The organism is Ensifer sp. GW821-FHT05G01, assembly GCF_059419585.1.
Map to the genome: position 1 here is coordinate 1 of NZ_JBWKSC010000019.1, position 57671 is coordinate 57671.

The 57671-nt window shown below is 62.2% G+C and carries 52 protein-coding genes (1 of these 52 running past the window's edge); 16 read left to right on the top strand and 36 right to left on the bottom strand.

The window, feature by feature from the left end:
* Positions 1-702: 702 nt before the first annotated feature.
* Positions 703-948 carry a helix-turn-helix domain-containing protein gene (locus AC07UR_RS32105; protein WP_209792978.1) on the top strand — a complete coding sequence of 82 codons (246 nt, stop codon included), beginning with the start codon at positions 703-705 and terminating at the stop codon, positions 946-948.
* A gap of 172 nt (positions 949-1120) precedes the next feature.
* Here the strand turns inward: AC07UR_RS32105 and AC07UR_RS32110 are convergent, their stop codons facing one another.
* Positions 1121-1990, bottom strand: coding sequence for a LysR family transcriptional regulator (locus AC07UR_RS32110; protein ID WP_209792979.1), 870 nt, complete (start codon positions 1988-1990; stop codon positions 1121-1123).
* A gap of 93 nt (positions 1991-2083) precedes the next feature.
* Here AC07UR_RS32110 and AC07UR_RS32115 point away from each other — a divergent pair, with 93 nt between their 5' ends.
* Positions 2084-2497, top strand: coding sequence for a VOC family protein (locus AC07UR_RS32115; RefSeq protein WP_209792980.1), 414 nt, complete (start codon positions 2084-2086; stop codon positions 2495-2497).
* A 121-nt stretch (positions 2498-2618) separates the two neighbouring features.
* Here the strand turns inward: AC07UR_RS32115 and AC07UR_RS32120 are convergent, their stop codons facing one another.
* The 10 genes from AC07UR_RS32120 to AC07UR_RS32165 form a co-directional block, all read right to left on the bottom strand.
* The gene (locus AC07UR_RS32120) at positions 2619-3368 is read right to left on the bottom strand and encodes a 2OG-Fe(II) oxygenase (protein ID WP_209792981.1); all 750 of its coding nucleotides are present in this window, start codon (positions 3366-3368) and stop codon (positions 2619-2621) included.
* Positions 3369-3569: 201 nt separating this feature from the next.
* Positions 3570-4217, bottom strand: a complete 648-nt coding sequence (gene alkB, locus AC07UR_RS32125) for a DNA oxidative demethylase AlkB (protein WP_209792982.1) — start codon at positions 4215-4217, stop codon at positions 3570-3572.
* Positions 4214-4864 carry a hypothetical protein gene (locus AC07UR_RS32130; protein WP_209792983.1) on the bottom strand — a complete coding sequence of 217 codons (651 nt, stop codon included), beginning with the start codon at positions 4862-4864 and terminating at the stop codon, positions 4214-4216. The genes alkB and AC07UR_RS32130 overlap by 4 nt, the downstream gene beginning before the upstream one ends.
* A gap of 369 nt (positions 4865-5233) precedes the next feature.
* The gene (locus tag AC07UR_RS32135) at positions 5234-6205 is read right to left on the bottom strand and encodes an ABC transporter ATP-binding protein (RefSeq protein WP_209792985.1); all 972 of its coding nucleotides are present in this window, start codon (positions 6203-6205) and stop codon (positions 5234-5236) included.
* Positions 6195-7175 carry an ABC transporter ATP-binding protein gene (locus AC07UR_RS32140; protein ID WP_209792987.1) on the bottom strand — a complete coding sequence of 327 codons (981 nt, stop codon included), beginning with the start codon at positions 7173-7175 and terminating at the stop codon, positions 6195-6197. The genes AC07UR_RS32135 and AC07UR_RS32140 overlap by 11 nt, the downstream gene beginning before the upstream one ends.
* Entirely contained in the window at positions 7172-7993 is an 822-nt protein-coding gene (locus AC07UR_RS32145; RefSeq protein WP_173421084.1) for an ABC transporter permease, read from the bottom strand. Before AC07UR_RS32145 ends, AC07UR_RS32140 begins: the two co-directional genes overlap by 4 nt.
* 4 nt (positions 7994-7997) lie before the next feature.
* The gene (locus tag AC07UR_RS32150) at positions 7998-8933 is read right to left on the bottom strand and encodes an ABC transporter permease (RefSeq protein WP_173421085.1); all 936 of its coding nucleotides are present in this window, start codon (positions 8931-8933) and stop codon (positions 7998-8000) included.
* A 202-nt stretch (positions 8934-9135) separates the two neighbouring features.
* Positions 9136-10734 (bottom strand): ABC transporter substrate-binding protein, encoded by a 1599-nt coding sequence (locus AC07UR_RS32155; RefSeq protein WP_173422192.1) that lies wholly within the window; start codon positions 10732-10734, stop codon positions 9136-9138.
* A 120-nt stretch (positions 10735-10854) separates the two neighbouring features.
* A complete protein-coding gene (locus AC07UR_RS32160; RefSeq protein WP_209792989.1) occupies positions 10855-12492 on the bottom strand; it encodes an amidohydrolase in 1638 nt (545 codons plus the stop codon).
* A 457-nt stretch (positions 12493-12949) separates the two neighbouring features.
* Positions 12950-13993, bottom strand: a complete 1044-nt coding sequence (locus tag AC07UR_RS32165) for a class I SAM-dependent methyltransferase (RefSeq protein WP_209792991.1) — start codon at positions 13991-13993, stop codon at positions 12950-12952.
* 317 nt (positions 13994-14310) lie between these two features.
* On the opposite strand from AC07UR_RS32165, the gene AC07UR_RS32170 reads away from it, so the two are divergent.
* Complete coding sequence (locus AC07UR_RS32170) at positions 14311-16308, top strand: putative bifunctional diguanylate cyclase/phosphodiesterase (RefSeq protein ID WP_209792993.1); 1998 nt, start codon at positions 14311-14313, stop codon at positions 16306-16308.
* A gap of 260 nt (positions 16309-16568) precedes the next feature.
* Here the strand turns inward: AC07UR_RS32170 and AC07UR_RS32175 are convergent, their stop codons facing one another.
* The 10 genes from AC07UR_RS32175 to AC07UR_RS32220 all read right to left on the bottom strand — a co-directional run bounded on the left by AC07UR_RS32175 (position 16569) and on the right by AC07UR_RS32220 (position 27445).
* On the bottom strand, positions 16569-17741 hold the full coding sequence (locus AC07UR_RS32175; RefSeq protein ID WP_209792995.1) for a GAF domain-containing sensor histidine kinase: 1173 nt from the start codon (positions 17739-17741) through the stop codon (positions 16569-16571).
* Between the two features lie 212 nt (positions 17742-17953).
* The gene (locus tag AC07UR_RS32180; protein ID WP_209792997.1) at positions 17954-18514 is read right to left on the bottom strand and encodes a methylated-DNA--[protein]-cysteine S-methyltransferase; all 561 of its coding nucleotides are present in this window, start codon (positions 18512-18514) and stop codon (positions 17954-17956) included.
* Between the two features lie 171 nt (positions 18515-18685).
* Positions 18686-19312 (bottom strand): dual specificity protein phosphatase family protein, encoded by a 627-nt coding sequence (locus AC07UR_RS32185; RefSeq protein ID WP_209792999.1) that lies wholly within the window; start codon positions 19310-19312, stop codon positions 18686-18688.
* A 17-nt stretch (positions 19313-19329) separates the two neighbouring features.
* Positions 19330-20220: an inositol monophosphatase family protein gene (locus AC07UR_RS32190; RefSeq protein WP_209793000.1), complete on the bottom strand. Its 891-nt coding sequence runs from the start codon at positions 20218-20220 to the stop codon at positions 19330-19332.
* A gap of 65 nt (positions 20221-20285) precedes the next feature.
* The gene (locus AC07UR_RS32195; RefSeq protein ID WP_209793087.1) at positions 20286-21380 is read right to left on the bottom strand and encodes an ABC transporter substrate-binding protein; all 1095 of its coding nucleotides are present in this window, start codon (positions 21378-21380) and stop codon (positions 20286-20288) included.
* Positions 21381-21467: 87 nt separating this feature from the next.
* Entirely contained in the window at positions 21468-22601 is a 1134-nt protein-coding gene (locus tag AC07UR_RS32200) for an ABC transporter substrate-binding protein (protein WP_412728433.1), read from the bottom strand.
* Between the two features lie 33 nt (positions 22602-22634).
* Positions 22635-23699 (bottom strand): ABC transporter substrate-binding protein, encoded by a 1065-nt coding sequence (locus AC07UR_RS32205; RefSeq protein ID WP_209793088.1) that lies wholly within the window; start codon positions 23697-23699, stop codon positions 22635-22637.
* Positions 23700-23833: 134 nt separating this feature from the next.
* Positions 23834-24967, bottom strand: coding sequence for an ABC transporter ATP-binding protein (locus AC07UR_RS32210; RefSeq protein WP_209793003.1), 1134 nt, complete (start codon positions 24965-24967; stop codon positions 23834-23836).
* Positions 24967-26820 carry an ABC transporter permease gene (locus AC07UR_RS32215; protein ID WP_173421094.1) on the bottom strand — a complete coding sequence of 618 codons (1854 nt, stop codon included), beginning with the start codon at positions 26818-26820 and terminating at the stop codon, positions 24967-24969. The genes AC07UR_RS32210 and AC07UR_RS32215 overlap by 1 nt, the downstream gene beginning before the upstream one ends.
* Positions 26821-27256: 436 nt before the next feature.
* Positions 27257-27445 (bottom strand): hypothetical protein, encoded by a 189-nt coding sequence (locus AC07UR_RS32220; protein ID WP_209793004.1) that lies wholly within the window; start codon positions 27443-27445, stop codon positions 27257-27259.
* On the opposite strand from AC07UR_RS32220, the gene AC07UR_RS32225 reads away from it, so the two are divergent.
* Positions 27444-28430, top strand: coding sequence for a LacI family DNA-binding transcriptional regulator (locus AC07UR_RS32225; RefSeq protein ID WP_209793005.1), 987 nt, complete (start codon positions 27444-27446; stop codon positions 28428-28430). The two genes, AC07UR_RS32220 and AC07UR_RS32225, sit on opposite strands and share 2 nt — an antisense overlap.
* Positions 28431-28534: 104 nt before the next feature.
* Here AC07UR_RS32225 and AC07UR_RS32230 read toward each other — a convergent pair whose 3' ends face one another.
* The 7 genes from AC07UR_RS32230 to oiaX form a co-directional block, all read right to left on the bottom strand.
* Complete coding sequence (locus tag AC07UR_RS32230) at positions 28535-30178, bottom strand: Na/Pi cotransporter family protein (RefSeq protein WP_209793006.1); 1644 nt, start codon at positions 30176-30178, stop codon at positions 28535-28537.
* 54 nt (positions 30179-30232) lie between these two features.
* The gene (locus tag AC07UR_RS32235) at positions 30233-30529 is read right to left on the bottom strand and encodes a MurR/RpiR family transcriptional regulator (protein WP_173421098.1); all 297 of its coding nucleotides are present in this window, start codon (positions 30527-30529) and stop codon (positions 30233-30235) included.
* Positions 30526-32247, bottom strand: coding sequence for a metallophosphoesterase family protein (locus AC07UR_RS32240; protein ID WP_209793007.1), 1722 nt, complete (start codon positions 32245-32247; stop codon positions 30526-30528). Before AC07UR_RS32240 ends, AC07UR_RS32235 begins: the two co-directional genes overlap by 4 nt.
* Entirely contained in the window at positions 32247-32858 is a 612-nt protein-coding gene (locus AC07UR_RS32245) for a dual specificity protein phosphatase family protein (RefSeq protein ID WP_209793008.1), read from the bottom strand. The genes AC07UR_RS32240 and AC07UR_RS32245 overlap by 1 nt, the downstream gene beginning before the upstream one ends.
* Positions 32859-32937: 79 nt before the next feature.
* Positions 32938-33780, bottom strand: a complete 843-nt coding sequence (locus AC07UR_RS32250) for an inositol monophosphatase family protein (protein ID WP_412728430.1) — start codon at positions 33778-33780, stop codon at positions 32938-32940.
* 98 nt (positions 33781-33878) lie between these two features.
* Complete coding sequence (locus tag AC07UR_RS32255; RefSeq protein ID WP_209793010.1) at positions 33879-35213, bottom strand: four-carbon acid sugar kinase family protein; 1335 nt, start codon at positions 35211-35213, stop codon at positions 33879-33881.
* Between the two features lie 28 nt (positions 35214-35241).
* A complete protein-coding gene (oiaX, locus tag AC07UR_RS32260; RefSeq protein WP_173421102.1) occupies positions 35242-36498 on the bottom strand; it encodes a 3-oxo-isoapionate-4-phosphate decarboxylase OiaX in 1257 nt (418 codons plus the stop codon).
* Between the two features lie 169 nt (positions 36499-36667).
* Between oiaX and AC07UR_RS32265 the strand changes: the two genes are divergently transcribed.
* On the top strand, positions 36668-37399 hold the full coding sequence (locus AC07UR_RS32265) for a transcriptional regulator NanR (RefSeq protein WP_173421103.1): 732 nt from the start codon (positions 36668-36670) through the stop codon (positions 37397-37399).
* Here the strand turns inward: AC07UR_RS32265 and apnL are convergent.
* The 7 genes from apnL to AC07UR_RS32300 form a co-directional block, all read right to left on the bottom strand.
* The gene (apnL, locus tag AC07UR_RS32270; protein ID WP_209793012.1) at positions 37396-39318 is read right to left on the bottom strand and encodes a D-apionate lactonase; all 1923 of its coding nucleotides are present in this window, start codon (positions 39316-39318) and stop codon (positions 37396-37398) included. The genes AC07UR_RS32265 and apnL overlap by 4 nt on opposite strands.
* Positions 39315-40349 (bottom strand): Gfo/Idh/MocA family protein, encoded by a 1035-nt coding sequence (locus AC07UR_RS32275; RefSeq protein WP_209793014.1) that lies wholly within the window; start codon positions 40347-40349, stop codon positions 39315-39317. Before AC07UR_RS32275 ends, apnL begins: the two co-directional genes overlap by 4 nt.
* Positions 40350-40352: 3 nt before the next feature.
* Positions 40353-41417 carry an ABC transporter permease gene (locus AC07UR_RS32280; RefSeq protein ID WP_173421106.1) on the bottom strand — a complete coding sequence of 355 codons (1065 nt, stop codon included), beginning with the start codon at positions 41415-41417 and terminating at the stop codon, positions 40353-40355.
* The gene (locus AC07UR_RS32285; protein WP_209793016.1) at positions 41414-42967 is read right to left on the bottom strand and encodes a sugar ABC transporter ATP-binding protein; all 1554 of its coding nucleotides are present in this window, start codon (positions 42965-42967) and stop codon (positions 41414-41416) included. The genes AC07UR_RS32280 and AC07UR_RS32285 overlap by 4 nt, the downstream gene beginning before the upstream one ends.
* Positions 42964-43608 (bottom strand): DUF2291 family protein, encoded by a 645-nt coding sequence (locus AC07UR_RS32290; protein WP_209793018.1) that lies wholly within the window; start codon positions 43606-43608, stop codon positions 42964-42966. Before AC07UR_RS32290 ends, AC07UR_RS32285 begins: the two co-directional genes overlap by 4 nt.
* Positions 43609-43685: 77 nt before the next feature.
* On the bottom strand, positions 43686-44627 hold the full coding sequence (locus AC07UR_RS32295) for a D-ribose ABC transporter substrate-binding protein (RefSeq protein ID WP_209793020.1): 942 nt from the start codon (positions 44625-44627) through the stop codon (positions 43686-43688).
* A gap of 69 nt (positions 44628-44696) precedes the next feature.
* On the bottom strand, positions 44697-45524 hold the full coding sequence (locus tag AC07UR_RS32300) for a phosphogluconate dehydrogenase C-terminal domain-containing protein (protein WP_173421110.1): 828 nt from the start codon (positions 45522-45524) through the stop codon (positions 44697-44699).
* Positions 45525-45761: 237 nt separating this feature from the next.
* On the opposite strand from AC07UR_RS32300, the gene ytfQ reads away from it, so the two are divergent.
* From ytfQ to AC07UR_RS32330, 6 genes are all read left to right on the top strand, one after another.
* Positions 45762-46724, top strand: a complete 963-nt coding sequence (ytfQ, locus tag AC07UR_RS32305) for a galactofuranose ABC transporter, galactofuranose-binding protein YtfQ (protein ID WP_173421111.1) — start codon at positions 45762-45764, stop codon at positions 46722-46724.
* A 242-nt stretch (positions 46725-46966) separates the two neighbouring features.
* A complete protein-coding gene (ytfR, locus tag AC07UR_RS32310) occupies positions 46967-48487 on the top strand; it encodes a galactofuranose ABC transporter, ATP-binding protein YtfR (protein WP_209793022.1) in 1521 nt (506 codons plus the stop codon).
* The gene (locus AC07UR_RS32315) at positions 48484-49509 is read left to right on the top strand and encodes an ABC transporter permease (protein ID WP_173421113.1); all 1026 of its coding nucleotides are present in this window, start codon (positions 48484-48486) and stop codon (positions 49507-49509) included. The genes ytfR and AC07UR_RS32315 overlap by 4 nt, the downstream gene beginning before the upstream one ends.
* Positions 49506-50474: a galactofuranose ABC transporter, permease protein YjfF gene (gene yjfF / locus AC07UR_RS32320; protein WP_209793024.1), complete on the top strand. Its 969-nt coding sequence runs from the start codon at positions 49506-49508 to the stop codon at positions 50472-50474. Before AC07UR_RS32315 ends, yjfF begins: the two co-directional genes overlap by 4 nt.
* 21 nt (positions 50475-50495) lie before the next feature.
* Positions 50496-51242, top strand: a complete 747-nt coding sequence (locus AC07UR_RS32325; RefSeq protein WP_209793026.1) for a FadR/GntR family transcriptional regulator — start codon at positions 50496-50498, stop codon at positions 51240-51242.
* Positions 51243-51390: 148 nt separating this feature from the next.
* A complete protein-coding gene (locus tag AC07UR_RS32330; protein WP_209793028.1) occupies positions 51391-52647 on the top strand; it encodes a GGDEF domain-containing protein in 1257 nt (418 codons plus the stop codon).
* An 84-nt stretch (positions 52648-52731) separates the two neighbouring features.
* Here AC07UR_RS32330 and AC07UR_RS32335 read toward each other — a convergent pair whose 3' ends face one another.
* Positions 52732-53529 (bottom strand): NAD-dependent epimerase/dehydratase family protein, encoded by a 798-nt coding sequence (locus AC07UR_RS32335; protein ID WP_209793030.1) that lies wholly within the window; start codon positions 53527-53529, stop codon positions 52732-52734.
* A gap of 191 nt (positions 53530-53720) precedes the next feature.
* Between AC07UR_RS32335 and AC07UR_RS32340 the strand changes: the two genes are divergently transcribed.
* From AC07UR_RS32340 to AC07UR_RS32360, 5 genes are all read left to right on the top strand, one after another.
* Positions 53721-54473, top strand: a complete 753-nt coding sequence (locus AC07UR_RS32340; protein ID WP_209793032.1) for a FadR/GntR family transcriptional regulator — start codon at positions 53721-53723, stop codon at positions 54471-54473.
* A gap of 68 nt (positions 54474-54541) precedes the next feature.
* Complete coding sequence (kdgD, locus tag AC07UR_RS32345; RefSeq protein ID WP_209793034.1) at positions 54542-55447, top strand: 5-dehydro-4-deoxyglucarate dehydratase; 906 nt, start codon at positions 54542-54544, stop codon at positions 55445-55447.
* A 1-nt stretch (position 55448) separates the two neighbouring features.
* Entirely contained in the window at positions 55449-56585 is a 1137-nt protein-coding gene (locus AC07UR_RS32350) for a mandelate racemase/muconate lactonizing enzyme family protein (RefSeq protein WP_209793036.1), read from the top strand.
* 1 nt (position 56586) lies between these two features.
* Entirely contained in the window at positions 56587-57468 is an 882-nt protein-coding gene (locus AC07UR_RS32355) for an amidohydrolase family protein (RefSeq protein WP_209793038.1), read from the top strand.
* A 60-nt stretch (positions 57469-57528) separates the two neighbouring features.
* Positions 57529-57671 carry the 5' end (the start) of a TRAP transporter substrate-binding protein gene (locus tag AC07UR_RS32360; protein WP_209793040.1) on the top strand. 832 nt of this gene lie beyond the right edge of the window, so 143 of the gene's 975 nt are visible here — the first part of the coding sequence; the start codon lies at positions 57529-57531; its stop codon lies beyond the right edge, outside the window.

Genomic DNA, 57671 nt, shown 5'->3' on the forward strand with positions numbered 1-57671 from the left:
ATCGTCGTCGCCAGCAGCGCCGCCGCCCTCGTTCAGTGATCGGGCTTATAGACCCCACACCTCGAACACGTCAACAGGCAATTTCAAAAAACTGACAAGAAACGACAAGTAACTGAAAATAAACACGAAATTCATGAGGGAGTTATCAACAGGGCGAGGTGCGCAAATGCGTTCGACGAAAAAGGCGGGACTACCGGAATTGTTGCCGCAACCGGAGCGGAACCGTCACCCATCCATACAACGCCCGTGGCATCAGCATCCGAGACGAACACGCTCGCGGTTGTCATCGCGCGCGCCGGCGACCGGCGCCGGGGCGCCAATACGAGGTGAAATGCGGTCGTGTCTGCAATCCTGGACGACACTGTTCGATGACAGCGATACCGGACTGCACCTGGAGACAGTCTCCGACCAACACCTCATCGCTCCAGGCCAGCTGTCTCCAGGTAGGGCCAACGCGAGACGCTACGCTTTAACGGCGCGACCGGTTGGGCGAGGATCACTGCGCGCAAGATCGCCAGGTCGCCGCTCGCCAACGACCCTGATGTTGCCGATCGCGGCGGCGCGATGTCCGACACGCCTTGCGCTGCCATCTTTTGGACTTATATTGCACTGCACTCGACGCCGCCTTTCTGGCCCGGGTTTCATGGCTGCATGCCGCCTTCACGCGAAGAACCTCTTCGCGCAAAACCGAAGGACCACTTCATGACTGTTTCGATAAACAATTTTGATGCCTCTACCGTCAGCGCTTCGGCCCATGTCGATATCGGCGATGCCGTCAGACGCTCGCGCCAGGCCATCGGCTATAGTGTCGACGAACTTGCGCTCACCTGCGGGCTGACCGACGCCGAAATTACCAAGATCGAGCTTGGTGCCGATGCCGATCCAGGCAAGCTTCGGCGGATCGCCGCCGCGCTTCAGTTGCCCGTAACCGCCTTCCTGCTCAGCTAGACCGTTCCGGGCGTGGACAGGGTCAAGCTTGACGCAAGTCCTGAAGACCCGCTTCACACTTCTTATGGAAATGTTCTAGGCGAATGGGCGTCGCGTTCACACACGACGCGGTGCCCACCCACCGACAGTGCCCGCAGCCGAGCCGGCAGCCTGTCGGCGAAACGGCCGCCCCTCACCCGGTAAACCCCTGCGATAAAACCTGCGTCAAAAGCGCCAGCGGCGTCGGCCGGCTTGGCACGCTCTGATGCAGGAACACGATCCTGCGCTCATAAGCGGCGGCATCGGGCACCTCGGTCAGGTGAAAGCCATTCCGCTGCAGCCCCTGCCAGGCCGGCACCACCGAGTTTCCCATTCCGTTGGCAACGAGCATGGCGATGGTCTCCAGAGCGTCCATGTCGCAACGGATATCCGGATCGAGCCCGGCGTCGGCGAGATATTGCGACGACAGCCGTCCGCCCCACGATCCCGGATCGTAACGGATGAACGGCGCCTTGCCTATCCGCTCGGGAATGTCGCCAGGTCCCGCCCCATCCCTGCTGATGAAAACAAGCGGTTCGCGGCGGATGACACGGGCGGTCAATCCTTTCGGCAGCGCAAAGGGCGGTTCGACCAGCACGGCGGCGTCAAGCTCGCCGGAGAGCAGCTGTTCGTAGAGCTGCGACGACGAGCCGGGGCGCAGCATCAACTTCAAGCGGGGCGCTTGACGCGAGAGTTCGTCCAGAACCTCAGGGAAGATACCCGTCAGCGCCGTTGAGATCGCGCCGATCTTCAACTCGGCGGCAAGCCCGCCACCCGCGGCGTCATATCTGAGGTTTTCGGCTTCCCGTATCAGCAGACGCGCCCTCGGCAACAGCGAAAGACAGGCCTCCGTCGGTTGGGCGGAATGGGCGCCGCGGGCGAGCAAGAGGCAGTCGAGCGCGCGTTCGAGCGATTGAATGCGCTGGCTGACAGCGGCGGGCGTCAATTTCTCGCGCCGCGCGGCCGCTGCAATCGAGCCCGTTTCCACAGTGGCGACCAGGCTTTGCAGGAACCGAATATCCAATGGAAACCCTTATTCTCAGAGAAAGAATTACATAGTTTTTCTTAGCCTCTCAAGACGGTATCCCTGTGTCAACCAGAGAGACAGGAGTTACAGATGAAGTCGCTTTTCCATCTTGCCTACCACGTGAAGGACCTCGACGACGCCCGCAGGTTCTACGGCGACGTGCTCGGCTGCGAGGAAGGGCGCAGCACGGACACCTGGGTCGATTTCGATTTCTTCGGCCATCAGATCTCGCTGCATCTCGGTGAGCCCTTTGCGGTCACGCGGACCGGCAAGGTCGGCAATCATCTCGTGCTGATGCCGCATATGGGCGTGGTGCTGCGCCTTGCAGATTGGTTCGCTCTGGCCGAACGTCTCGAGCGTAAAGGCGTCAACTTCGATATTCCGCCGGTGGTGCGTTTCGAAGGCGAGCCAGGCGAACAGCGGACAATGTTCTTCCTCGATCCGAGCGGCAATCCGATCGAGGTCAAGGGTTTTGCCGATTTCGACGGTCTGTTTGCGCACTGACGCAAGGAGCCGGATGTGGCGAAACCGAGTGCGCCTGCGCCAATCGGGAGATCTTGTTCGAGATCTCCGCTGAAGAGCGAGGGAACTGACCCGACCATGAATGCGGGCAGTGCGACCGGCGCTATCTTGCGTCGTGAAAGATGATGCCGACGGTGTGCCGCAGACCGGATCGAACACGGCTGACACCGTGCCGGAGGTTGACGCGATAGTTGCCTTTCGTGCCCTGGACCGGCCGGTTGTGAACGGCAAAGGCAACAGCATCACCTTGACGAAGGGGAACGACCTCGACCCGGCTCTGCATGCGCGGTCGCTGCTCCGTCAGCACGAATTCGCCGCCGGTGAAATCCTCACCCGGTTCGGACAGCAGGATCGCCACCTGGATCGGAAAGGCCAGATCGCCATAGAGATCCTGATGCAGGCAATTGAAATCGCCGGGAACATATTGCAGCAGCAACGGCGTCGGCCGGGTCTGCCCAGCGTCATGGCACTGGCGGAGGAACTGCGCGTGCTCGGCGGGGTATCGTTCGTCAATTCCCATTCGGCCGTTCCACTGATTGGCAACGTCGGCGAGGTGGGGGTAGAGCGCGGTGCGCAGACCGCCCAGTAGATCCGGCAGTGGATACTTGAAGTAGCGATATTCGCCCTTGCCAAAGCCGTGCCTGGCCATATGGATGTGACTGCGGAAATGCTGTTCTTGGGTATAAAGGGCGGAGATCCGCCGGCATTCTTCCGCAGAAAGAAGCTTTTCCAGGACCCCGCAGCCAAAGCCGTTCAACTCACTCGAAATCGCCTGCCAATCATAGGCTGCGACGCGTGCTTCCGCGGATTGGTCAAGCGGCTCTGAAAGGGCCATCGTGGCATGCGGGTTCATCGGATTGCCTCCTTGGCGATTGGCGCGGCGAGGCGTTCCATGCCCCGACGCTGTGCATTGATCAGGTTCATTGAGCTAATTCCGTCCCTAGCCGGCCCAAGGCGGCGGGCGATCGCGCGCCCTGACCGGACTCTGGTTCCTGCATTGAATTCGACGACGCCTTTCTTCAGCAGCTGCACCGCCGGGCGGCCCGGCGGATACTCAGAGAGCGCCGCGAAAAGTCAGGTTGATGCGCACTCGACCAAGGCTCTCGTGATCGCCATCCTTCAACTCGGTGACCCCGTGATAGAACAGGCGCGACGGTCCGCCCCAGACCACGACATCGCCGTGGCGCAGCGCGTATTTGCGAACAGGGTCATTGCGGTTCAGCCCGCCAAACTGGAACGTGGCGGGAAGGCCGAGCGACACAGAGACGATCGGGTGGGAATGATCGCGCTCATCCTTGTCCTGATGGAGAGAAAGTTTTGCGCCCGGCTCGTACCGATTGATCAGACATGCATCAGGTCTGAAATCCGGGTAGCCCGCCTCCGTCGCCGCGGCGAGGGCAAGAGCAAGGAAGGCCGACGGCAGTGCCGGCCACGGCCTGCCGGTTTCCGGGTCGAGCCTGCCGTAGCGATAGCCGCTTCGGTCGGTGACCCAGCCCGCCGCACCACAATTGCTCATCGCGACCGACATCGTGTAGCCGCCCGGCGTCACCATATGCCGGAACGGCGCTTGCGCGATAACCTCACGCAGTGCGGGCAGAACCCGGTCTTCGAACGGCAGCGCGAAACCGCGAAGCAGGATCGCCCCTTCAGCCATGGTTTCACGCCATGGGTCGATAGCGAACTTGGCGAAAAGATCGGTCATGATGGCGATCCGGAGAGGAATTTGGTGATGTCGGGATGCAGTACCGGGCGATAACCAGCCCGAAGCGCTTCGACGGTCGATGGTGGCGTCAATACGCCTTCAGCGACAATCTCTGGTTCCGGCCCGCGATAACCGCTTTCGGTCCAGCGGAAACAGCGTCCGGACACGACCGTGAACGCAAAACCGGATGCGACCACCATCGTACCATCCGGCAGATCGGCGGCGGGCGACGGCAGCGGATGGATGCGCTTGCGTCCACGAGACTGCCTCTCACGGTGGAGCACCGCATCGAGTTCGCCCGCCGACGGCGGCGTGTTCGAGCCGCCGGCCCAGGTGGCCCTGAAACCGGACGCAGCCTCCCGCCTGCAGAAGAAGCAGGGACGGTGGCCGGCCGCCAGCGCGACGGCCTCGTCGAGAAAGAAAAGTTCGGTCCAGCTTCGACGGGCCATGACGTCCCGCCGCCGATCCCCGTAGTCGCAGACGCAGATCAGCCATGCCTTGGACGACCACCGTCGTCTCAGAAGGGTCTTCGTCGCGGGATCGTGGATGATGCCGCGGTTGCCGGTGAACAGACCGCGCTGGCCGATGGCGACAACGTCGCCGAATGGCGTCACACGGTTCTGAAGCGGGCGATGATTGGTTTGCATGCCGGAAGAGTTCCCCGGATCGCGTCTGCGTCCGAAAGCGAGACCATGGTGCGGCCGGATCACGCAGAGCGCGACACGATCGCCGTGACGACCGCCGCTCTCACGAGTGGCAGCATCAGACTAGCTTGAGCGAGAACCAGGAAATGCACCACCCGTTTCCTGCGTATGGGGGAACGCACGGCCACCCCGGCCGCCGGCATGCAGATGGTGCCGGGCAGAAAGTGTCCCATAGACGGAGATCTCAACACCAGCCTTCGGCTGCGACTGATCGAGTGATCGCCCCAAGCGCGTGCATTTGCGGCCTGCCGCGCAGGCATGGGTGTGGGCCGCTTTCACCCCCGGTGTTGCAGCCCTTGGGCGAAAACAGGCTCAGACGCGCGCGATCAGCCGAACGCTGTGATCCTCGTGCAGCGCTACCAGTTGCGAGGCAGGCGGCAGGCTGTAGACGTCGTGCTTCCCGAACTCTCTGGGATAATAGTCATAGCCCGCCGGCGGCTCCGGCGTCTCGCGCGTATCCACCGGGCTTTGGCCCGTCAGTTCGGTGACAGGATCGAGAATGGCGCCGATCAGGCGGCGCGTATAGGGATGCTGCGGCTCGGTGAAAACCCGGTCCCAGCTGCCGGTCTCGACGATCTGGCCGAAATACATGACCGCCACGCGGTCGCTCATATGTTCGACCACGCTCAGGTCATGGCTGATCATGATGTAGGACAGGTCCAGCCGCTCCTTGAGCTCGAGCAGCAGATTGATGATCTGGGCACGGATGGAGACATCGAGCGCCGATACCGGCTCGTCCAGAACGACGACCTTCGGGTTCAGGATCAGCGCCCGGGCAATGCCGATGCGCTGGCGCTGGCCGCCGGAAAACTCATGCGGAAAACGCCTGGCCTGTTCCGGTTTCAATCCGACGAGCTGCATCATGCTCTCGATACGCCGATTGATCTCCGCACGATCCTTGACCCCATGCAATTTCAGCGGTGCTGCCAGCGAGGTGTAGATCGTCTGGCGCGGATTGAGCGACGCGTAAGGGTCCTGAAACACCATCTGCGCCATGCCGGCGCGCTCGAGCCGGGTCGGCTGCGCCTTGCCGGTAATCGATCGTCCCTCGAAGAAGATCTCTCCCGCGGTCGGCTCCTGCAGCCCGAGGATCGAGAGTGCGAGCGTCGACTTGCCGCAACCGGACTCGCCGACAACAGACAGGCACTCGCCCTTGTTCAGCGTCAGGCTCAGCTCGTTGACCGCGCGTAATGTGCGCTTGGTGCGACCGAAGAGGCCGTTGCGCACTGGGAAGTGCACGCTCAGGCCATCGACCCGGACCAGAGGTTCGTTGTTATCGCTCATGATTGAAACACTTCACGAAGCCATCATGGCTGAGGGCAGATGGCGGTGGAATTTCGGCGGAACAGACAGACGTCGCCCTGTGGCAACGCGGCTGGAACCGACAGCCGGGTGGAAAGTTGGCAATGGACGGAACCGTGCCTTCGATCTCCTGCAAGCGCTTGCGCCCTTCCAGTCGGCGCGAACCGAGCTGTGGCAGCGATTTGAGCAGACCATCGGTGTAAGGGTGGGCCGGATGGAGGAAGAGATCGGCCACCGGCCTCTCTTCCACCAGGCGTCCGGCATACATGATGCCAACCCTGTTGCACATGTTGGCGATCACGCCCAGGTCGTGGCTGATCATCAGGACGGACGTGCCGCGCGCGGCGCAGAGCTCCTTCACAAGCTTGAGGATCTCCGCCTGCACCGTGACATCGAGCGCGGTCGTCGGCTCGTCGGCGATCAGGAGGTCCGGGTTGCAGGCGAGCGCGATGGCGATCATCACGCGTTGCCGCATGCCGCCGGACATCTGGTGCGGATAGGCCTTCACCCGCTCCTCCGGCGCTGGAACCTGGACGTTGCCAAGCGCTTCGATCGCCAGCCTTTCGGCTTCCTTCCAGGTTGCGCCCTTGTGAAGCACAAACATTTCGGCGATCTGACGCCCGACCGGAGACAAGGGGTTGAGCGCCGTCATCGGCTCCTGGAAGATCATGGCGATCTTCTCGCCGCGAAGCCGCCGCAGCGCACCCTTCGAAAGCCCCCTCAGGTCCCGGCCGTTGAAATTCAACGCGCCGCCGGTCACGGCGAGCGGTTTGCGCAAGAGGCCGATGATAGAAAGCGCTGTGATGCTCTTGCCGCAGCCCGATTCACCCACCAGCCCATAGGCTTCGCCGCGGCCGATCGAGAACGACACGTTGTCGACGACGTTGTGGCTTACCCTGCCCGACACGATGTCGAGGCGCAGATCCCTGACTTCAAGCAAATTGTCCGTCATAGCTGGCGCGCCTTCATATGCGGATCCAGCCAGTCGCGCAGGCCGTCGCCGAAGAGATTGAGCCCGAGAACGGTGACGAAGATCGCCAGCCCTGGGAAGATCGCCGCCCAGGGCGCGATAACGATGAGTTCACGCGCGTCGGTCAGCATGTTGCCCCAGCTCGGGAACGGCGGCTTGATGCCGAGGCCGAGATAGGAGAGTGCTGCTTCCGCAAGGATTGCGTCGCCCATGCCGAGCGTGCCGATCACCAGGATCGGGCCGATCATGTTGGGCAGGATTTGCGTGATCATGATGCGGATATCGCCGTAGCCGAGCGTCTTTGCCGCCTGGACATAGCCCTGCTTCTTCAGGGACAGCGCCGAGCTTCGCGCGATGCGACAGGTCCATGACCAGTTGGTGAGGCCAAGCGCGATCAGCAGGCTGACGAGGCCGGGACCGAGGATCGCCATGATCGCAAGCGCGAAGATCAGGCTGGGGATCGCCAGCATCAGGTTGGTGAGCCCGGTGACGAAATCGTCCCACCAGCCGCCAAAGTAGCCGGCCGAAATGCCGAGCGCCAGACCGATCAGCGTGTTGATGACCTGCGAACCGATGCCGACCGCAAGCGAGATGCGGGCGCCATAGAGAATGCGGCTGAGGACGTCACGGCCTTGCGCGTCGGTGCCGAACCAGAACTGCGCGTCCGGCGGAAGCTCCGCATTCATCAGGTCGGCGTCGAGCACGGGATCGGTCGGCGCGAGCCAAGGCGCCAGCAGCGCCGCCGAAATGATGACGATACAGAGGACGCCACCGATGAGGAGATTGAGCCTTAGTCTCATGGGTCTATCCGTGGCTGATGCGCGGATCGATGACCGCGTAAAGAATATCGACGATGGTGTTGATGAGCAGGAACCAGAGAACGATGACGAGGATCGCGCCCTGGACCACCGGGATGTCGCGCAGGCTGACGCTATCGACGAGCAGGGACCCGAGGCCCGGCCAGGAGAACAGCTTCTCGACCACGACAGCCTGGCCCATCATCGAGCCGAACTGCAGGCCGATGGTGGTGATGATCAGCACCAGAACGTTGCGAACGACGTGCCAGGTGACGAGGCGAAAGCCGTTCATGCCCTTGGCACGGGCGGTACGGATGAAATCAGCGTTCATCACGTCGAGGACGGCTGCGCGCGTCGTGCGCGCCAGAAGCGCCATCGGCGCGACGCCAAGCGTCAGGGCCGGCAGGATCAGGTTCATCGGCCCGCCGTCACCGTAACCGAAACTCGGCAACCAGCCGAGCGTCAGCGCAAACAGATACATGCCGAGCAAGCCCAGCCAGAACTGCGGCAGAGACAGACCCGAGATCGCGCCGATCATCGTCAGCGTATCGATGATGCTGCCCGGTTTCAAAGCGGCAATGAAGCCGAGCGGCACGCCGACGCACATGGCGATTGCCATGGCCGCGAAGGCGAGCTTCAAGGTCGGCCACATGCGTTCGCCGATCAGATGGGCCACCGGCTGGCGACTGCGAAACGATGTTCCAAGATCGAACCTGGCAAGATCGGACAGATACGATCCGAACCGCACATACAGCGGCTGGTCGAGACCGAACTCACGCGTCATCTTCTCAACGATCTTCGGATCGCCGCCGCCCTTGCCATTGGCCGTCAGGCTGGTGGCGATGCTGCCCGGCACGACGCTGAAGATCACGAAGATCAGCAGTGATATCGCGATGACTGTCGGGATCACCTGCAATATGCGGCGCACGACGAACTGAAGCATTCATTTCCCCCCTCGCCGCGCCCATCCAGAGATGCGCGGGCGATCGTTCTCAGGCGCAATGCCAACCGATGGCGGTCCCGCCGCCGGATCATCCCCGCAAACGTCAAACCGTAAGAAAATGCTTACGTTATCGACCGTGACGCGAACCTGATATCGGCGAAAGGAACCCCGATATCGCCGAGGCGATATCGGGGCTCGGCGATCAACGGCCAGCTGGAACGGTTTCGTCTACCCAGAGCTTTTCATAGGACTGGATCGCCAGTTCGGCCGAGTTCGGCTGCAGGCCGTGCAGCCAGGGCTGGTAGGCCATGACAGCCTTGTTGTAGTTGAAGAACCAGACCGGAGCTTCTTCCTGAACGAGGTTGTTGGCCTTGCGCAGCAGGTCGTTCTTTTCCTCATCCGTCTTGGCGACCTTGGCGGCCTCGAACAGCTTGTCGAAGTCGGCATTTGCGAACTTCTGGTAGTTGCACGCCGCCTGCGAGGTCTTGGAGTAGAAGCACTGCATCGCCGTCAAGGCATCAGGACCGCTTTCCGACGACCACATGAACGACTGGAAATCGCCAGCCGGCACGACTTCGGAAAGCACCGAAGCCTCGACCGGCTTCGCCTTCACTCGGATGCCGACCTTTTCCAGCATCGGGATGATTGCCTCGACGATCGTCAGGCCCCAGCTTTCGTTCTGGGTTGCCGTCAACTCGACATCGAAGCCATCGGCATAGCCCGCTTCGGCGAGCAGCGCCTTGGCCTTTTCCGGATCATAGGCGTAGGGCTGGGCGTCCTTGTCATAGGCGGGCGACGAGGTCGGCAACCAGCCGCTTGCCCGGTAGGCCTTGTCCTTCGCCAGCCGCTTGATGATCAGGTCGGCATTGATCGCGTAGTTGAAGGCCTGGCGCACACGCTTGTCCTTGAACGGTTCAAAGTCGAGGTTGAAGCCGACATAACGCGTGTAGACTTCGGCGACTTCGAGCAGGCCCTTCGCCAGTTCCGGATCGGCCTGATAGGCGACATATTGCGACGGCCCGAGGACGGAGACGTCGATTTCCTTGTTGCGGAACGCAACGTCGCGCGCCGAGGCGTCGCCCATGATCAGGATGTTGATCTTGTCGGCGTAGGGCTTGTCCTTTTCGTAGTACTTCTCCCACTTTTCGACCGTCAGCCGCGAGCCGGGCACATATTCGGCGAACTTGTAGGGCCCAAGGCCGATCGGATGGCTGGCGAAACCTTCCTTGTCGGCCTCGCCGGCCGGATAGATCGCCGTGTTGTTGCGCATGAACAGGAACGCCGGATCGACCGGGTCCGTCAGCGTCACTTCAAGGGTAAAGTCGTCGACCTTCTTCAGGCCGGAAATCGCCTGCGCCTTGCCGGCCATATAGTCGGCGCCGCCCTTGATGTTGGCGATATAGCGCGAAGGCGGGTAGGCCTTGGCCGGGTCGGCCATGCGGGTGAAGCTGGCGATGATGTCATCGGCCGTCATCTGCTTGTCGTTGTGGAAGTAGGCGTCCTGGCGCAGCTTGTAGGTATAGACGAGCTTGTCGGCCGAGATGTCCACGTCGGTCGCAAGCGCCAGCACGGGAACGTTCTTGTCCGCGTCCCAATCGTAAAGCGTGCGGTGGATCGCCTTGGCGTAGAACTCGTCCTGCGTCTGCGGCGACGCCTGGATGTCGAGCGTCGAGAAACTGTCTCCATAAGGCGCCACGAAGTTGACCGTTCCGCCGGCCCGCGGCGCATCGGCCGCATGCGCGGACGCCACGCCGGCCAGCAACGCTGCCGTCAATGTCGAAAGCAATGCAATTTTCTTCATCATTCCCGTATTCCTCCCCACGTGTTGTTTTGCTCATGGATGAACAAGATCGCGATCTCACCCGACCTCCCGGATCGGCTGAGATGCATGGAGCCGCAGCAGCGGCCCGGTCCGCCATTGTCAGGCGTTCAGTCGCTCGAAGACCACCTCGCCGCCCCTGATCGCCAGGGTGCAGCGCGTGTCGTTGAGGATGTCGTCGGGGCTCGCCGTCAGCATGTTCCTGGAGAACACCGCGATATCGGCAAGCTGTCCGGGAACGAGCCGTCCCTTGACCGTTTCGAGCTTCTGCGAGAATGCGCCGTATTCGGTGTAGACCTGCAGCGCCTCTTCGATCGAAACCCGCTCGCCAGCATCCATCACCGTGCCTTTGGCAGTCTTGCGCGTCAGCATGCTGTAGATGTTGGGGAAGGGATTGGGGTGGCATACCGGCGCGTCGCTGCCGGTTGCAGGCTTGAATCCCAGTTCCTTCCAGGTCTTCAAGGGATAGCTCGACAGCGCCCGCTCTTCGCCGAGCACCGAGACATAGGCGTCGCCGAAATCATAGATGAACACCTGTTGCGGACACGGATAGATGCCCGCCTTCACCATCCGCTGGTGTTGTGCGTCGCTCGAAAAGCCGCAATGCTCGATCCGGTGGCGGCGGTCCGCATCCGGCATCGCCTCAAGCGCTTTTTCGTAGGCCGTGATCAACTGATCGATTGCCGCGTCGCCGATGGCATGGCAAGCCAGTTGATAGCCCTTGGTGTGGGCGTCGAGCACCATCGCCTCGAGTTCCGCATCGGAAAGGATCTGCACGCCGGTGTTGTTGTCGTTTCCGAGGTAGGGACTCGTCATCCAGGCGGTGCGGCCACCGGCCGAGCCATCGAGGAAGATCTTGACGGCGCCGACTTTCAACATGTCGTCGCCGACGCCGGAGACGAGCCCGGCCTCGTAGCTCTGCGGCACGATCGAGACCTTGGGATCGCCCAGCAGCACCAGCCAGGTGCGCACCGGTAATCTGTTTTGAAGCTTGGCCAGATTGTAGGCCTTGATCTCGTCGAAGCCTGCGACCTGCCCGACGGCCGCGTCCATGACGCTGGTGATGCCGTAGGACAAAAGCAGATTGCCGCCGCTTTCGATCGCGTCGATCATCTCGTCGGTCGAGGCCTTTGGGATCGCGGCACGAACCAGCCCTTGTGCGTTTTCCGCGACAAGGCCGGTCAATGCGCCGGCGACCTGTTCGATCAGCCCGCCTTCCGGCACGGCTGTGTTTTCGTCGACGCCGGCAAGACGGAAGGCTTCCGAATTGAAGATCGACACATGGCCGCAGGCGCGCACCACCATGACCGGGTGGTTCGGCGCAACCGCATCGAGTTCGGCGCGAAGCGGATGGCGGCCGGTGTCGAGCTTGGTCTGATCATAGCCGCGCGCCCGGATCCAGGTGCCGGGCGGCGTGCTTTCGGCCTGCTGCCTGATTGCCGCCAAAAGGCTTTCGAGGGTGGGGGCCGCCTGCGGCGTCGCATCGACCCAGTTCAACGTCAGACCGACGGAAATCAGGTGCAGATGTGCGTCGTTGAGACCGGGGGTCGCGAATTGCCCCTGAAGGTCGAGAAGCTCGGTCCGCTCGCCGCGATAGGCTTCCATCTCCTGCCTGGTGCCGGTTGCCAGGATCTTGCCCTGCCAGATCGCCAGAGCCTCTACGACGCCCTCCGCCAGCCCGCACCAAATCACGCCGTTGTGCACGATCCTGTCGGCATGAAAACACTGTCCCGCTGGCATCTAAGGCTCCTCTCCTTCGGCCGTCACTGCAATGCAAAGCCAGGCTTGGTCACAAACCGGGCTCTTGGCACAAACCGTGTCTCCCGCCCGCATCAGTTGCGCGCCGAAACTGGATCGATATCCGTTAAGGTGCGCGCCCTGATCGGCCACAAGTTGTGCAGTTGGGGATGCTAGAGAAAAGGAAAGCGGCCCGCCAATGCATAGAATTTCAGGCGCTATGAAATAATTGCATAACGGCTCTGGGCCGATCTGTTGACCATCCCGAGGCTGCACCGTGTGGTGAAGCACGTTCCCATGGAGAGTTCGAGCGTGGCACGTTGCACGCAAACAGCGCTGCCGGCGACCGGAGCCGACCCGGATGCGACATGGTCAGCGACAGCGAAACCAGCGCCAATACCGCACGAAAACGGCGCGCGCCAAGAATGACGCGCGCCGTTGTTTCTTACGTCAGTCGCAATCAGGCGCGCTTTTGCACCGTTGCATAGACCACGTTGCGGTTTTCCCCGAACGTCACATGCGTTTCGAAGTTCGAGCCATCGACGCTTTCGTTGACAATGCGCCACATGTCGGATTGCGAGCGAAGCAGCAGCGCCCAGTTCATGAATGTCTCCATGTAGCCGTCGACGCCGATATCGGTTGCGAAATTGGCGAAGAGAAAGACGCCGTTGGGCTTCAGCATCTGCAGGCAGCGGCGCGTGAGCTTCACCGCGACGTTGTGTGGGAGGTAATCATAAAGTCCGGCCGCATAGACGAAGTCGAATTTGCCGAGCTTGTGCGCACGTGTGAGGATCCCGCGAACGGAGCCGTCGATTGCCTCGACGCTCGTTCCCCGGAAGTCCCTGTTGATCGATCCAATGCTGAACGGATCCTGATCGAGCGCGACCCAACGCTTGATGCGCCCTTCCTTCAGGGCAACGGAACGGTTCGCCTCGCGCAGATGACCCGCGGCAATCGTCAGGACTTCAGCCTCTCCGCCGCGCTCGGCCGCGATCTGATCGACGTGCTGCGTCAGCAGATCCCGGCGTTCCCGCACCGCAACCGACGACGAAGCGTCCTTGGTGTAGTCATAGAGCGCCTTGCCCACCGGCGATGCCTTGGCGATCTCGCCGGCGACGCTCGGGTGACCGTAGATGAAATCGAGCAACTGGGCGTCGCCGGAGTAGCCCCGCGGCTTTTCGAAGGACCACCGGGTAAAAGGGTCCTGGAGGAAGAAATCCGACACTGGATGATTCTGCGCGACCGGAATCAGTTCCTGCCAAACACTGGGATGAAACTTCGCACGCGTCTCGTGAAGTGCTCCCGCCAATCGATGTATTATCTTCTTGGGGTCCAGTTCTTGGGCAAATTGCTGCTGTGCAATTTGGAGAATCAGGGCGAGTTCGGCTTTTCCTGTTGCAAACTGCTCATCATAAAACTCACTTCTTGACGAAGTGAACTCGGTTGCGATTGACTGGGGAGTAATAAGACTTTCGCCATCGAATACGATTTGAAGCTGGCTCACGCAAAACCCATCCGTTTAATGATCTGTTAACGTTATGGGTAACAATGCGCGAACTGCTTCTCGAATTGCAAGTTTTTGTAGAGTATATGGTAAATTCTGGCGGATCCGTATCCATTCGGATACACCCATGTGCCGGCCGTCAGTCTCGGCTAATTTATCAAAATTTAATGGGCGTCTTCTACGATGTCGTTGAGGCTTGCTCGTCCTTGTTGTGGTGCCAATCGGATGGCAAGCATGGAGTGTACAAAGCAACGCCCAGGGATGGAAAAGCGAGAGCATGTTTCCGTTGAGCGCGACGTAACTCTCTGGACCGGTGCATGAAGCAAACCTTGGCCGACGTCGTTGAGATAGATTTGCATAAGCAGCCGCACAGGCCGCTGCCGGCGGAGCTACGCTCACTTTATCGCCAGGAAGGCGAAACGGCGCGCCGGGAAGCGACGAGAAAAGGCCTGTGGATCGCTGTCGCGGTCTATCTCCTGTTTTCGATTACCGACTTTCTGCTGATCTCCGACGTCGCTCACTACACGATCGCCTCGCGCTTCGTGGTCGGCGCGGTCGCTCTTGCCGTTCTGGAGATCCAGATCCACTTCAGCGTCAAGACGGACTGGTTGGACAGGACGTGCTCGGGCGCGCTTGTGTTCGGCTATCTCGGCTGGCTGATACCGGCAATGATGACGGCGCACACGCAGAACATGTCCTACTACATGATCTTCGGCGCAATCTTCATGATGGGCGCGAACCTGTTCTTCATCTTCCAGTTCCGTCTGTCGGTAATCTCGTCGGGCATTATTCTGGGCGCGTTCTTTCTCGACCTCATCTACTTCTCGCCCCATAACCCCTATTACCAGCTCGCCTTCGGCACCTTCTATGTCTCCTGTTTCGTGTTCACCTCATACGTCAACTGGAAGCTCAACCGCGAACGCTACAAGGTCTTCCTCAACGCGTTCGAGGCAAAGGTCCAGCAGCGGGAGGCGACCGAGCGCGGGAAGGCACTGCTCAGGCTCTCCAACACCGACTCGCTGACCGGGCTCGACAATCGCCGGGCGGTCGATCAGAAGCTGCGTGAATACTGGAGCGACTGGCAGAAGTTCGGTGACAGTTTCGCCGCGATCCTGATCGACGTCGATTTCTTCAAAAAATACAATGACTGCTACGGCCATCAGGAAGGCGACCGCTGCCTCATTCTCGTGGCCAACACGCTGAAAGACTCGATCGGGCAGTTCGACGCATCCATCGGTCGTTACGGCGGCGAGGAATTCATCATCCTTGCGCGCGTCGAGACCCGTGAAGAGGCCGCCGATCTCGCCGATGCCATCTGCCGCACGGTGCAGAGCCTGGCGTTGGTGCATGGGCAACGCCGGGACGGCACGTCCATAGTCACGGTGAGCGTCGGTGCCGCATTCACCAGGCATCAGACGGGCTCAAAGCTCGAACGGATCATCCACGAGGCCGACAGGGCGCTTTACGCCGCCAAGGCAAGCGGCCGCAACTGCGCCAAGGTCTTTGACCCGAACGACCCTCAAACCAGCGACGAGAGCGAGAACATTGCCGCGCTCTTGAAGATCGCAACCAATGAAGATCTGGTCTCCCTCGTCTACCAGCCGATCAAGAATGTCGCGACCGGCCGCATCGAGGCTGTCGAAGCGCTAATGCGGCTGAGGATGCTGGATGGGGCTGCGGTTCCCCCAAGCCTTTTCATCCCCATTGCAGAACGCACCGGTGCCATCATCGATCTCGGGCGCTGGGCGATCCGCACCGTTTGCCGCGAGCTTCTGGCGCACGACCACGTGCCTGTCGTCAGTGTCAATGTCTCGCCGATCCAGCTGAAAACGCCGGGTTTCGCAACATCCGTTGCCGCCATCCTTGGTGAAACGGGCGTTGCCGGCGGCCGGCTCGCCTTCGAAATCACCGAAGGTCTCGAGATGGAGATGCACTCGGACGTGCTGCGCTGCATCAGCGACCTCGAGACGCTCGGCATCCGCATCTGGCTCGACGATTTCGGCACCGGCTTTGCCGGTCTGTCCTGGCTCCGGCTGATCGATTTCGATACCGTCAAGATCGACCGTTCGTTCCTGCACGATTGCAGCACGCCAAAGGGCAAGGCGATGCTGAAGGATATCATCGGGTTGGTCAGGAATCGCGGCCACAAGATCCTGGTGGAAGGTGTCGAAACCGAGGAGCAAATGGCGCTGATGCGGGAATTCCGCATCGACCATGTCCAGGGCTTCCACGTCGGCCGGCCTGTGCCCGCGGAAAGCTATCGCCTGACAGCTGATCTCGAGCAGCGCCCGGCCGGCCTCGTCAGGCCAGCGTAGAGGCTCATATCCGCCTTCGATGATCTCACATGAAAGCGGGATCCTGCAGACGGCCACCATTTTTCAAATTCGTTCGCTGCTTTTTTTGAATGCCGCACATCTTTGCGACGTATATTTCCGAAACGTCTGGACGCGTCAGCCTTGGCGAACGAAACCCACGAACCGTTCACGTCTCCTGCATCGCACGGCCCAGCCAAAGCAGTGTTGGCCGAGGCAGTGCTGAACGTCAGCGGCTCACGTCAAGACACGTGGCAACCCGCTCAACACACTGGCACGTTCAGTGTAAACTTGGTTTCTTCCGACGTTGAGGAAACACTGATCCGACCGCCATGAGCTTGAGCAATCTCGGCTGCGATGTAGAGCCCCAGGCCGAGGCCTTGCAACTTGCCCTTTCCTTCGCGCCGCTTGAACGGCTGGAAGAGCCGAGGCAGATCTGCCTCTGCTATCGGTTCCCCCGTATTGGCGATCCAAAGCTCAAGCGTGCCGCCGCGTCGCGCGGCACCGACGCGGATCGGTTTGTCCGAGGCGCCATGCGTCAAGGCGTTGCCGAGCAGATTGGAAAAGAGCTGACCAATGCGCTGGTGATCCAGCGTGATCGGTTCATCAAGCGCAAGGTCGGCTTCGATCTGCCTGTCCGGATAGATGCTCCGGTGCTCGGCCACGATCTGCATGAGCACGGGGGTGAGCGGCCGACTGGATCGGTTGAGCCCTATGCCGCCGCCAAGCCTGCCGCGGGCGAAATCCATCACATTGTCGATGAGGTTTGCCATTCGATCGACACTCTGCTGCATCAGCGAGATCACGGCGCTGGACTTCGGCGCATGCTCCTCACGTGCCAGGATGCGCGTGCCGGCCGAGATCGATGCAAGCGGATTGCGCAGATCGTGACCAAGGATTGCAATGAATTGATCCCTGAGTTCCGAGGTCTCGATTTCGCGATCGAGCTTCAGTTTTGCATCAGCGATATCGGCCCGAGCATCCAGATGCCGGGCGATCAGGTCGGCGAACAGCCGGAACATGCCCACCGTCACAGAGCCGCTGAGCTTGGCCGGGTTTGGGTCGATGGCGCAGAGCGTGCCGAAGAACACATTGCCGCGCAGATAGATCGGCACCGAGATGTAGCTCTTGAAGCCATATTGCAGCGGCGTGTGGTGGTTCGCATAGGCTTCGCTGGCATCGACGTCGTCGATGACCACAAGCTCGCCACTCTGGCGGATTTCGTGACAGATGGTGGTCTCGACCTGCAATTCGCCGCCGGTACCGAGCCCGAAATCGATGAGATCAAGCGTCTGGCAGGCGACCCACCGCTCCTGCGTGACCCGGGCAATAGCGACAAACCCCATCCCCGTCGATTGCTGAATCACGTCGAGAATCGTCGGGACGACCGAGATGCTGGCAACGGCATCCAGGTCTGCTTGAAAATCATGCGCCAATGCCTGATGTCTCCCGAGGTCGCTTTTCAATCCTCTGTATAGGCGATTGATCGGGTTTCTGAAACAGACATGCCGCCGCCTCAGCGCATGTGTGGCTCATCCCCCATCTTTATCGCGCCGTGCTTAGAAGGCCTGCATAGACCGCGGCGACGTCGACCAGTTGTTTGGGCGATGCCATCGGCGCGGTGTGCGCCCCTCGCAGGCGACCGTGATCAGAAAAGCGATTGCTGCGCGGGCTCAGGCGGGCCGAGATGCACGCCTTCGAGTTCCAGCATGCGGATCTTCGATGTCGAACCGCCCGGAGCCGAAAAGCCGCCGACCTTGCCGCCGGCGGCCAACACCCGGTGGCAGGGAATGATCAGCGCCACCGGGTTCTTCGCCATCGCCTGGCCAACGTCGCGGGCAGCTTCGGGACCGACGCCAAGCTCCTTTGCCAGGGCGCCATAGGTGGTGGTCTGCCCCCAACCGAGCCTGCGTGCGGCGGCGTAGATCCGCTTGAAGAACGGATCCTGGCCTTCGAGGTCGAGCTTGATGTCAGTGAAATCGACCTCTTCGCCGCTGAAGTAGCGCCGAACCGCGGCAACCGCGTCGGCGACGTCGCGCGTCGGGGTACCCGGCTCGCCGGCAACGAGCCGGCGCAGCAGCAGCCGTTCGGTCTCTTCAGCCTTTTTGGTCGGCAGCTGGAAACGGGTGATGCCGACGGCGTTCCAGGCGATGCCGCAGAATCCGGCGTCGGTTTCGAAAACAAGGTAGCTGTGAACAGTCTGCGCCATCGCACCGTCCTCACGTTTCATACCCAATGAAAATCGTGCGGACGGCCGGCGAATTCAACCCGATTCCTGCGCTCAAAGGCAATCACCAACAGGCATCAGACCAAACTGGCCGGCAGATCTGCGTCACCACGCTCTGATCGGGAGCAGCCCGACGCCGAAGCGGCAGCGGTCCTACTTTGCGTCGATCATCTTCGCCCAGCCTGCTGCGCGCTCGGCTGATTCGATCAGCACTGCCTTCGGCGCCTTGTACCATTCGTTCTCCGGCAGGCCGCGACGGTTGCGCACGAAGGCGATCGCCGCATCCAGCGTCGGGAACTCGGCCGGCAGGGTCAGGTGCAGAAACAGCGATACGACGATGACCGAACGCGACCGCCCTCCGCGGCAGTTGATCAGAATGTTGCCCATCTCGCGGCGCGGATAGGACGGTTTTTCCGGCAGCACCTGCTCCAGCGCGGCGCGCAGGATGTAGTGGGCTGCCAGCATCTGCGTGTCGGGATTGCCGCCGCCGTCGATCAGTCCGATCTTGTAGTAACGGATCTCGCCCGGGCCGTAGACACTGCCTTCGTGATCGGACACGAGCTGTGCCTGCCGGACGAAATTGAAGTCAAGATTGACGGCGCAATTGACGACGGTGGTGATGCCGTTCTGCCTTAGGAGATCGAGGTCGCTCGTCCCTTCTTTGCCGGCAATATAGATATCGACGCCATAAAGCGGGTGCTGTTCATAGACGAGGCTGAGTTTGGCAAGTTCGGCCGACGCCTGTGGCTTCGTCTCGGTCTCCTGGATAATGTCCAACATCTTCTCCTCGTGCCTTTTCAGCTTGCCGCCGCGGCAATGCGTTTGTCCGAGATCGCCCGCGCGACGCGCTGCAATGTCGGATAATTTGCGCCGGCGCCTGTGGCGATATAGCCGGGACACATGAAGTCGGGCGCATCCGCCGGCACCTTGCCGAGCGTCAGCGGCTCGTAACGGCCGCCGGCATTCTTCAAGATCAACGTCGCCGCCGCCACATCCCACGAATTGACCCCGAAGCCGGTCGCCGCATCCGCCCAGCCCGCCGCCACATGGGCGATGCTGAGGGCGGCACTGCCCGGCCGCCGAAGTGTTGAAAATGTCTCCACGAACTCCCCGAGATTGGTGAGCGCGGCCTCACGGCCATCGAGGCGGAAATCGCGCGACACGGGATAGCCGGTAATCAGCGTTGCCCGGTTCTCGTCATCGACCGCTTGCGAGGAGATAACCGCTCCATTGAGATAGGCGTGCTCGAGATCGGCGGAAAACATCAAGTCGGCGACCGGATCATAAACGACGCCGGCAACGACCTCCCCCTGTTCGACGGCGGCGATCGACACGCACCAGAACGCCAGTCCGCTGGCGAAGTTCGAGGTGCCGTCGATGGGGTCGACATACCACTGGATATCGCCGTCGCCCACTTGTCCGCCCTCTTCGCCAAGCATGGCCGAATTCGGCTCCTGCGCAAAAATGAAATCGCGAATGGTGGCTTCGGCGCGCTTGTCATGAATGGTGACGACATCATGCAGGTCGCGCTTGTAGTCGACCACCATATCGGAGCGGAAGGCTTTCAGCAGTGGATCGCGCACTTCGTCCGCGGCCCCGCGGGCAATCGCGACAAGACGCCTCGACCGCTCCAGCCGTTGTTCGGGGCCTGCCGTCGGCAAGGTCGCTGCGGGGAGACGCTTTTCCATGTCGTTCTGATCCATTCCTTATCGAGAAAGGCCGGCGCGCCACCCGATGGCGCGCCGGCATTGTTTCACTTGCTGTAGTTCACACGCCAGAAATCCTGCCACTCCTCGCGCCGGTCGAAGTCCTCAAGACCGGTCGAAGAATTGTAGCCGAACAGGCGATCGGCGACCGTCATCAGTCCCGAGGGCTCGTCAGCCGGCATCTTGATGTCTGTGTTGGTCGGCAGCTTGCCGTCCTTCATCTGCGGCGCGATGCCTTCTTCCGTCAGGATGTAGTGGATGAAGAGCTTTGCCGCATTCGGGCTCTGCGTCTTCGTCGCGATCAGGCCGAGCTTGACGTAGGTCCAGCCGACCCAGGGATTGAGATCCTTGCAGATACCGAGCTTGTAGCCCTTGCCTTCGTTGTCGCGGAATTTTGCCGACGAGAGCAGGCCGAAGAAGGGCTCCTTCTGTCCAGCCGCCCCGACCGCTTCCGCCACCGGGTCATCACCGTCCGTGACCAGAGGCGCGTTCTGCGCCAGCGCCTTGATCCAGGCGGCCGACGCACTCTTCTCCTCGGTTGCCAGGTCCTTGCCGAAATAGGTCTTGTAGGCGCCGGCGACCTTGTCGTCGGCGTGCTTTTCCATCTGGTTGAACCAGTCGGTATAGGTGCCCTTGGTCAAGGGGTCGACGAGCGCAACCTTGCCCTTCCACTTCGGCTCCGTCAGCTCCCAGATATTGGCCACCGGGCATTTGTCGTAGGCTTCGGTGTTGTAGGCCCAGACGTTGGCGTTGGTCGAAATCGCCAGCGGGTTCTGGAACTCCGCCGGGATTTTCGCGACCATGTCGGCCGGCAGGTAGCTCTCGACGAATTCCTGCGGCAGGAGTTGCGCGAGTGCTGCCGGCGCGTCGGTGATCAGCGCGACATCGCCCTGCACGTTGCCCGCCTGGCTTTCCCGGATGATCATTTCCAACTGGCTGTTCGCCGACACTTTGACGCCGGTCGCCTTGACACCGTACTTGGCGGTAAAGCCCTCGGCCATTTCGACGATCTTGCCGGTGCTGTCATAGACGTTGATCGGCTTTTCCGTCTTGGCCGCGGCAATCAGCGCATCCAGATCGAGGCCGTCGGCCGCATGGACCTGCGTCGAAAGCAGGCCGGCTGCAAACGCCGCCGCTGTCATCGTCATGCCACGCACTCTCTTCTTTTCTGTCGTCATCGCTTCCCCTCCCAAGGAAACTGCGCTCGGTGATCGGCACCGCCCGTCACGTCATTTTCGGTGGTTTATTCTCCAGAGATCTTGCCAGGCCTCGCGCTTGTCGAGGTCGTCGCCGGCCGTTGCTGTATCGAAGGCCATCAATTGATCGAGATACTTCGCAACGCCCGAGGGTTCATCGGCCGGCAGGCCGATCGTCGAGTTGCCCGAAATCTTCCCGTCTTCGGTCTGAGGCGCGATGCCTTCTTCCGTCATCAGGTAACGGACAAACAGCTTAGCGGCATTGGGGCTCTTGGTCTGGCCCGCGATCAGGCCGAAACCCGGATAGAGGAATCCGGAAAACGGCTCGACACCGGCGCAGATGCCGAGCTTCAGGCCCTTCGTCAGGTTGTCGCGATACTTCGCCGTCGAGGTGATGACGAAGAACGGCTCGGCCTGCCCCGGCGCGCCGGCGGCATTGGCGACCGTCGTGGAATCCGCCAGCAGCGGGCCATTTTCGGCAAAGGCCTTGACCCAGGCAGCCGTCGCGCTTTCGCCGTTCGTCTCCAGCTTCTTGCCGTAAAGGCTTCGGTAGGCGCGGGCGACATCGGCGTCGCGGTGCGTCTCTATCTGATTGAACCAGTCGGCATAGAGCGGCTTGTCGAAGAGATCGAGCATCGCCAGCTTTCCACGCCATTGCGGCTCGGTCAGCTGCCAGATGTTGGTCACAGGGCACTTGTCGTATTTCTCGGTGTTGTAGGTGAAGACGTGAGGGTCCGAGACAACAACAAGAGGATTGCGTTGCTTTTCAGGAATATCCTTGGCGAGATCCGGAGGCGTCCAGCTGGTGGCAATGCCTTCCGGCAGCAACTGTCCGATTGCCGATGCCACGTCGGTTGCCACGCTGACGTCGCCGAGGATGTTGCCGGCCTGGTGTTCGCGGATCATCAACTCCACCTGCGTGGCTTCGTTGACCTTCTTGCCTGTCGCCTCAACGCCGTATTTTTCCGAGAACTCCTTGGCCGTGTCGACGATCTTGCCGGTGACGGCATAGACGGTGATCGGCGGCTCCTTCTTTGCCGCCTCGATCAGGGCGTCGAGGTTGAAGGCTTCTTCAGCCTTCGCCGGCCCACAGGTCAGTGTCATGGCAGCAAGGCTACCTGCGACCGCCCAGGCTAATGGGCGGTCGCGCAACGCGCTGCGTTTCATTTCTGTCATGTCGTCACTCTCCCGGCTGAGCCATCACTTCTGGTAGTTAACCCGCCAGAAATCCTGCCAGGTTTCGCGCGCATCCCAGTCGTCGAGGCTCGTGTCCATCTGGTAGGGCAGAACCTGGTCGAGAACCTTGCCGATGCCCGAGGGCTCGTCAGCCGGAAGTGCGACGTCGGTGTTTGTCGACATCTTGCCGTCGGCCGCCTGCGGCGCGATGCCTTCCTCGGTCATGACGTAGTGGATGAAGAGTTTCGCCGCGTTCGGGCTGTTGGTACCCTTGGTGATCAGGCCGACGCCCGGATACATCCAGCCGAGCCAGGGCTTCAGGTCGGTGCAGAGCCCGAGCTTCATGCCCTTCTCGGCATTGTCGCGGAATTTCGCCGAGCTCATCAGCCCCATGAACGGCTGCGACTGGCCCGGTGCACCGACGGCATCGGCAGCCGCGGCATCCGCATCCGTCAGAAGCGGCGCATTGGCGGCAAGCGCCTTCACCCAGGCTGCGGTCGCGCTGCCGTCGTCGAGTTCCAGTTCCTTGCCGTAGAGGTCTTTGTAGGCGGCTGCGACCTTGTCATCGCCATGTTTTGCCATCTGGTTGAACCAGTCGACATAGGACGCCTTGCCGAGCGGGTCCTGCATGGCGACCTTGCCCTTCCACTCAGGGCCGGTCAGCTGCCAGATGTTGGTGACCGGGCACTTGTCGTAAAGCTCGGTGTTGTAGGCCCAGACGTTGGCGCTGGTCACGACCGTCAGCGGGCTCTGGTACTGCTGCGGGATCTTCGAGGCCATGTCCGGCGGCAGCCAGCTCTCGGCAAAGCCCTGCGGGATCAGCTGCGCCATCGCTGCCGGCGCATCGCTGATGATCGACACGTCGCCCTGGATGTTGTTGGCGCGCGCCTCGCGGATGATCATTTCCAGCTGCGCCGTCGCCTTGACCTTGGAGCCTTCGGCTGCGACGCCGTACTTGGCCGAAAAGGCCTTGGCCATTTCGACGATCTTGCCGGTGCTGTCATAGACGGTGATCGGCGCTTCCTTCTTGGCCGCTTCGATCAGGGCATTCAGATCGAAGGCCTCCTCAGCCATCGCCTGCCCGGCCATGAGGCCGGCAAAGGCCGTCGTCCACAACAGGCAGCGCCTGGTATTGTCTGTTTTTCCATTCTTCCGAAAATGCATCGACTGCTCCTCCTCAGTAAGCGGTGTTCGTCTTTCGGTTGATGCGATCATTAATGTCGTCAGTTGAGCTTCGCGCTGCGCAGCAGCTTGTCTGCCTCGGCAATGCGCTGGCCGTCCTTGTCGAAGACGTGCAGCGCCTCCGGTGGCGCGAAGAAGCGGACCTTTTCCCCGAGTTCGAGCCGCGGCAGCGCATGCGTCGTCAGGAACAGCGTGTGGCTGTCGCTCTTCAGCTCCAGGATCCAGCTGCCGCCGGTCGGCAGGATGCCGGTCACGATCATCTTGCCGCTGAAGCTGCCCTGCGGAACGTCTTCCTTCCTTGTCGCGTAGCTCAGCGCTTCCGGGCGAATACCGACGGAGCCGATGCCGCGCAGGCTGGGGTAGCGGGCGGAGAGGTAAGCCTCGACTTCTTTGGCAACATCCGACGTGCCCTTCTTGTCGAAGGACAGGATGTTGATCGGCGGGCTGCCGACGAATTCGGCAACGAAGCGGTTGGCGGGGCGATCATAGATGTCGTTCGGCGTGCCCATCTGCTGCAGCGTGCCTTCGTTCATCACGGCGATGGTCGTCGCCAGCGTCATCGCCTCCCACTGGTCGTGGGTGACGAAGACGATCGTCGTCTTGAATTCCTTGTGCAGGCGCTTGAGTTCGGCGCGCATCTCGAGCCGCAGCCGCGCGTCGAGGTTCGACAATGGTTCGTCGAGAAGCAGCACGCCCGGATTGACGGCAAGCATGCGGGCAAGGGCCACACGCTGCTGCTGGCCGCCTGAAAGCTGCGACGGGTAGCGGTCGCGGTACTTGGCGATGTCGAGCGCCTGCATGACCTTTTCGACCCGGGCCTCGCGCTCGGCCTTCGGCAGCTTGCGCAGCCGCAGGCCGAAGTCTGTGTTGCGCTCGATGGTAAGGTGCGGCCAGAGCGCGTAGCTCTGGAAGACCAGGCCCATTTCGCGCTTCTCCGGCGGCACGAAGACGCCTTCGAAGATGGAATCAACCACCCGGTCGCCAATGCGGATCTCGCCGCCCGACAGGTTTTCAAGACCGGCGATCATGCGCAAGGTCGTCGTCTTGCCGCAGCCGGACGGGCCGAGCAGGCACATGAATTCTCCGTCGCGGATTTCCAGATCGAGGTTGGAGACGGCATTGGCGGAGTTGACGCCATAATTCTTCTGGGCGCCGCGCAGATTGATAGTGGGCATCAGCTTCCGAGTCCTTCTGCAAGATTGGTCTTGGTCAGCTTCTGGGCTGCCAGAGTTCCGAGATAGGCGATGGCCGCGATGATCAGCACGACCGCGTTTGCCGCCTGGGTGTAGTGGTAATCGACAAGCCGCAGCGAATAGGTCGTCAGGACATCAGTGCTGGGCACGGCGAGGATGACGAACAGGCTGAGGCCCTTGATGCCGGAGATGAACGGCAGCAGCACACCGGTGACGAGCGAGCCCTTCTGGATCGGGATGACGATCGACATCATCCGCCGGAACCAGCCGGCGCCGGCGATCTGCGCCGCCTCTTCCGGGTCCTTGCCAAGCTGGGTCATCGCCGAGATCCCGGCCCGCGAGGCGTAGGGCATCTGGTCGGCCATCAGCGCCAGCACCAGGATGGTGACGGTGCCGTAAAGCGCCGGCATGGGACCTCTCGGAACCGCAAAGAGCGAGAGGTAAGCGGCCGCAAAGGCAATGCCGGGCACCAGATAGGGCAGGAAGGTCACCTGACGCAGGTAGACCGACAGCGCCCGAACCGGCGTGCGGATGACGACATAGCCGACAAGCAGGCCGAGGATGCCGGACGCGATAGAGGCGAGGCCGACGATCATCAGCGTGTTCTTGGCCGCGGCCCAGAGGTCCGGGCTCAGCAGCACGCCGGTCTGCAGCGCCACGGTGTGCAGATCCTGGCCGATCCAGTAGTCGAGCGTGAAGTTGTCGAGCGTGAACTGCGCCGGCAGCTTCATGACCGTCGACAGGAACAGGGTGAGCAGCGGCAGTCCGACGCTCAGCATGAAGATGGTTGCGGCAAATCCCGTTGCGGGCAGCCTCAGTTTGCCGAGCCGGCTCTGCCGGTTCATCGAGCCCTTGGAGCCGATGGTGACGAAGCGGCGCGCTTCGCGCACCAGTCGGGCATCGATCATCAGGGTGATGATGCCGATCAGCATGATGGAGGCGGCAACGACACCGGCGACACCTGTCTGGCGTGAGGCGATGCTGCGGAAGAGCGAGGTGGAGAGCACCTCGAACTTGACCGGCAAGCCGAGCACATAGGGCACGCCGAACTCGCCCAGGCACTTTGCAAAAATCAGGATCATCGACGACATCAGCGCCGGCCGCATCAGCGGCAGGATGATCTGCATTGCCACCTGGTAGCGCTTGGCACCGAGGATGCGGGCAGAATCTTCGAGCTGGGAATCGAAGCGCCGCAGCGCCGAGCCGAACAGCAGGATGACGAAGGGGGTGTAATGCAGGGCAAGGATGATGGTGATCGGGAAGCGGCCATAGGCAACCCAGTCAGGCGGCGTCCATCCGAGCGCCTCGAACCAGCCCGGCTGGCCACCGACCGTGCGGTTCTTGAACAGGGTCGTCCAGGCAAGCGCGAAGGTCCAGGCGGGAAGCATATAGGGCACGATCAGCGCGGTCGCGAACCAGCGCCGTCCGAACATGTCGGTGCGGCTGATCAGCCAGGCAAGAATTGTCCCGATCAACAGCGACAGCAGGATCGCGCCGACGGCAACCGACAGCGTGTTAAACAGAGGTCGCCAGAAGAGATCGACGGAGACCGGGGACGTGAACGTCCGGTCGAGATAATAGAGCGTCAGGTCGCCGAAATCCTTGCCGAGCCGGCGCTCATGCCCGAATTGCACTCGCACCGCATCGAGCACGATGGAGATGATCGGCACGACGATCAGATAGGTAAAGAGCAGCGCCGTCAGCACGCCGATCAATGTCGTCGGCTCCCGCGAGGCGACCTTCAACCGGTATCGCCAGACCTGCCAGGCCGAAGGCGCGGACGCCTCGCCGCCCGCTGTCGGCGACGCCTTCGCTGAATCACTTAGAAAAGCCATGCTCTGTCCCCTTGAGATCCCGCCTCGCAACACGATCCGGCTGTGCACCGGGCGCCTCGCGGCCGAGCCAACATGCGAACGGGGAGATCAGGCAAAGTCGCACGGGCACCCACCCCCGCCCCATGTCGGGCTGGGCAATCTGCCGCGAAAACGCGATGCGTCGTCATCGATCCAATCCTCCCTGTTCGCGACCGACCCCGTTCAAACGATCCTGTTTTGGATCGGGTCCGATGGCTTCCAGCCACTCCTCAGAAGCTGTCGCCAACACCACGAACATAGGCGGAACGAAAATTCCATTTCGGAGCCGCCTATGGAATACATGATCCATTGTGAGGCTTCGCTTGTCAACAAAAAAATGCACACGTGCGCAATGATCTATATCATTGTTTTTATTGCATATCTTTTTGCATTGTTACGACTTTCTTCGAACACGTGATCACTGCATCGCGACCATCAGCCGAGACGCCTCCAGCGGCATGCGGAACATTGAGGCAAACAGCCGGGTTTGCAGCGCGCGCGAGGCGTTCGGCGGCCAGCACCAACCAAGGCCAGCGACACTTTTTCGTTGGAATGAACCGGCTTTTGTGGCCCAGATGACCCCGAGCTGATTCTTGAGGAAAACCATGGCACGAGGGTTCGTTACGGCAGAGGAAGTCGCAAAGCGTGCGGGCGTATCGCGCTCGGCGGTCTCGCGAACCTTTACACCCGGTGCCAGCGTTTCCCAGGCCGTCCGGCGCAAGGTGCTGAAGGCTGCGCGCGAACTCGGCTATCGGGTTAACCGGCTGGCCCAGGGGTTGAACAACGACCGCTCCAACCTGATCGGCGTCGTCGGCACCAATCTCAGCGCGCCCTTCATTTCCAAGCAACTCGATCTCTTGAGCATCGGCCTGCTCCGGCGCGGACTTCAGTGCCTGCTTTTGAATGCCGCCGATGCCCGCAAGGATATCGCACCGCTGATCGAACTGCTGTTCGAATTCCGTGCCCAGGCGATCGTCGTGCTGTCCGGCGAGCCTCCGTCCTCGATCGTCGACGAGTGCATCGCCAATGGTGTGCGGCTGATCCTGGTCAATCAGCGGCTCGACCGAACCGACACCAACATGGTGCTGAGCGACGATTCGCACGGCGCGGATCTTGCCGCGCTTCGGCTGATTGCCGCCAAATGCCAGAAGGTCGCGGTCGTCTCAAGCGCCAGCCAGACGCCCGCCCAGGTCCGCCGGGCAACGGCATTTACACAAAGGATGCAGACGGCCGGCGTCGAAGTGGTCGCCTGGTCGGACGGTCCGACCGGCTACGAAAGCGGCTATCAGGCCGGTTGCGAAATCTTGCGCGACAAGAAGATCGACGGGGCATTCTGCGTTACCGACCTCCTGGCGCTCGGCTTCCTAGATGCCGCCCGGATCGAAATGCATCGACGCGTGCCCGAGGATGTCTCGGTCATCGGCTTCGACGATATTCCGCAAGCAGGCTGGAAGAGTTATGAGCTGACGACAATTGTCCAGTCCCTGTCGACCTTGACCGACAATGTGCTGACGGCGCTTGAAACGGACGAACCCGCGACCCGGCTACAGGTGGTGCCCGTCTCGATGATCGAGCGCAAGACGGTGCGCTAGAAGCATTTCCAGGAAAAGTGCAAAGCGGTTTTCCGTCTGCACATGCGTAAAAGACGATAAAGCATTTCCGCGCTTCCGCTGAAGTCGGAACGCTCGGGACGAACCTATCCGGCCCGGCGGATGCGGCTTTCAATCAGCAGGCCGCTGTCGTCGAGGATTGGGTGCGCAACCGATGCGATGTGGGCGTTGATGCGCTTGAGGTCGCGCAACATGTCGAGGTGCAGCGAACTGGTCTCGATGCTTTCCGCCCGGCCGTCGCGCAGGCGCTGCAGGTGCCGATCGGCCGATTGCCGCTCGAGCCGGCGCACATCTTCCTTCACTTCCACCAGCCTTCGCGCCAGGCCTGCATCGCGCGTTGCAAACACCGTCTGCGCCATGCGCAGATTGTCGAGCGTAATCGCAAAGAGCCGCGTCAGTTCCTCATGGCCATCCCGCGAAAACGCCAAGCCGCGCGAAATCTTCTTTGCAAGTTCGGCCAGCAGACCCTTTTCGATGATATCGCCGATATGTTCGAGGTTGATGGCATAGTCGACGACATCCATCGCCCGGCGGCGGTTGTCTTCACCGATCTCCGCCTGGCCGAGGCGCGAGACATAGACCTTGATCTGATGCTGCAGTCGGTCGACCCGACCCTCGAGCGTGCTGATGCTGGCCAGTTTCGAGGGGTCCGCATGCTGGAGCGCGTCGCTGGCCTGGACCAGCATGCTCTCGATCAGATCACCGACGGCGAGGACCTCGCGGCTGGCGCCGGCAAGGGCTGCGACCGGCGTCGAGAGCTTTTCCTCGTCGAGATAGCTCGGCACGTCCGACATCCGCGCCGCGTCCGGCAACAACCGCGCTGTCAGTGCTGCGAGCGGTCGCGACAGTGGCCAGGCCAGCATCGCTAGCGCCAGATTGAAGATGAGGTGGGCATCGACGGGCAGCTTGTCATGCGTCAGCGGCAGGATGTCGAGAAATTGCGCGGAGTAGCCGGCAAGCGGCAAGGCGACGAGGCAGCCGATGGCGCGCACGATGAGATTGCCGATCGTCACGCGCCTGGCGCTGATCGGTGAGCGCAACGTCGCCAGAACCGGCGGCACGGCGCCGCCGAGATTGGCACCAAGTACCAGGACGATAATGAGCCCCGTGGAAATGCCGCCCGTTGCCGCAAGCGACAGGATGAGGACGACGACGGCAAGGCTCGAGGATGCCAAGACCGCCAGCATGGCCGAGAAGATGAGCGCGACAGGCCAGGCATTGTCGAGCATCGAGAGGAAGGCCGAAAGCGCCGCAGATGCGCGCAATGGTTCCGTTGCAAGACCGATCAGATGCAGCGACAACAGCATCAGCCCAATGCCGACCAGGGCAGCACCACCGCCCTTTCGCGCATTCGAGGTTCCGCGCGACAGGATAACCCCGACGAGAATGAGAAGTGGCGAGAGCCAGCCGATCCCGAGTGACACGATCCACGCTGTCATCGCGGTGCCGACATTGGCGCCCAGAAGCACGATCTGCGCCATACGCGGCGCCACGAGATTGCGTTCGGCGAAAGACGCGATCATCAGCGCCGTCGCGGTCGAACTCTGCAGCGCGACCGTTGCGAAAAGGCCAGCGAGAAAAGAGCGCACGCCGTCGCGCGTCCCGGCGGCCAGTCCGGACTTCAGCCTGGCGCCGAAGGCGCGCTGCACGCCATTCTTGACCTCAGACAGCCCGAACAGCAGCAACGCCACGGCGCCGAAGAGATTGATGCTGACGATGGTCGATTCCATGAACGCACTCCGGTCGAACGATCTTTTCTGCCCGTCGCAGCGCCGGGCGCCGTTTCACTGCCGCCCGCGCCGCAACTCCTCGCGGAACAACTGCTGAAACGCGGCGTATTTCTCGAAGCCCAGGTCGCTGATCAGCCGCATGACCGTCGTGGTCGAGACGCCGGCCCGCTCAGCCACTTCCCGTGCGCTGGCAAAGGCGATGTCATAGGGATGGGACAGGGCGAACTTGGCGACTTCGAGCCGCCCGCCCTTGAGCCGGCGGGCGCCAAGGCGAAACGCCTCCTTCAACTCCGGGACGCTTGCCGGCGGCTTCAGCCTCCAGCCGGGCAATTCAAGCGACTGTTCGTTCATGGGCAAACAACCTCCTTCGCGTCTCGCTGCAAAGTGATCTCGATCTGCCGCGCACCGTTTTCCGCCCGGTCGAGAAAGGCAGCAAACGCACCCAGGAAGATCGATAGGAAACCGGCGACAGAACCGTCCCACCCTGCTTCCGGCTCGCGGCCGAAGTTTATGGAAAGGGCGCGGTAAAGTCGCAGTTGCTCCTGCGGTATCGCAGGCAGCGCCAGGTGAGCCGCCTGGCGCAGGCAGTACCAATCGGCGATGACATCAATCATTCGGCAGGCGGCGATTTGTTCGCTCGACATTCCGCATGCATTTGCAAGCGCGTGCAAGGTATGCGCCGCCGCGTCAGCATCGAGAAACTCCGCGCAGATACCTGCAAGCGTGGCTTTCGAGACGCGGTTCACCACATCCTGCGGCCACTCCTTGGGGAAATAGCGGTGGTGAACCAATGCCAGCTTATGAGCCCTCAGGAAGGCACCGTAATCCTCGGCACCGAAAGCGAGGTCGTCCGCTTCCGCGAGCTGCTCCGTCTCGCGGCGATAGGCCGGCGCAAGACGCGGATCCAGAGCCGCTGCCTGCAGCTCGACGGTATCAACAACGATGCCGTCGTTCACAGGCTGAATGATCTTGAAGGCCGGCGGATAGGCGACCAGCGAAGGCACCGCCACATTGGTGATCTGACGCTCGGCAGGCCCGCGCCGCGTTACGCCCTCGACATGAAGATGACCGCTGAAATGTACGGCGAGCCCGGCGCCAAGCAGGGCATCGGCGACAGCCTCACGCGGCGTGCGCCGGGCGACATTGGTTTCCCCGAAAAGAACCCGCTCGGCCCCGGTCGCGCCATCGAACGGATCGAGCGCCGGGTAGTGCGAAAAGGCGAGCACGGTCTTGCCCAGCACCTCTGCCCGCGCACAGACATCGGCTATCCACGAGACGATGAAGGGTTTCAGGCGCAGCATGGCGTTCCAGCCGGCAGCGGTGCTGTCGACGAAAGCGGCCTCCTGGCCGCCTTCAAACGTGCCATCCCGTGGCTCGAACACATTGGCGTCAATCATCAACAACCAGATGCCCGGCTCCGGCTCGACCAGATAGGAGGCGTCCATCAACGCATAGCGGTTGCGTCCATCCGGCGAAGCCACCTCGTAACGCCGGCTTTCAACGTCTTCGGCAAGACCGAACGGCGTTTCCCAATGCAGGTAGTCCGGCTTGCGAAAATAGCCGTAGGCAGCCATCGGTCCGAGACCGGACGGGTAGCCCTCGCAATACATGCGCTGAGTCACGACCGCGCCCTCGGCCATCGGTGCCGGATCACTCGTCACCCAGACGCCGCGGCCGGCCTGATCCAGGAACTCCTTGGTGTGGTTGCGCCCCGCCGGGCCGAAAATGTCGTGGTTGCCCGGAAGGGCATAGAAGGCGGTGCCATGCTCGCTCGCATGCCGATCGAGGATGCGGCGCAGGCTCGCAGTCGTCTGCCGCTGGCCGTCGTCGGTGTAGTCCCCGAGCAGCACGACATGTTGGATGCCACGCTCGCGCACCTCGTCCAGCGCCACCGAAAGCGCCCTGGCGCTCTCGTTGAAAACACGGGTCGACTGCCGCGTTTCCGCCCAGCTGCGAACCATCATCCGCTGGCCGTCAATAGTCATGCCGGGAAAATCGAAGTCGCCTTCAAGGTCGTGGAAATGCGCGTCGGCGATAACGGCGATGCTCGGCTGGCTGCGTTTCAACATCAGTCCTGCCCGGATGTCTTTCCGGCGATCATGTCGATCCATTCAGACGCACGGCGTGCCGCGTTGTAGAGCATCGGCTTGGGGGTCTCGAACCATTCGTCGGGACGCAATTCGCGATGTTCGCGGATATGGGCGACGGCGGCGTCGAGCGTCGGGAACAGTTCCGGCTGCTGCTTGTGCAGGAACAGCGCCACGAGCGAGACCGACCGGCTGCGTCCGCCGCGGCAATTGACCAGCACATTGCCGCCATCCGCAAAGGGATAGGTTTCACGCTTCGGCATCGCCTGACGCAAGGCGCCATCCAGGATGTAGTAGGCGCCGAGCATCATGGTATCAGGGCTACCTTCTCCGTCGATCAGGCCAAGCTTGTAGTAGCGAATGTCGGCATAGCCGCTGGGCCGCAGATTGCCGCCACCGTCAATGTCGGCCTCACGCACCCAATTGATATCGAGATTAATCGCGCAGTTGACGACCACAGAGATGCCGTGCCGCTTGAGCAGATCAAGATCGCGTGCGCCATCGCTGCCGCCGATATAGAGGTCTGATTTGTGCGGACCCAGGCCCTTGGCGATCAGGCTGATTGCCGGTCGCGCGTAAACAGGTGCATCCATGCCGTTTCCTTTCGAGGTCGGGCGGCGCCGAGAGACATGCCACCCATAATTCTCAGTCTTTATTCTTTGACGCGGTCGCTCATGCGAGCCGGAGTTCAGCCACTGGCGCGTCCGCCGACGCGATCGGTATCCGCGACGCCTGGCTGATCCCCGGTGCAATACCGGGGGCGGAAGCGAGAACCGGCCCGCCGTGGCGAAGACTGCCGATTTCCATGAAGGGGCAGACGTCGCCGCCGGCCTCGGCAACCAGCAGCAAGCCGGCCACACAATCCCAGGAGTTCATGTGCAGCTCGATATAGGCATCGGAACGACCGTCAGCGACATAGGCGAGCGCCAGCGCGCCGGAGCCAGCCCTGCGGACATTGGTGCCGAGCGCCAAGAGGTCGCGGATGGTTTCAAGGTAGATCTCGTTGGACACACGGCCGGACCAACCCATCTCAACCGACGCAGTCTCGAACGCGGTAGTCGCCGAGACTGTAATCGGCTGGCCGTTGCGGGTCGCACCGACGCCGCGCTCGGCAAAATAGAGCTCGTCCAGCGCAGGATTGTAGATGGCGCCGATCTCCGCCCGGCCGTTTTCGATATAGGCGATCGAAATGCAGAAATGCGGGATGCTGCGGGCGAAGTTGGCCGTGCCGTCAACGGGATCGACCACCCAGAGACGATTGCTGATCGAGCCACCGCCTTCCTCACCGAAGAAGCCGTCATCAGGAAAGTGTTCGGCAATCGCCTTGCGAATATGCGCCTCGGATGCAGCATCCGTCTCGGTCAGAAAGTCCTGCGGGCCCTTCATCGAGAAGCCGCGGCTCGCACTCTCCTCGAAGCCCCGCAGCACGAGCGCGCCGGCCGACAGGATGACGTCGCTGCAGAGCTTTGCCCGACCCTGCAGATCGTTCGGATAGAATGGTCGTTCCAGGTTCATTCGGACATGACTCCTTTGCACACGCGAGCATCTTTGCACACGCGTTCATTGGTGACAAGCCCCATTCCCGGCTTCAATCGCGAGGATGGACGGAACGTCTAAGCCACGCGGCCGTCGCGGATCATCGCGAAGTAGTCGTCCTTGCCGATCTGTCCGCCCTTGAGCGAGATTTCGAGGCCATCGACAGCGGGATGGTGACTATGCGCGACGCAAAGCGGCGAGCCAGGAGATTGCGGCAGCGGCAACCGCAGCGTCAGAGCGTCAACCGAAAGCTTGCCGAGCGCGTGGCTGGACGTGTCGCCGCCGGCGATGACGGCGCGACGAAGACCGGCACGCGTGACAAGCTGCTGCAGCAGTGCTCCCAACCGCTCCCCAAGCCGATGGCGGGAGCCGTCCTCCAGCGACAGGGCAGCGCCGCGATCGGCCGCCGGCCCGAGCGCCGTATAGAATATCACGCTACGACCGGATGCGAGGCCCTGCAGACCGCGTACGACTGTGGCCTCGAGAGCCGCAGCTCCATCTACGCCCGCAAAATCCACCGCGTCGAGCGCGATGCCTTCGAAACCATTGTCGACCGCATGACGGATCTGCCGCTCGGTCGTTGACGACACGCTGCCGGATACGACCGCAATCTGATCGACGCGCCCGACCGCAGCAAAAGTGGGTGCCGCGCGCAGCAGGCCAAGCCGTTGCCATGCCCTCACCAGCGCATATTCCACACCCGACGATCCGCAGACGAACTGGCCAGACGCCGCCTTCAAGCGCCAGAGCTGACGCCCGACGACCGCCTGGCTCTCTTCATCGGCCACGTCGAACAGAACGATATCGTCGCCGGCTGCAAAAACCCGATCGCTCGCCGCATCCGCGTCAGCCGCCTTAAGCGCCGCAAGGTCGACAAGACCACAGCGAAGTGCCGTCTGCGACGCGAGGTGGAGGCGAACATCCGCCTCGTTCATCGGCGTTACCGGGTGCCGGCTCATGACGGGATGGCGATCGATCCGGTAGGTCTCACCGCGATAGGCGGCAAACAGATTGCCGAACGCGGTATAGCGGCGGATCTGCGGCGCGCCGAGGACGAGCGGCACCGCCGCCGCCCCGAAAATGTCGCGACCGATTTCGATGGCCTTGCCGATGCTGCCGAGTTGCGGGCTGGAATCGAAGGTCGAGCACACCTTGTAATGAGTGATCGCCGCACCGAGAGATTTCAGCCAGGCGAAGGCGGGAGCGAGATTGTCATCCATCCAGCCCGGCGTCTGGCTGCGGCTCGTGCCGGCAAGACCGAAGGCACGGCAATGCGAAAAGCGATCAAGGAGTGAAGCATCCGGGATCTTCAGGAACAGCGCCGTGTCGACGCCCTGAGACGCAAGCGCCTCCATCACATCGGTGGAACCGGTCAGGTCGTCGCCGTAAAAGCTGAGCAAAGGTGTCTGCATGGAAGGTCTCGCTGCGATTTGCATTCGCTCAGGCGCCCTTGCCATCGGCGAACTTTTCAAGGGACTGGGCAAGCTCAATGTGGTCGCGGGCATAATCGGCCAATGATATGCCGGCAACGGCCGCCTCCCAGGCCTGACGAACCGCCCGGACGCCCGCCCCGGCACCGCCAGGGTGGCTGACGATGCCGCCGCCGCAGAGATAAAGAAGGTCCGTCGATCCGCCGGTCCGCATATAGGTGTCGGGGGCCTGACCACCCCATTGCCCGGAGCCGACGACCGGCAGCGGGCAATCCTGCGGCGCAAACAACGGCGTGCTGACGGCCTTGAACGATTTCACGAAGCTGTCGTCCGGCTCCCAGTACTTGACGCGGATGCCATTGATCTGGAACTGATCGACACCGAGCAGGCGCCAGAACTGCTGCCACACGGAAAACTCCATTCCGAGTCCGCCGTGACGGGTCAGGACATCCCAGCCATTGCGGTGGGCGTGCAGGATGAGCTTGGACCGTTTGCGCAGGAAGGCGACGCCGCCCATGCCGATGGAGTTGATATTGACGACAGCAGCGTTGCCACCGGCAGCAGCAACCAGATCGTGATTGCGCATCATTTCGTCGGGATCAGCGTGCGAGATGCCGAAGGCATACATAACCTTCTTGCCGGTCTTCTGCTCGTGATCGAGGATTTTCGGCATGATCGCCGCAACCCGGTCCTTCAGCGGGGAGTAGGCCGGGCTCATCAGCTTTTCGTCGTCCTTGATGAAATCTACCCCTGAAGACAAAAGTTCGCCCACCAGTTCCGCCGTCTCCTGCGGTCGCAACCCAAGCGCCGGCTTGACGATCGTGCCGATGATCGGCCGCCCCGCAACGCCGGTCAGCCGCCGGCTGCCATCGACACCGAATTGCGGTCCGGGGTGGGCAGCCGCGAACTCTGGCGGCAGTTTCATGTCGACGACGCGGATGCCGGTCATGCCCTTGATCGAATAGACGCCACCAATGGCAATCGTCATCAGCGCCGAAAGGTCGGTGCCAACGGCATCGAGCGGAAAACAGACGTCGACATCCGCCCGGTTGAAGCGCTTCGCCTCCCCGGCTTCCTCCGGCAGAGATGGCCGGTCTGTCGGCTCAAGATGCCGGATGGCGACGACACGCGCGGCCACCCGCGCTTTCAGTTCCTCGGTTTCTCCGGGGACGGCGACGAAGGTCCCGGTCGACTGGTCGCTGGCGATCTTTGCGGCGAGCGCCTCCACGTCGCCGGCGCTCTCTATCCGGTAGGTCATGCGTATCACGGGCGGTTCTCTCTTCGGCTCGAAAGGAGTGGCTCTTTCCATCAAACTGGTATAATGAGTATCTCAGTTGTGCAAGAAGAATCTCTGAGCGGGCGTCGCCATGCGAACCATTCCTTATCCGCTGGAATCGTGCATATAGGACAGACGCTCAGGCACCGGTGGAGTTCACATGATCAGCCAGCCAGAACCCATTGTTCGCAGGAAACTCTCCGACGAGGTTTTCGCCCGTTTGAAGACCTTGATCGAAAGCGGCGAATTGCAGCCCGGCGACGAGATGCCGTCGGAACGCATGCTGATGGAACGGTTTCAGGTCGGCCGACCGGCGATCCGCGAAGCGATGCAAGCCCTTGCGAATATGGGCCTTGTGGAGATCTCGCATGGTGAACGCGCCAAGGTGCTCAAGCTCACGCCGAAGTCGCTCTTCCGCCAGATGGACGTGGCCGCGAAGATCATGTTGTCGGGCTCTTCGGATTCGCTCGAACATCTGAAAAGTGCCCGCATCTTCTTTGAACGCGGCATGGTGCGCGAAGCCGCGAGCCGCGCAACGGCGGCAGATGTCGCCGCGCTGAAGGACACGCTCGCCCGCCAACGCGACGCGCTTGGCGATTCCGAAACCTTCATCGCCGCCGACATGGCCTTCCATAGCTGCATCGCGCAGATTTCCGGCAACCCCATCTACACCGCCGTCAGCGAAGCGATGCTGGGCTGGCTAAAGGAATACCACACGGAAATGCTGATCTGGACAGGCCGTGAGAACCACACACTCGCCGAGCACGAAGAGATCATCGACTGCATCAGCCGCGGCAATCCCGACGATGCCGAACAGGCGATGATCAAACACCTCGAGCGCTCGCGCGCCCTCTACGCCCTGAAGGGCAAGGCTGAAGGCGCCAACGGCTAACGGGGAATGTCGACGCGGGCAACAGCATAGGCCAGCAACCGGATGCTTTCTCCGCAAAGGTCGACGGCCCTCGGCTCACCGGAGCTCTCTCGCATCCAGTTCTCGTCGAGAACGGTAAGTTTTGACTTACCGATTCGACCGATAGTCACGATCTGGGCCTGCGGACCGATATTCGCCAGAAGCACCGTTCTGCCGCTATCCGTAACGGCGCCGATACCGACAAGCGCGTCCGGAGCGCTGGTTTCGACCGCCACGCCCGCGCGGCCCGACAATTCCGCCAGCCACTTCAGCACGTGAAAGAGCGGACGCTTTCCGCCTTCCTTCACCGGTTCTCCGGCGGCGGCAATCAGACCGAACGGGCCGCAAAGCGTCGAGAGCGTCAGCACCTCCGGCCCAGCCTCGGCTACCGTCGCAGCGTAGGCAAGTGTCCAGGCGGCGCCGAAGAGGGCGTTGTGCCGCGGATCCCTGTTCGCCATCGCAATCCGCCGGCCAAGCAGGTTTTCCTTCGTGGCACTGCCATAGGGGTTCTGGCGCATCGCGATCGTCGATGGGCCGATGCGGTAGGGCTTTTCTCCATAGATCGCGCGAACTGAACGCGTCACATGACGCAAGGCTTCGAACGTCTGCATGACACTCAGATCGTCTGCGGCATGGACGATCGGATTGGTGCAATGGGTAAGATAGGACAATGGCTCGGGCGGTACGCGTTTGCGATTGAGCTCGGTGAAGTAGCTGAACATGCCACCGCCAAGCGGCAGTCCGGGAAACGCACGCTGCGCCGCCGCATAGACCGCTTCGAGTGGCGGGCAATCCGGCCAGACACTTCCGGGCGGCGTCGATTGGCGGTCAACCGATGGCGACACGGCAATGCTCGAAAGCATGAGGCCGGCCTTTTCGACATCAGCCGCGACCGCCTTCAGTTCCTCGTCAAGCGACTGCCGGCAGGGCAGGAAACACTCGAGGGTCACCTTGGCGCCGCTCGCCTGCGCAATTCTCCGGAAGCCTGAAAGCGCCTCGCCTCCATGACCGGCGCCCGGATCGAAATGGCAGATCAGGTGCCGGGCGCCAAGCTCGGCGACGAGACCCGCATGGCGCAGTTCCTCCGTCAGATCCTCCGGACGCAGGCCAAGGCCGATCTCGGGCAGCGTCTGGCCGATCTCGGCGAGCGAAATCTCGATTGCTCCACCCACCCGTTCATCCGCGACGGCCGACGGAGCGGACTGTGTGATTGTCAGCCGAACCGACTGACGAAGCATTTCGCCCGCCTTCAGCATATAGGGCCAGGGCAGTGCCAGTGGGCGAACATAGGTCTTGTAGGAACCATCCGTCCAATTGCGCTGGTCTTCCATTTCGAAGACATCGCCGGTCATCCGGCACTCGGCCGTGACCCCGGGCGCGGCCTCATGGGTGATGGCCGAAATGCTCTTGAACGGCTGCCAAGGCTCGATGAAATCGGGAAAAATGGCCCGCTCGATCGTGCCGTCGCCATGCTCTACTGCAACGGGCCTGCCGGCGATGCCCACGACCGGATGAAGCACGACGAACCCGGCGCGCGCCGTCTCAAAATCGCGATCGGGCGTGAACTCCGCGGCAAAAGTGACGGATTGTGGGTCGAGCGCGATCCTCGCATCGCAGCGAAGAACGGCCCCGTCCGGCGCCGCGAACCGGGCCGTGTAGCGGACGGTAGCGTGACCAGCGATTTCCTCGATCTGCACGCCGTCCAGCACCGCTTCGCAGGTGCCCCAATCGCGATCGCGAATGAGGAACGAAATGCCGCGCAGAACCTCCCGTCCGGCAAACCGGATCGTGCGCAGATTGCCGCCTACCAGGTCGACGCTCAGTTGCCCAGCTTGCAGGCGTTGCACGGGCGGCTCGCTCTCGTCGGAACCGAACAGGAGAAACGCGCGCGATAGCGTCATCCGAGGAATTCCGAGAGCGGCACGGTGCGCTTTTCCGCTGCGCTGAGATAGGACGCCTCGACCAGTGCGAAGGTCTGCAGGTTGTCGCGACCGGATGTGTCGGGTTCGCGCCCGTCGCGCAGACACTCGACCCAATGGCGTTGGATGAGACCGACGCTTTCCTGAATGTTGTGCCACGGCCGCGAGGCCCATGGCAGAAGGCGCGGCTGCACGTCGCTCACCTCCGTTCCATCCGGCGAGTGAACGGACAGGCGGTAACTCTGCGACAGGCGGAGCGTGCCCTTGCTGCCATCGACTTCGAGCAAGGTTTCCGGGAAAGGCTCGACCGGCAGCCGGGTCGCATAGCTGCAATCGACGATGGAGGTGATGCCGGCCGCATGATCGAGCATCATCGTTGCGACATCCTCGCCTGCAATCGCAGGATTGACCCGTCGCGTGCGCGCCGTCACAGCCGTCGCATTGCCAAACAGAAAACGGGCGATATCCAGCGCATGAATGCCGAGATCCTCGATGATGAACCGTTTGCCGGTGGCAAGGTAAGGTTGGCCGGAGAAAACGTCATAGGCAGAGCGGAAGCTGACACGTCCCCAGAAGACTTCGCCAATCGCGCCGCTGTCGATTGTGGCCTTCGCCGCCCGGATCGGCGATTGCCAGCGGAAGTTTTCATGGATCATGAAGGCGACGCCGGCCCGGTCACAGGCGGCGACCATCGCGGCAGCGTCTTCCATTGTCGGCGCGAACGGCTTCTGGCAGATCGTCGCCACGCCGTTTGCCGCCGCCATCTCCACCAGGCGGCGATGGCTGGCAACCGTCGTCGCGATGTCGACGAAATCGAACCCGCCATCGGCAAACAGCGCTTCTGCGGAACTATAGCGTCGCTCAATGCCGAAGGTGTCGCCGACGATCTGCAGCCGCGCCGGATCACGGTCGCAGATCGCGACGATGCGCGCGCCCGCAGCGTCACTCCAGCCGTGCATCTGGTTGACCGCGAAGAAACCGCAACCGATCAGTGCACCTTTCAATTCCGTCATCCTTCAACCCTTCTTGGCAAGCTGCATCAAGGTCACCTGCTGCTGCAGCCGGCGCTGGGCCTGATCGACGACCACCGCGACGATGATCACGATGCCCTTGATGACCATCTGCCAGAAGGAGGAGATCCCCATCATCACGAGCCCGTCCGACAGAATGCCGATGACAAAGGCGCCGATGATCGTGCCACCGATGGTACCGCGCCCGCCGGACATCGACGTGCCGCCGAGAACAGCCGCCGCGATCGCGTTCAGTTCGAACGAATTGCCGGTCGCCGGATGCGACGCCATCAGTTCCGACGAGATCACAAGGCCGACGATCGCCGCGCAGAAGCCCGAGAACATGTAGACGAACATCTTCACCCGGTCGACCCGGATGCCCGACATGCGTGCGGCGCGCTCGTTGCCGCCAACGGCAAAGATGTGGCGGCCGATCGGCGTGTATTTGGCGACATAGGCGGCTGCCAGCGCCACGACGATGAGGATCCAGATCGAAACCGGCAGGCCGAGCACACGCCCCGACCCGAGGAAGGCAAAGCCCGTGGTCGCAAGCTCCGGCTTGCCGACGAGGTTGGGGAACGTCTGGCCGTCCGACGACAGCAGCGCGAACCCGCGTGCTACATAGAGCGTGCCAAGCGTGGCAATGAACGGCGCCACGTTGAGTTTGGTGATCAGCAGACCGTTGATCGCGCCGATTGCGACGCCGACGGCAAGCGTGATCAGGCAAACCTCGACGATGTTGAAGTAGACGGTGAAACCGAACTGCAGGTCGATGCCGTTGAGGATGAGACCGCCGGCCACCATGCCGCAGAGCCCGACGATCGACCCGACCGACAGGTCGATGCCGCCAGTGATGATGACGAAAGTCATACCCATGGCCAGGAACGCGTTCAGCGCCACGTGCTTGGACATCAGGATGATGTTGGCCGTCGACAGGAAGTTCGGCGCGAAGATCGAGAAGAAAGCAATCACCGCGAACAAGGCGATGAAGGTTCTGAGCTTCATCAGGGTCAACAGGACCGACCCGCTGGAAACGTCCGTCGCGTCGGTGGTCGTGGTTGCCGTCGTCATTGGGCGAGTTCCCTTGTCGTTTTGTGTCCTTCGGCCGAAGCCTTGACGATCAGTTCTTCGGTCGCGTCCCGGCGGTCGATCACGGCGACCAGTCGGCCGTTGCTCATGACCGCGATGCGGTCGGACAGAGCCATCACCTCCTCGAGGTCCGAGGTGGAAAAGAGGATGGCGAGCCCCTCGCCCGCCAGGCGCCGCATCGTGCGAAACACGTCCGCTTTCGCCCCGACATCGATGCCGCGGCTCGGCTCGTCCATCAGCAGAACCTTCGGCTCCGTCATCAGCGCCTTGCCGATGACCACCTTTTGCTGGTTGCCGCCCGACATCGAGGTCACTTCGAAGTCGGGGTTGGGGGCCTTGATGGAGAGATCACGGATCGCCGATTTGATGGCCGACCGCTCGCGCTCGCCGGCGATGTGGAAACCGAAGCGCACGAAACGATCGAGGCTTGCCAGCGTCAGGTTGCTGGCGATCGAGAGCGCCTGGACCAGACCTTCGCGCTGCCGGTCCTCCGGGATCAGCGCCAGGCCCTCCCGGATCCGGCGCGACGTATCGCGACCGGCGACCTCGACGCCACCGACACGAATGCTGCCGGTGGAATGGGCATGCTGGCCCATCACGCATTCGAAAAATTCGCTGCGCCCTGCCCCCATCAATCCGTAGATGCCGAGTACTTCACCTGCCCGCACCGAGATCGAGACGTGGTCGACGGCAAGACCGCCTGTCTTCCGTGGCAGGCAAATATCCTCCGCACGGAACATTTCCTCGCCGAGGCGATGATCGACGGACTTGGCAAAATCCTTGGCGTCGGATCCGATCATCGAACGGACAATCCACTTGGTATCGATGTCGCGCACCATGGCGTGCCCGGTAATCTGGCCGTCGCGCAGGACGGTAATATAGTCGCCGATGCGCATCAGCTCTTCGAGGCGGTGGGAGATGTAGACGATCGCCACCCCTTGCGCCTTCAACTCGCCGATGACCTTGAAGAGCACATCGACTTCGGCCGCCGACAACGCCGATGTCGGTTCGTCGAGAATGAGGATTCGGGTGTCGAGCGAGATCGCCTTGGCGATCTCGACCAGTTGCTGCTGGCCGATCGGCAAGTCCTCCACCAGCGTCTCGGCGTTGATGCCGGCGTCGAGCTTGTCGAGGAAATGATTGGCCTTTTCGACCTGCGCGCGATGATCGATGCCGCGAACGCCGCGCATGATCTCGCGCGTGGCAAAGATGTTCTCAGCCACCGACAGGTTGCCGAAGAGATTAAGCTCCTGAAATACCATGCCGATGCCGTGACGCTGGGCATCGGCCGGCGAATGAAACTCGACCTCCTGGCCCTCGAGGAGGATCCTTCCGAGCGAAGGCTTCTCCACCCCGGCAATGATGCGCATCAACGTCGACTTGCCGGCGCCGTTCTCGCCGACAAGCACGTTCACGGCACCGCGCCTCAGCGCCAGATTGGCATGGCGCACCGCGACGATGCCGGAATAAACCTTGGTCACATCCTCAAGGCGCAGCACGCAGCTGTCGTCATTTTCCGGGTGCATTGTCATTCGCTCACCGTCAACTGAACGGGTACGAACAGCGGCAACTGGCCCTTGGCAGGCAGCGGAAAGGCCCCCAGCGCATCGACCTTCTTGCCGACAAGCCCGTCGCGCGAGAGCTTTTCCAGAATGAGGCCGTTGACATGGGTGTTGAACGACTTGCCGTATTGCGCCCACTCGATCTGGTTCTTGAATTCGTTGAAATTGACGAAGTCGAGACTGTCGCGGATCGCCGTGCCGCGGATCGCCGGCCCGATCTGCACGCGGGCATCGGCCTTGCCGTCGCCATCCGCGTCGACATCCACGTAGGCCGATCGCGATTTCGTTTCGGCTGCAACGATGGTGCCGGTGAGGCGAGCCGCAAATGTCCAGGGCGCGCTTCCCTGCTTTTCCTTGTGGCCGTATTTCGCGCCCGCCGCCTCGGGATTGCCTGATGCAAGCGCGGCCACCTCCTGAAAGCCGCCGGCCTTCTTGTCGAGATAGGGCACCACTTTCGTGTCCCAGCTTTCGGCGACCATACGATCGGGATTGAAGCCGCCGGACGCGGCCTCGGCAGCCTCCTGCGCCGTGGGCGTCTTGATGATCTTGCAACCCGACAGAGCGATCGCACTGACAAGTGCAAGCGCAGCCGCGGCCTTCAACTTCCGCATCGAGAACTACTCCGTGACAGGACGATGGCGCGCGACGGCGGTCTGCGTCGTCGCGCGCCTGGAGGATCAGTGGAGGATCAGTCGGCGAGAGCGAAGGTCTCGAGCTGGCCGGCGTTCTCGCTGTTGATCAGCACGCAATCCATCAGCTGCTTTTCTTCCGCCGGGCCCTTGCCTGTCGTGATGTAGTCGTGGGCCTGTTGGACGGCCATCTGCGCCTGGGCAAAGGCCGGCTGCAGAACAGTCGCCTTGATGCCGCCCGACTTGATTGAGTCGCGGACGTCGTTGGAGCCGTCGAAACCGACGACGATGACGTCCTTGCGCCCGGCCGCCTGAAGCGCGGCGATTGCGCCCATCGCCATGGTGTCGTTGCCGGAGATCACGCCCTTGATATCGGGATTGGCCTGCAGGATGGTCTCCATCTTGCTGTAGCCCTCGGTCTGGCTCCAGTTCGCCGACTGCTGCGCGACCATCTTCATCTCGGGATATTCGCCGATGACGTCGTGGTAACCCTTCGAGCGGATGCCGGCGTTGAGATCGGCCTCGCGGCCAAGCAGCTCGACATAGTTGCCGCTCTCGCCCATCAGGCGGACGAACTCTTCGGCGCCGAGCTGGGCGCCCTGATAGTTGTTGGAGACGATCTGGGAGACGGCGACACCGGTGGCGTTGATCTCACGGTCGATGAGGAAGGAGGGAACGCCCGCATCCTTGGCTTTCTGAACCGCAGCAATCGAGGCTTCGGATCCGGCATTGTCGAGGATGATCGCCTTGGCACCGCGGCCGATGGCGGTGTCGATCAGCTGCGACTGCTTGTTGGCATCGTCGTCATGAACGAGCACGAGGGTCTCGTAGCCCAGTTCCTTGGCCTTGGCCTCGGCACCGACGGCTTCCGCCTTGAAGAACGGGTTGTCATGCGATGGCGTGATGATCGCGATCAAATCAGCGGCATAGGCCGGAATGGCCGAGCCCGCTGCCAGGAACGCCGCAAAGGCGGCGATGGTCATTCTGCGTGTCAGTTTCATCAGTTTTCTCCTCCCAGGTTGAATGGTGATCGGAGCCGCCTCACCGGCTCCGATGTCTCGTGCGCACCATCAGGTGATGCGGCGAATGCTGTCGGTGATTTCCTGTGGCTCGAACACCCGCTTCCAGTCGTCGCGCATCAGCATCGGCTTGCCGAACTCGATCGCCTTGTTGCAGGCATCGGAAAAGACACCTTCGACCTCGTCGAAGATCACCGCGCCGAGCACGTTCATGTGCCCGAGCAGGAAATCCCGCGCCGCTTCGCGCGGCACGCCGCGGGCGATGCATTCGTCCATCGCCTCGCGCATGACGACCAGCAGCGACGCGCATACGGTTTCCGACAGACCGGGCTCCAGCAGGGCCATCTGCTCGACGGTGACGCGGTGCGAGCGCATGACCGGCGCCCATATGAGCTTGGCGATCTCTTCCCCCTTGGCATAGTCGGCCTCAGGCCCCTGCATCAGCGCAGAGACGATATGCTGCTTGGCGGCGATGCCGCCGAAATGATCCTTGCGCGCGGCAAGCTCCGTCTCGTCGTTGAAGATCGGCGGATGGCAGGGATGCGTGACGAAATAGGTGAGATCGTCGCGCTCGGGCAGGTGGCCGGCGAAAGGTGCTGCCGCATCGAGGACGACGACCATCGTGCCTGGCGCCAATTGATCGACGATGCCTGCTGCAACCTTGCCGATCGCGGTATCCGGCACGGCGAGAATGACGACGTCAGCGCCATCAAGCGCCTGCTCGACATTCACTGTGCTGAGGCCGAGTTCCTTTGCCAGACGCGCGCGGCCAAGCTCGCTCACCTCGACGTGGCGCACATCGAAACGCGAGCCTTTGAGGTTCTTGGCCAAGCGGCAACCCATCTTGCCGCCAGCGCCGAACAAAGCAATCGAGGTCATGTCGTCTCTCCCAATCAGATCCTGTGACCGAAGTCATACGCGCAACTGGTATAATGAGTCAATAAGCATATCATCATCCATTGCGCACTTTCGGATCAATCGAGGACCTGCATCCGGATTTTTGCATCTTCCGGTGCGCCTCTGCCGAGCTTGTCCTCAAACGTGAGTTTACAAAAGTATTATTATATGATTTTTTGAGTTTGCTGCTGGGAGAGCAGCTTTCTTTGGGAGGAAACCATGAAATTCGCCAAAGCACTCGCGAGTGCAACGATCCTTGCTGCCTGCACGTTCGGCAGCGCATCTGCCGCAGATCTCGTCGTCGGCTTCTCGCAGATCGGCTCGGAGTCCGGCTGGCGTGCGGCGGAGACCACGCTGACGAAGCAGCAGGCTCAAGAGCGCGGCATCGACCTGAAATTCGCCGATGCCCAACAGAAACAGGAAAACCAGATCAAGGCGCTGCGCTCCTTCATCGCCCAGGGCGTCAATGCCATCCTGCTTGCCCCTGTTGTCGCCACCGGCTGGGACGAAGTTCTCCAGGAAGCCAAGGATGCGGAAATCCCGGTCATCCTGCTCGACCGGACCGTCGACGCTTCCGACGACCTCTACATGACCGCCGTCACCTCGGACCTCGTGCATGAAGGCAATGTCGCCGGCAAGTGGCTTGCCGACACAGTTGCCGGCAAGCCGTGCAACATCGTCGAACTCCAGGGCACGACAGGTTCTTCGCCGGCTATCGACCGCAAGAAGGGCTTCGAGCAGGCCCTTTCCGGCCACGACAACCTGAAGATCGTGCGCAGCCAGACCGGTGACTTCACCCGCACCAAGGGCAAGGAAGTCATGGAAAGCTTCCTCAAGGCCGAAGACGGCGGCAAGAACATCTGTGCACTTTACGCCCATAACGACGACATGGCCGTCGGCGCCATCCAGGCGATCAAGGAAGCCGGCCTGAAGCCGGGCACGGACATCCTCGTGGTCTCAATCGATGCTGTCCCGGATATCTTCCAGGCGATGGCGGCAGGCGAAGCCAACGCAACCGTCGAACTGACGCCGAACATGGCCGGTCCTGCTTTCGACGCGCTCGCCGCGTTCCAGAAGGACGGAACGAAGCCGCCGAAGTGGATCCAGACGGAATCGAAGCTCTACACCCAGGCCGATGATCCGACGAAGATCTACGAAGCCAAGAAGGGGCTCGGTTACTGATCCCAGACACGAAAGGCGCCGGCGCAAACCGTCGGCACCTGTTGTCGCAAGCCGGGCGATCGGCACCGCGGGTTTGAGCGATGGAACGGGCACGCCCACCTCGTTCTCGCCGCGGGTTGACGTCGGGCCGGCATGCTTTGCTCGAGTACGAGGATCGATGCGAAGCAGGACCGGTGCTTCGGCACGCTGAAGCGATGCGGCGCGCCCATTCGGGCGCTCCGCGTTCCACTCAGGGAGGGATCATGCAGACCATTGGCGACAGCCTGCTTTCCGCGACGCGGATCGACAAGGTTTTCCCCGGCGCAAAGGCGCTGGACAAGGTCGACTTTCATTTGCGTCGTGGCGAGGTTCATGCGCTTCTCGGCGAGAACGGCGCCGGCAAGTCGACGCTTGTCAAATGTCTCACCGGCGCCTATCGGCGCGATGGCGGGACGATCCTGCTCGAGGGTGTCGAGGTGGATCCGCGCGACACGTTCAATGCGCAGAAGCTCGGCATCGGTACCGTCTATCAGGAGGTCAACCTGCTGCCCAATCTGACGGTCGCGGAGAACCTCTTTCTCGGCCGGCAACCGCGCCGGCTGGGGCTCGTCGATGTCGGCGCCATGAACCGCCAGGCGCGCGCGCTGCTTGAAAACTACGAGCTCGATCTCGACGTCACCCGTGCGCTCGACAGCTATTCCGTCGCCATTCAGCAGGTCGTGGCGATCGCCCGTGCCGTCGATCTCTCCGGCAAGGTGCTGATCCTGGACGAGCCGACGGCAAGTCTCGACGCCCACGAAGTCGAGATGCTGTTTCGCATCATCCGCCGGCTGAAGGCCCGCGGGCTCGGCATCGTCTTCATCACCCATTTCCTCGAGCAGGTCTACGAAATCTCCGATCGCATCACCGTGCTGCGCAACGGCCAGCTGGTCGGCACCCGCGACAGGGCCACACTCGAGCGGCGCGACCTGATCTCGATGATGATCGGCCGCGAGCTTGCAGCGGAGATCCGCGCAGCGCGCGAAGAGCCCGATGTCACTGGACCGGTGCGCTATCGCTTCAAGGATTACGGCCGCAAGGGCCACATCTCCCCCTTCGACCTCGACGTAAAGGCGGGCGAAGTCGTCGGCATTGCCGGGCTTCTCGGCTCCGGTCGCACGGAGACCGCCGAGATCCTCTTCGGCGCGCACCGCGCCGACAGCGGCACGGCGGAGGTGGACGGCAAACCCGTCCAGCTATCGTCGCCGCGCCGGGCGATCGCGCACCGGTTCGGCTTCTGCCCGGAAGATCGCAAGACCGCCGGCATCGTCGGCGACCTCTCGGTGCGTGAAAACATCGTGCTGGCGTTGCAGGCGCGGCGCGGATGGACCCGACCGATCTCGCGCACCGAACAGAAACGCCTCGCCGACCACTACATCCGCGCGCTCGACATCCGCACGGCCGATCGCGAAAAGCCGATCCGGCTCCTGTCCGGCGGCAACCAGCAGAAGGCCATTCTCGCCCGTTGGCTGGCGACCGAGCCCGAATTCCTGATCCTCGACGAGCCGACGCGCGGCATCGATGTCGGCGCGCATGCCGAGATCGTCCGACTGATCGAGGGCCTGCGCGAGAAAGGCATGTCGCTGCTGGTCATATCGTCGGAGATCGAGGAACTCGTCGCCTATTCGACGCGCATCGTCGTGCTTCGCGACCGCCAGCACGTTGCCGCGCTCGAAGGCAACAGGATCACCGCGGACCAGATCATCGAAGCCATCGCATCGGCGAATGAACGGGGAGCGGCATGACAGCAATACTCAAGAGCTATGCGCTTCGGCTTCTGCCGCAGATCATAGCGCTGGCGGCCATCCTGCTGATGGTATCGTTCGTGTTCCCAGGCTTCTTCCGCCTCGAAATTCAGAACGGCCGCCTTTATGGCAGCCTCATCGACATCCTCAACCGCGGCGCACCCGTGGTGCTGCTCGCGATCGGCATGACCGTCGTCATCGCCACCAAAGGCATCGATCTTTCCGTCGGCGCCGTGATGGCGATCTGCGGAGCGGTGGCCGCCTCGTCGATCACGTCAGGCCACTCGCTGGCGATGACGCTCGTGATCACCCTTGGCACCGGCATCCTCTGCGGCCTATGGAACGGCGTCCTCGTCGCGATACTTGATATCCAGCCGATCATCGCGACGCTTGTGCTGATGGTCGCCGGGCGCGGCATCGCCCAGCTCGTCACCGAAGGCGCCATCCTCACCTTCAACGATCCGGGGCTGATCTTCCTTGGCAGCGGCTCCTTCGCATGGCTGCCCCTGCCCGTGATCATCTGGCTGGTCTTCGGCATTCTGGTCGCGCTGATCGTGCGCAAGACGGCACTTGGCATGCTGATCGAGGCGATCGGCATCAACCGCCAGGCAAGCACGCTCTCCGGCGTGCTGACCCCGGTGCTGCTGATCGCTGCCTATATGTTGTCAGGCCTTTGTGCCGCGATTGCCGGCATCATCGCTGCCGCCGACATCAAGGGCGCCGACGCCAACAATGCCGGGCTCTGGCTCGAACTCGACGCGATCCTGGCCGTGGTCATCGGCGGCACATCGCTTCTCGGCGGTCGCTTCAGCATCGCAGCCTCCGTGCTCGGTGCAATCATCATTCAGTCGATCAACACCGGCATCCTGCTTTCCGGCTTCCCGCCGGAATTCAACCTGATCATCAAGGCGGCGATCATCGTCTTCATTCTCGTGCTGCAGTCGCCGCCGGTTCGCAACGCCTTCACCTTTGTAGCGCTCCTGCGCGCCAGCAGAAAACCGACGGAGCGGCAAGCGCGATGAAACCGAAATACCTGCCGCTGACCGCAACCATCGTCATTTTCGTGCTGAGCTACGCACTTTGCGCGGCGCAGTACCCCAACATCCTGTCGACGCGGGTGATCGGCAACCTCCTGACCGATAACGCCTTTCTCGGCATCGCCGCCGTCGGCATGACCTTCGTCATCCTGTCCGGCGGCATCGACCTGTCGATCGGCTCCGTAATCGCCTTCACCGGGGTGTTTCTGGCGGTCGTGCTGGACAATACCGCCATCCATCCGCTCGCGGCTTTCGCCATGGTGCTTTTGATCACGACGCTTTTCGGCGCTGTGATGGGTGCCATTATTTACTACCTGGAGATGCCCGCCTTCATCGTCACGCTCGCGGGCATGTTTCTGGCGCGCGGCATGGCCTTCGTGCTGTCGATCGACAGCATCGCCATCAAGCACCCGTTCTATGGCACGATGAAAGGGCTCTATTACAAGCTCCCCGGCGGCGGCAGGATCACGCTCATCGGCGGGTTGATGCTGCTGGTCTTCGCCATCGGCATACTGATTGCCCATCGCACCCGCTTCGGCACCGACGTCTACGCGCTCGGTGGCGGCACTACCACCGCCAAGCTGATGGGCGTCCCGGTCGGGCGCACCACCATCCTGATCTACGCGCTGTCGGGCCTGCTCGCCGGTCTCTCCGGCATCGTCTTCTCGCTCTACACCTCGGCGGGATATTCGCTTGCGGCTGTTGGCGTCGAGCTCGACGCAATCACCGCGGTGGTCATCGGTGGAACGCTTCTGACCGGCGGCTCCGGTTTCGTCGCGGGCACCTTCATCGGCATTCTCATCCAGGGCCTGATCCAGACCTACATCACCTTTGACGGCTCCCTCTCCAGCTGGTGGACGAAGATCCTGATCGGCCTGCTGCTGTTCGTCTTCATCCTGATGCAGAAGGGCATCGTCTACGTGTCCCGCCGCGAACAGCGGCACGCCTAGGAAAGGACCCCGTTGCACGTCATGTCGCCAGGACGGTTCGCAAGACAACCCGTGAAACGCTCGAGCCACGGCCATGTGGTCGACGAACTCGGGCGCGCGGTGATCGGCGGCGAGTTCGCAGCCGGCGATATTCTGCCGGGGGATGTCGAGCTGGCGGCACGCTTCAAGGTGTCGCGCACAGTGCTTCGCGAGGCAATGAAGACGCTCGCAGCCAAAGGCCTCGTGTTCCCCCGTGCGCGCATCGGCACGCGCGTGATGCCGCAGGCGCATTGGAACCTGTTCGACAGCGACGTGCTTTCCTGGCATTTCAGCGTCGGTGTCGACGAGACGTTCCTCAATCACCTGAGCGAAATCCGGCTGGCGCTCGAACCGTCGGCGGCAGCGCTTGCGGCCGAGCGCGCCTCCGACGCCGACATTGCCCAGATGATGCGGCTTGCCGTTGCCATGGGCAACGACGACCACAGCGCAGAGACACTCGCCCATGCTGACCTGGAGTTCCACCTGCATCTTCTCGATGCATCGCTCAATCCGTTCATGCGGACGGTCGGCAATTTGATCGAGGCGGCGCTGATCGGCGTATTCAAGCTTACCAACCCGAATGCCAACCGTAACGAAATCGACCGTGTCGCCGTGACCCACATCCGCATTGTCGAAGAAATTCGCCGCGGTGACGCCGAGGGCGCCCGGCAGGCGATGGAAGACGTCATCCGGGCGGGCCAGCAGCGACTGATGTCAGACCTGACGGTGCAAGGGCACAGTCCGTCGTAACAGGCCGCGCGTCGCACGCGACCGGTGTCCGAACCCGGACGAAAACACTGTGTCCGCACTCGTACCCCCCCGCTAATCCTTGCAACTGCCCTTTGCAAAACTTTTAAGATTCCGGCGCATAACGTGCCGCGGAATCCAGGAGTTGACGGTGGAAGCACTACATACCCCGACGATCATGCTGAGCTCTTTCGCCACGCTTGTGGTCTTTGCTGTGTTCTTCGCGCTCGCTTCGCGTCAGGAGCGCAACAGCCTTGAACTGCGGCTGTGGTCCTGTGCGTTTCTGGTCGCGGCTCTGGGGTTTACCCTGCTGGCTCTCAGAGGCCCCGACTATTCCTTCGTCGCCGTTTCGCTGGGCAATGCTCTTGCGGTGCTGGGGATCGCGATGATCTGGCTCGGCTTGCGTGCTTTCGACAACCAGCCGATGAAGATCGCATCCGCCTTGGCCGGACCGGCACTGTGGCTGCTGGTTACCGGCTTTTCCGACTACGTCCAGAATGACGTTACCAGCAGGATCGTGCTGTTTTCGGCGCTGATCTTCGTCTATTCGGCCATGATCGCGGTCGAGATCTTTCGTTCCGACAATTTCCGGAAGCTTCCAAGTTCCTACATCGTTGCGTTTCTCTTCGCGACGCATGGGCTGTTTTATCTGGTGCGCATCCCGCTCATCTTCGTCTGGCCGCTTTTCGGCAACACGGCGTCGGGCGCCGAGCAGCCGCTGTGGTACCAGCTCCTAACGTTCGAGTTGTTCATTCATAGCCTGGCGGGCGGCTTCTCGTTTTTCGCACTGATCAAGGAGCGGACGCAGTACAGGTACAAGCTGGCGTCGGAAACCGATGCCCTGACCGGCGTGCAGAACCGGCGCGCCTTCATGGCAAAACTCGAGACCTACCTTGCGACAAAGCCCGCTGAAGGCGCGTTGATGTACATGGACATCGACCACTTCAAGGCCGTCAACGATCGCTATGGCCACGCGGTCGGCGACAAGGTGCTCATCGAATGTGCCGCCGTCATCTCGCTAGCCGTAGGCGGCCGGGCCTTCCTCGCGCGCATGGGCGGTGAAGAGTTTTCTGCCTGCTTCCCCGGGGTCGACCGGTCGCAGGCCGCAGTGATCGCCGAAGATATCCGCGTTGCCTTCGAGCACGCGCTCGTCAGGGCAGGAAACACCACGCTTTCGGCAACGGTCAGTATCGGCGTCGCCTTTGTCGGCAACGAGCAGGAAGCGAGCGAGCTTCTGTCGTCCGCCGACCGCGCACTCTATGCGGCAAAGGCTGCCGGGAGAAACTCCGTCTGGGTCACCGGCAAGGACGGTGCTGCGCGGTTTGCATCGGGGCTGGCGGCCCAACCGGCCGAGCCGGCGCCTTCCCCGGGGAGGACCGAGAGAGGTTCGATGGCGCACTGCGCCTAGGTGCATCGCACCTGCCTTAATCGTTGCGCCGACGTGATCGAAGGGCCGGTTTTCTTCTGGAGGTCGGCCGCCGTGCCCAGCCGGCTACTCCTCGGTAAAGATCGGGTCTCGTGTGAACATTCCGCCCTGATAGACGGCAAGTGGAGACGATGGCTCCGGCCGGCCGGGAGACAATTCCAGTTCGGCACGAAAACGTTCGGCATTGTCGCGCGGCCGCCAGCCGAGATAGGCGGCATGGCCGTTGTCCCACCAGCGGCTGTCATTGTCCGAGATGCCCCAGACGATCGGGCAGCCGAGCATCGGCGCCCGGAACACGGCTGCGATCAGAGCGGCGAAATCGTCATAGGACATCCAGGTCGACAGCATGCGGTGGTTGGTCGGCTTCTCCATGCAGCTACCGATGCGCACCAGCGCGGTCTCCTGGCCGAACTTTTCAAAGTACATCCGAGCCAGCGCCTCGCCGAAGCATTTCGAAACACCATAGAGACCATCGGGACGCATCGGCGCATCCGCCGCCACGGGCTCGTCCTGCCGGTAGAATCCGACCGTATGGTTGGAACTGGCGAACAGAATGCGCGGCTGGCCATGCGCCCGCGCGGCTTCATAGAGATTGTAGAGGCCCAAAAGGTTCGCATTGAGGATCTTCGAAAACTTGTCCTCGACCGAAATGCCGCCCAGATGAAGAATGGCGTCGCAACCCTCGACCAACCGATCGACGGCCGCCGCATCGCCGAGATCGCAGGTCATGATCTCCTCGTGTGGCGCCGCGCTGCCGAGATCGGCAATATCCGAGACGCGCACGACCTCGGCCAGATGGGCAATACGCGGCCGCATGGCGCGGCCCAGCGCCCCCGCAGCCCCGGTGATCAACAATCGCTTCAAGTCACATCCTCCGCCGCCGGCGCGCTGTCGGTCCGGCTATCGATACATTGCATTTGAGCCCAACTCATCATACATGTTGGTGCAATTGCGTCAATAAATCGGTCCTGTGATGCCATAGGCCGAATAATCTGGCATATGGGTGGAGCAAAGAGAGCTGACGCGACGGCCAATGGCCACGAGAAGGAGACGAGATGAGTGTTCAAACGAAGCTGGAGCCGGGCACCGGAACAGGCACGTTGACCTCGAGGCTTGGCGACACTTTGCGACGGGCAATAACCGGGGGGCAATTCCCACCAGGCAGCAAGTTACCAAGCGAGGCGCAACTCTCAGAGATCCATGGCGTCAGCCGAACGGTCGTGCGCGAGGCGATCGCAGCTCTTCGAGCGGACCGCCTGGTCGAGCCGCGCCAAGGCGCTGGCGTCTTCGTCCTCGACACGCCGCCCGTTGCCGGCGCGGCACCGCTTTTCCTTCAGGGCGTTGATCCGGTGCGCGTATCCTCGATGATCGAACTCCTGGAACTGCGCACGGCGGTCGAGGTGGAAGCCGCGGGGCTTGCGGCCCTGCGCCGCTCGCCGGCACAGGAAGAGGTGATCATCGAACGGCACTATGCGGTGCGCGCCTGCCTGAATGCCGGCATCTCCAGCGTCGAGGCCGACTTCGCCCTGCATCTCGCCATAGCCGAGGCCACCAACAACCCGCGCTTCCGCGAATTCCTGGCCATGATCGGGCGCAACGTCATTCCGCGCGGCGCCCTGCGCAACGACGACAGCGAGCAGGACCAGTCCGCCTACATCGCCATGCTCGACAACGAGCATAACGACATCGTCTTCGCCATATCCAACGGCGACGAAGAAGGGGCCCGCGAGGCGATGCGGCGTCATCTGCGCGGCAGCCAGGCGCGTTACCGCACACTGCTTCGCGAACAGCGCGCACCTGTACGATAATTCATTGACATAAACCCATCATACATGTACGACAACTTTGCCAGAGGAGGCAGGCAGGGGAATCGAGCATGACGCCGCAAGAAATCAAGGCCGCGCTTGGCGCCGGCCTGTTGTCATTCCCCGTGACGCATTTCGATGCCGAGCGAAAATTCCATTCAGAGAGCTACCGCCGCCATGTCGAATGGCTGTCCGGTTTCGACGCCCCGGTGCTGTTTGCCGCCGGCGGGACCGGCGAATTCTTTTCGCTTTCGCCGAAGGAAATTCCCGGCATCGTCTCCGCCGCAAAAGAGGCGGCCGGCAAGACCGCGATCGTTTCGGGATGCGGTTTCGGCACCGAGATCGGCGTCGAACTGGCGCGCGCGGTCGAAAAATCCGGCGCCGACGGCATCCTGCTTCTGCCGCATTACCTGATCGACGCGCCGCAGGAGGGGCTCTTCGTTCATGTGAGGGAAATCTGCCGGTCGGTCGGCATTGGCGTCATGGTCTATAACCGCGACAATTCGGTGCTGACCGTCGACACCTTGAGACGTCTTTGCGACGAATGCCCGAACCTCATCGGTTTCAAGGATGGAACGGGCGATATCGGCCTTATCCGCCAGATTACCGCGACGATGGGCGACCGCCTCACCTATCTCGGCGGCATGCCGACGGCCGAGCTGTTTGCCGAAGCCTATCTCGGCGCCGGCTTCACCACCTATTCCTCGGCGGTCTTCAATTTCGTGCCCGGGCTCGCCGTCGAATTCTACAAGGCATTGCGCGCCGGAAACCGGGCGCGCTGCGAAGAGATCCTGCGCGATTTCTTTTACCCCTTCATGGCGATCCGCAACCGCCGCAAGGGCTACGCCGTCGCCGCGATCAAGGCCGGCGTCCGGCTGCAGGGTTTCGATGCGGGTGGGGTTCGGCCGCCGCTCGACGACCTGACGCCGCAGGAAGAAGACATGCTTGCAACGCTTATCGCACCCTGGAAACGCTAGGATGAAGATCGCAGCCGTCCGCACGCATCTCCTGGAGCACCGCCTGGCGGTGCCGTTTCAAAGCGCCTCGATGCGCTTCGACCGGCGCGCCCATGTGCTGGTGGAGATCGTCTGCGACGACGGCACCACCGGCTGGGGCGAATGCCTCGGACCGGCCAGGCCGAATACCGCGGTGGTCGCCGCCTACACGCCCTGGCTCATCGGCGCCGATCCGCTCGAAACCGAAAAGATCTGGGCACGGCTCTATAACGCGCTGCGCGACCAAGGCCAGCGCGGGCTGGCGGTGACTGCCCTTTCAGGCATCGACATCGCGCTTTGGGATATCAAGGGCAAACATTTCGGCGTTCCGGTCTCCACGCTACTCGGTGGTCGCTTCCGCGAAACCGTCAGCGCCTACGCCACCGGCAGCTTCAAGCGCGACGGCGTCGACCGCGTCGAGGACAATGCCGCCGAAGTCGCGCGCTATCGCGCGGAGGGTTTTCACGCCAGCAAGATCAAGATCGGCTTCGGCGTGCAAGAAGACCTTGCCGTGGTGCGTGCGGTGCGCGAGACCGTCGGGCCGGACATGCGGCTGATGGTCGATGCCAATCACGGCTACGACGTGCTCGAAGCGCTCGAATTCGGCCGCAAGGCCGCCGACCTGGACATCGACTGGTTCGAGGAACCGGTGGTGCCGGAACAGCTGGGCGCCTATCGCGAAGTGCGCGCCGGCCAGCCGATACCGGTTGCCGGCGGCGAAACCTGGCACAGCCGATGGGGCATGCGCGAGCCGGTCGAGACCCGCGCCGTCGACATCCTCCAACCCGATCTGGCCGGTGTCGGCGGTTTCACCGAGGCGCGCCGCGTCGCCGACATGGCAGCACTTCACGGTGTGCGCATCGTGCCGCATGTCTGGGGCACGGCAATCCATATTGCCGCCGCCCTGCAATTCATGGCGGCGATGGTGCCCAATCCGGTTCGCGTCAATCCGATCGAGCCGATCCTCGAATTCGATCGCACCGAAAACCCGTTCAGACAGGCGGTGATCAAAACCCCGATCGAGCATGAGCAGGGGGTGGTCAAAATCCCCTCTGGCCCGGGACTTGGCATCGAGATCGACCGCGATGCGCTTGCCGAGTTCCGGATGAGGGATGATTGAGATGCTGGTCAGAACGCTCTCCGGTCGCCCGTCCAAGATCCCGCTGCCACCAGGCACGGTCGATACGCAGATGCATATGTATCTGCCCGGTTTTCCCGCCCTTCCCGGCGGACCCGCGCTTCCCGCCGGCGCCCTGCCCGATGCGGATCAATACAGACAATTCATGCGCTGGCTCGGCATCGACAGGGTCATCATCACCCAGGGCAATGCCCATCAGCGTGACAATGCCAACCTGATCGCCTGCCTGAATGCGATGGGTGACATCGCCCGAGGGGTCGCCGCCTTCGGCGCGGAAACCTCGGATAGGGAGCTGGACGCCTGGGCGGCGGCCGGCATCATCGGCGCAAGGATCATGGACCTGCCCGGCGGCGGCGTTGCCCTCGATGAACTGGAAGCCGTGGATGCCCGTGCCGCCGCACGCAACTGGATGGTCGCCGTCCAGTTCGACGGCAGCGATATCCTCGAGCACGAACCGAGGCTTAAGAAACTCAAATCCCGTTGGGTCTTCGATCATCACGGCAAGTTCTTCTCAGGCGCCGCACCGGATGGTCCCGAGGTCGCCGCCGTCAAGCGGCTGATCGATGGAGGCAACTGCTGGTTCAAGTTCGCCGGCGCCTATGAATCCTCAAAGACCGGCGGTCCTGACTATGCCGATGTGGCAGCCCTTTCGCGAGCGATCGCCGCTCATGCGCCGGAGCGCATCGTCTGGGGCAGCAACTGGCCACACAACCTTGCAAAGACCAATGCCGACTATCCCGACGATGCTGCGCTGACCGACACGGTCCTGGGCTGGCTGCCCGACGCCGAGATCCGTCATCGCGTGCTCGTCGAAAATCCTGAACGGCTCTTTGGCTTGAAGCCATTCACGGACGGAGTTGCCTGAAGCCACCCGCATGCGTCCGGAGCGAGGAGGCTTCGGCGTTTCAAGAAGGAGGAGGACACAATGAATATCGCAAAAACGCTTTGCCTGGCCCTGGGCGTTGCCCTTGGCGCCGGCAGCCTGCAGGCGCAGGAAATTACCCTGCGCTCGGCCGACATCCACCCGGACGGTTATCCGACCGTCGATGCGGTGAAATACATGGGCGA

Coding starts and splice junctions, on each gene's coding strand:
- AC07UR_RS32255 (WP_209793010.1), bottom strand. CDS start 35,213: ATGCAGACACCTTTGCTCAGCTTTTACGGCGACGACCTGACCGGTTCC.
- alkB (WP_209792982.1), bottom strand. CDS start 4,217: ATGACCGATCTTTTCGCCAAGTTCGCTATCGACCCATGGCGTGAAACC.
- kdgD (WP_209793034.1), top strand. CDS start 54,542: ATGACGCCGCAAGAAATCAAGGCCGCGCTTGGCGCCGGCCTGTTGTCA.
- AC07UR_RS32130 (WP_209792983.1), bottom strand. CDS start 4,864: ATGCAAACCAATCATCGCCCGCTTCAGAACCGTGTGACGCCATTCGGC.
- AC07UR_RS32220 (WP_209793004.1), bottom strand. CDS start 27,445: ATGGTTTTCCTCAAGAATCAGCTCGGGGTCATCTGGGCCACAAAAGCC.
- AC07UR_RS32150 (WP_173421085.1), bottom strand. CDS start 8,933: ATGCTTCAGTTCGTCGTGCGCCGCATATTGCAGGTGATCCCGACAGTC.
- AC07UR_RS32250 (WP_412728430.1), bottom strand. CDS start 33,780: ATGAACCTGGAACGACCATTCTATCCGAACGATCTGCAGGGTCGGGCA.
- AC07UR_RS32115 (WP_209792980.1), top strand. CDS start 2,084: ATGAAGTCGCTTTTCCATCTTGCCTACCACGTGAAGGACCTCGACGAC.
- AC07UR_RS32205 (WP_209793088.1), bottom strand. CDS start 23,699: ATGGCCGGGCAGGCGATGGCTGAGGAGGCCTTCGATCTGAATGCCCTG.
- AC07UR_RS32295 (WP_209793020.1), bottom strand. CDS start 44,627: ATGAAACTGACACGCAGAATGACCATCGCCGCCTTTGCGGCGTTCCTG.
- AC07UR_RS32280 (WP_173421106.1), bottom strand. CDS start 41,417: ATGACGACGGCAACCACGACCACCGACGCGACGGACGTTTCCAGCGGG.
- AC07UR_RS32185 (WP_209792999.1), bottom strand. CDS start 19,312: ATGTTGGACATTATCCAGGAGACCGAGACGAAGCCACAGGCGTCGGCC.
- AC07UR_RS32225 (WP_209793005.1), top strand. CDS start 27,444: ATGGCACGAGGGTTCGTTACGGCAGAGGAAGTCGCAAAGCGTGCGGGC.
- AC07UR_RS32355 (WP_209793038.1), top strand. CDS start 56,587: ATGCTGGTCAGAACGCTCTCCGGTCGCCCGTCCAAGATCCCGCTGCCA.
- AC07UR_RS32235 (WP_173421098.1), bottom strand. CDS start 30,529: ATGAACGAACAGTCGCTTGAATTGCCCGGCTGGAGGCTGAAGCCGCCG.
- ytfQ (WP_173421111.1), top strand. CDS start 45,762: ATGAAATTCGCCAAAGCACTCGCGAGTGCAACGATCCTTGCTGCCTGC.
- AC07UR_RS32350 (WP_209793036.1), top strand. CDS start 55,449: ATGAAGATCGCAGCCGTCCGCACGCATCTCCTGGAGCACCGCCTGGCG.
- AC07UR_RS32190 (WP_209793000.1), bottom strand. CDS start 20,220: ATGGAAAAGCGTCTCCCCGCAGCGACCTTGCCGACGGCAGGCCCCGAA.
- ytfR (WP_209793022.1), top strand. CDS start 46,967: ATGCAGACCATTGGCGACAGCCTGCTTTCCGCGACGCGGATCGACAAG.
- AC07UR_RS32210 (WP_209793003.1), bottom strand. CDS start 24,967: ATGCCCACTATCAATCTGCGCGGCGCCCAGAAGAATTATGGCGTCAAC.
- AC07UR_RS32340 (WP_209793032.1), top strand. CDS start 53,721: ATGAGTGTTCAAACGAAGCTGGAGCCGGGCACCGGAACAGGCACGTTG.
- AC07UR_RS32160 (WP_209792989.1), bottom strand. CDS start 12,492: ATGCCAGCGGGACAGTGTTTTCATGCCGACAGGATCGTGCACAACGGC.
- AC07UR_RS32195 (WP_209793087.1), bottom strand. CDS start 21,380: ATGACAGCGGCGGCGTTTGCAGCCGGCCTGCTTTCGACGCAGGTCCAT.
- AC07UR_RS32245 (WP_209793008.1), bottom strand. CDS start 32,858: ATGGATGCACCTGTTTACGCGCGACCGGCAATCAGCCTGATCGCCAAG.
- AC07UR_RS32265 (WP_173421103.1), top strand. CDS start 36,668: ATGATCAGCCAGCCAGAACCCATTGTTCGCAGGAAACTCTCCGACGAG.
- AC07UR_RS32315 (WP_173421113.1), top strand. CDS start 48,484: ATGACAGCAATACTCAAGAGCTATGCGCTTCGGCTTCTGCCGCAGATC.
- AC07UR_RS32140 (WP_209792987.1), bottom strand. CDS start 7,175: ATGACGGACAATTTGCTTGAAGTCAGGGATCTGCGCCTCGACATCGTG.
- AC07UR_RS32230 (WP_209793006.1), bottom strand. CDS start 30,178: ATGGAATCGACCATCGTCAGCATCAATCTCTTCGGCGCCGTGGCGTTG.
- AC07UR_RS32285 (WP_209793016.1), bottom strand. CDS start 42,967: ATGACAATGCACCCGGAAAATGACGACAGCTGCGTGCTGCGCCTTGAG.
- AC07UR_RS32200 (WP_412728433.1), bottom strand. CDS start 22,601: ATGAAACGCAGCGCGTTGCGCGACCGCCCATTAGCCTGGGCGGTCGCA.
- AC07UR_RS32325 (WP_209793026.1), top strand. CDS start 50,496: ATGTCGCCAGGACGGTTCGCAAGACAACCCGTGAAACGCTCGAGCCAC.
- yjfF (WP_209793024.1), top strand. CDS start 49,506: ATGAAACCGAAATACCTGCCGCTGACCGCAACCATCGTCATTTTCGTG.
- AC07UR_RS32145 (WP_173421084.1), bottom strand. CDS start 7,993: ATGAGACTAAGGCTCAATCTCCTCATCGGTGGCGTCCTCTGTATCGTC.
- AC07UR_RS32105 (WP_209792978.1), top strand. CDS start 703: ATGACTGTTTCGATAAACAATTTTGATGCCTCTACCGTCAGCGCTTCG.
- AC07UR_RS32275 (WP_209793014.1), bottom strand. CDS start 40,349: ATGACGGAATTGAAAGGTGCACTGATCGGTTGCGGTTTCTTCGCGGTC.
- apnL (WP_209793012.1), bottom strand. CDS start 39,318: ATGACGCTATCGCGCGCGTTTCTCCTGTTCGGTTCCGACGAGAGCGAG.
- AC07UR_RS32240 (WP_209793007.1), bottom strand. CDS start 32,247: ATGTTGAAACGCAGCCAGCCGAGCATCGCCGTTATCGCCGACGCGCAT.
- AC07UR_RS32300 (WP_173421110.1), bottom strand. CDS start 45,524: ATGACCTCGATTGCTTTGTTCGGCGCTGGCGGCAAGATGGGTTGCCGC.
- AC07UR_RS32290 (WP_209793018.1), bottom strand. CDS start 43,608: ATGCGGAAGTTGAAGGCCGCGGCTGCGCTTGCACTTGTCAGTGCGATC.
- AC07UR_RS32180 (WP_209792997.1), bottom strand. CDS start 18,514: ATGGCGCAGACTGTTCACAGCTACCTTGTTTTCGAAACCGACGCCGGA.
- AC07UR_RS32215 (WP_173421094.1), bottom strand. CDS start 26,820: ATGGCTTTTCTAAGTGATTCAGCGAAGGCGTCGCCGACAGCGGGCGGC.
- AC07UR_RS32120 (WP_209792981.1), bottom strand. CDS start 3,368: ATGAACCCGCATGCCACGATGGCCCTTTCAGAGCCGCTTGACCAATCC.
- AC07UR_RS32135 (WP_209792985.1), bottom strand. CDS start 6,205: ATGAGCGATAACAACGAACCTCTGGTCCGGGTCGATGGCCTGAGCGTG.
- AC07UR_RS32170 (WP_209792993.1), top strand. CDS start 14,311: ATGAAGCAAACCTTGGCCGACGTCGTTGAGATAGATTTGCATAAGCAG.
- AC07UR_RS32155 (WP_173422192.1), bottom strand. CDS start 10,734: ATGAAGAAAATTGCATTGCTTTCGACATTGACGGCAGCGTTGCTGGCC.